The sequence below is a fragment of the Imperialibacter sp. genome, assembly GCF_048007035.1.
GTDB lineage: Bacteria > Bacteroidota > Bacteroidia > Cytophagales > Cyclobacteriaceae > Imperialibacter.
In genome coordinates this window covers 3,941,545-3,999,215 of record NZ_CP180355.1, presented here as the reverse complement: position 1 = coordinate 3,999,215, position 57,671 = coordinate 3,941,545, and the positions used below count along the sequence as shown (strand labels likewise).

The window sequence follows — 57,671 nt, the reverse complement described above, 5'->3', positions numbered from 1 at the left end:
TTGATGCGCCTCGAATTGACCTCCTTTCGGTACATTCTGCTATCTTGCTTACTATTAAACAACTTTGCCCTTAGTACAAACCCACCTAATCTGCTTCATGAAACTTCTGACATTTCCGGCCCTTCTTTGTTTTGTCATCTTTTACTCCTGTTCCACCCCAACCCAGGTAGGCGATGGAGACGCCGCCCAGGTCATCGAAAATAGCCTGGTGGCTGGCTTGCAAATAAAAGGTGAATCAAAGAAAACCTACACGCTTGCTGAGAGAATGGCCCACTATAACGTGCCTGGCTTAAGCATTGCCGTAGTAAAAGACGGAAAGATTAGCTGGGCCAAAGGCTATGGAACCGCCAACTCACAAACAGGCAGTCTGGTTGATGTGAATACGCTCTTTCAGGCAGGATCCATCAGCAAGCCTATTGCCGCACTGGCTGCGTTAAAGCTTGCCAAGGAGGGGAAAGTTGAGCTGGATGCCGATGTAAATACGTATCTCACAAGCTGGAAAGTCCCTGATAGCGAATTTACTCAAACTGAAAAAGTAACACTTCGTCGGCTGTTAACTCACACAGCCGGCACCACTGTTCACGGTTTCCCGGGTTATCACCCCAGCATGATATTCCCCGGCATCGAAACGGTATTGAATGGCAGGGGTAACACACCCGCCATTTATGTAGACACAACTCCCGGCACCCTGTGGAGGTACTCAGGCGGAGGCTATACTATTATGGAAAAAGTAGTTGAAGATGTGACCGACTTGCCCCTCGACATTTACCTGAAGCAAAGTGTTTTGGAACCTCTGGGTATGGAGCACAGCACTTATGCGCAGCCACTGCCTGCTGATCGTGCTGCTGAAGCCAGTGCCGCCTACGACAGCAATGGCACCCTCATTGACGGGCTTTGGCACAACTACCCTGAACAGGCAGCTGCCGGCCTCTGGACCACCCCATCCGACCTGGCCAAATATTGCATCGAAATTCAATCCATTGTGGCTGGCAAAAAGGATGGCATCTTATCACAGGAAATGGTGACCCGCATGCTCACCAAAGACAAAAATGACTGGGGACTGGGGCCATCACTGAAAAACGAGGGCAATGACCTGATTTTTCAGCATGGTGGAAAAAATGCAGGCTTTACAAACAATATGGTAGCCTTTGTCCATAAGGGAGAAGCCATTATCATAATGACGAATGCCGACAACGGAGGCCGTCTGATTGGCGAAATCATGAATGCCGCCTCTGACTATTACGACTGGGGACTTTCGAACGTAAGAACCATAGAAACCATCAAACTTTCTTCGGAAAAACTACAGGAATTTGTCGGAAAGTATCAGTATTCAGAGCAGGTGCCGGGATCCGGCAGCTATTATATTGAAGTAAGGCTGACGAATGGTCAACTGACTGTGATTGACCCCGACCAAAACACGTCATTCAGTCTGACGCCGACGGAGGCTATGAAATTCATCGACCTGGAAAAAGGAGACCAGATTGTCTTTTCAGCCACTGAGAATGGCCCGGTGGTGTTGCTTTGGAACAACAACTACAGGTTTTATAAAGTAGAGTGATGATGTCAAAGTATAACAACCAGACAATGAAAGCACTGTTCACCATTTTGATCACAGGCTGGATGATTCCGTCTCTTGCCCATGCCCAGCAGGCGCAACAACCCAATGTCATCATCATCCTGACCGATGATCAGGGCTACGGCGATTTGGGAATTACAGGCAACCCACATGTCAAAACCCCTTTCCTCGATGCTTTCGCCAGGGAAAGCGCCCGACTCAATAATTTCTACGTATCTCCTGTGTGCGCTCCCACCCGCTCCAGCCTGCTGACAGGCCGCTATTCACTGCGTACCGGCATCAGAGACACTTACAATGGTGGAGCTACTATGGCAACCAGCGAGGTGACCATTGCCGAAATGCTCAAACAAGCCAACTACACCACCGGCATCTTTGGGAAATGGCACCTGGGCGACAATTACCCCAGCAGACCCAACGATCAGGGATTTGATGAATCTGTCATTCACCTCTCGGGAGGGATGGGCCAGGTTGGTGATGTTACCACCTGGTTCAAAGGCGACAGCAGCTATTTCAACCCAACACTTTGGCACAATGGGAAGCAGGAGGCATACAAAGGCTATTGCTCGGATGTTTTCGCTGAACAGGCCGTGAAGTTTATTGAAAACAATCGCCGGTCTCCATTTTTCTGCTACCTGGCCTTCAATGCACCGCACACCCCTTTGCAAGTGCCCGACAAATACTACCAGATGTACAAAGACATTGACCCGTCAACTGGTTTCAACGATGGCGGACCTTTTGTGCCTATGAGCGAAAAGGACAAGGAAGATGCCCGCAGGGTGTATGCCATGGTGACCAATATTGACGACAATGTAGGCAAGCTCCTCAAAAAGCTCGACGAACTGAAAATCGCCGACAATACCATCGTCATCTTTATGACCGACAACGGGCCTCAGCAGAACCGTTATGTAGCAGGCATGAGAGGGCGGAAAGGCGACGTTTACCGGGGAGGAGTCAGGGTGCCGTTGTATCTGCGCTATCCGGCCAAGCTGAAAAGCAACAAAGATGTCGCCACCACTGCTGCCCATATCGATATCCTGCCAACCATCGCAGAGGCTTGTGGCGTAGCCGCTCCAGCCGACCGCCAAATTGATGGCAGGAGCCTTTGGCCCTTGCTGAGGGGCGAAAAGATCGACTGGTCAGAGAGGACTCTGTTCTTTTACTGGACCCGGCGCTACCCCGAGCTATACAACAACATGGCGCTGCAAAAAGGGCCCTATAAGCTGGTCGGAAAAACCAACTACAATGCCCCGCTGGAAGCTTTTGAACTGTACAATATTGAAGCCGATCCATACGAGCAAAATAACATCATCGCAGATGGCAAGGCCATAGCGGCACCTTTAAAAACCGAGCTTGACCGCACCTACAGGGAGCTCATCACCTCCGAAAATCTGGTGAACCCACCCAGAATTGCTGTTGGCAGTGTAAAGGAAAACCCTGTGATCCTCAACCGAAACGACGCTGACGGGCAGCGTGGCATTTGGGCTCAGGAAGAAATTTATGGGCTTTGGAGGGTCGGCATTCGGGAAGGCCGATACAATATCCGTTTCAAATTCATTCAGACAGTGCCGGGTGGCGGCACCTTGTACCTCGAAACGGGGCCCATTATCCAGCAGATGGAGGTGGCCGGAAGCGCTACCGACATGATAGAAATGAAGAACGTCAGCCTGCCTCAGTTGGATTGCGACCTGACCTCGTTTTATGCAGTAAATGGCCGGAGCATCTTTCCTTTTTATGTGGAGCTGGAGAAGTTGGATTGAGTCGAGAATAGGCGCAGAGCCGTTAGCCCCTGTTTTGGGGTATCTGTACAAAATATTTTATCTTCATCATTGGGCCCGACCGAACATTTGCCTTTTATGGTTAACCCCATAGAACATTAAGTGTCAAATCTGACTCATGTAAACACCCATTGAAAAAAAGGAAACAACCAGGCATGTTGAGAAAGTATAGTTACCTGAGAAGCATCAAACGGCTGCTTCTACTTGCGCTACTGATAGCCCCGCTAACGCACGGCTTCTCGCAGGTGAGGCTGCCAAAAATCATTACAAATGGCATGGTTTTGCAGCGTGACGTAAAACTCAATATCTGGGGGTGGGCATCTCCGGGCGAAAAGGTCACCGTTGCATTCAACAACAAGCGATATAAGGCAACAACCTCCGCAGAGGGAAAATGGCAGGTAGAATTGCCTGCCATGAAGGCGGGCGGCCCGTATCGCATGACTATTTCTGGCAAGAACACCATTACCCTTGAAGATATCCTGCTTGGTGATGTTTGGTTTTGCTCGGGGCAATCGAACATGGTTCACCAGCTAAACATCCATGATGTGACTTATGCCGATGAAATTGCCAATGCCAACTACCCTGAAATACGGCAGTTTCTTATTCCAACCCGCAATAGCCTGGCAGGCCCAATGGAAGATTTGGATGACGGGTCATGGAGCCAGGCCGTGTCAGAAGAGGTGAGACCTTTTTCGGCGGTGGCCTACTTTTTTGCGAAAAAGATCTATGAGAAATACCATGTACCCATCGGCTTGATCAACGCCAGCGTGGGCGGCACCCCTATTGAGGCGTGGACAAGTGAGGAAGGCTTCAAAGAATTCCCTTCCATCCTGCAAACCATCGAAAACAACAAGGACACGGCCTATGTCAACGCAATCAATAGAAAAGCAAGGCCAAGCCAGCCTCAGAAGCAGCCGGAAGACAAGGGACTAACCGGACCAAAACCATGGTATGAAGTTGATTTTGTTCCAAAAGATTGGCGTACCATCAACATCCCTGGCTACTGGGAAGACCAGGGTGCCAAAGACCTGAACGGCATTGTTTGGTACAGGAAAGAAATTAACGTGCCACCTTCAATGGCGGGCAAAGAGGCGAAGGTATTTCTTGGGCGGATAGTGGACGCAGATGTGCTCTACATCAACGGAAAAGAAGTCGGAAACAAAACGTATCAATACCCACAACGAATGTACCCGGTTCCCGCTGGCCTGCTAAAAGCAGGGAAGAATGTTTTTGTGGTCAAGGTCACTAACTACAGCGGCAAAGGTGGGTTCGTGCCCGACAAGCCTTATTGTGTGTTTGCCGACACCGACACTGTCGACCTGAAGGGCTACTGGCAATACAAAGTGGGTGCTGTGTTTGTACCCAGGCCACCGTCACCGCCAGGCATCAACGCACAAAGCCAGCCTACCGCACTTTTCAATGCGATGGTGGCCCCTATCACCAATTATCGGATAAAAGGAATATTGTGGTATCAGGGAGAAAGCAATGCAGGCCAGCCAGCCGAATACGCTGACCTCTTACCGGCACTGATCAAAGACTGGAGAAATCAATTCAGTTATCCCGATGCGCCATTTATTTATGCGCAGCTCCCCAACTTTATGGATGTGAGCTACCTGCCTTCCGAAAGCAACTGGGCGGTTTTGAGAGAATCGCAGCTAAAGGGCCTGGCAGTACCCAAAACAGCCATGACGGTAAATATTGATTTGGGAGAATGGAATGATATTCACCCTGACAATAAAAAGGATGTGGGAGAAAGAATGGCTCTTGCTGCTCTAAAAATAGCTTATGGGGAGGCCGTCGTTTATTCAGGTCCGTTGTACCAAAACAATTCTATCGAGGGTAACATAATAACCATTTCGTTTTCACACGTTGGTAGTGGCTTAATAACAGATGACGGTGAAGAATTGAGTGAATTCGCCATTGCCGGAGACGATAAAAATTTTGTTTGGGCACAGGCAAAGATTGAAGGTGATAAAGTGATTGTTTGGAGCGATGAAGTGACGGAACCAAAATATGTGCGATATGCCTGGGCCGACAACCCTGACAACCCAAACTTGTATAACCGGGAAGGCTTACCGGCCTCTCCGTTCAGAACCATAGCCGTCAACCTAAGCGAAAAAGGGCTAGGAAAAGAAACTGAACTCGATTTTGTGCCGAAAAATCAGGAATTTCTCAAAATACCTCTCAAAATTTGTTTCTGATGAGCGTATTGAGGCCATTGCAAAAGCATCGTCATTCAAAAAGCGTAAGTCGGTCATTTCGCCAAAGGCATTTCTGGACGTGGTTTTTTTTAGCAATAATGGCAAATGCCCTTCTCTATCTGAATACAGTATAGATCTTGCACATCATCATGGCGTGAGTGTTTCTAAACAAGCTCTTGATAAGCGTTTCAATAAAAACACAAAACAGATGCTTGCAGGACTTCTCCAAGAGGTATTGACACAGCAAATGGCCCATAATTCAGAAGAAAGCATTCCCTCCAGTTGGTTTACTGATATCCGTATCATGGATAGTTCAGAATTTAAAGTATCCAAAAAGGTAGCAGATACTTTTCCTGGGTATGGAGGAGAGGGAAGGGAAGCCAGTGTTCAAATCCAATTTGAGTATCAGTTGCTAGGCTCTAAGGTAACCGAGATTTCCATTGGCTCATCACGAGATTCTGATAGCATTGAGGGGATGAAGAATATTGAGAAGGTACCTCCCAAAACATTATTGCTAAGAGATTTAGGGTATTTTTCTCCTAAGGCATTTAAAGAGCTAAGCAGCAAAGACATCTACTTTATCAGCAGGGCAAAGTCACAATGGAATTTCTATATCCTCAAGGAGGGAGAATACTCATTACTTCCAACAGCCTCTATTATCAGCTTATTAAAGGAAAAGAAAGAAAGGTATCTGGACATGGATGTATATGTTGGCGAAAAAACTCGTACTAAGGTACGGCTTGTGGCTAATTTGCTCACAAAAGAACAAAAGCAGAAACGCTTAAGGAAGAAATCAGCGAATAGAAAATTAGGGACTGACGTGTTAGAGGCCATTGGCTTGAATCTATTTGTAACCAACGTGGAAAGGGAAAAATGTACCGCCTCTCAGATTTATGATCTCTACACATTGAGATGGCAGGTAGAACTTGTCTTTAAAACCTGGAAAAGTGTGATGAGATTACATAAAATACACCCAGTGAATGCGACCCGTTTAGAATGCATCATTCTCATCAAGCTGCTGTGGGTAATGTTAAACTGGACTTTTCTTAATCACTTAAAGAATTTAACCCAAAAGGATTTGAGCTTTCATAAGCTAGTCAGTACGCTACAAGGGCGATCTAAAGTGTTAACATTACCTGTGCTGCAAAACAGTCACCGACTCATCGAATGGCTGACGGATTTGTATCGAATCAGCAACGCATTTCATGAAAAAGAGTATAAAAAAGGGCAAAAAAAAGTATCAGATATTCTTACCAAAACATACTTAAATGTAGTCTTAAACCAGTAAATTAGATCAACAAAAACGGTCGGCCATTCCGATAAATGGCTTTCAAAAAACATGGAAAATAAAACTCGGCCATGCGGAATGGCCTTGCCATATCCACCAATTATTTCTTAGGTTGACGGCTATGGTTCAGAACAGACCAATGATGCTTTGTACGCAAATATTCCGACCAGATTATTAACAACACGAGCAAATGAAAAACCTACTTATCCTATTATTTGCTGCTTCGCTTAGCCACATGGCCGTTGGCCAGGGGGCGAAAATTGACAGCAGCAAATACCCGCCTCTGGTCACTTTTACAGCCCAGGAAGACCACGCCAACATGATGCAGCAGTTGGGCATTCAACAGCTAAGACCAGGCCCTAGTGGCAATGAGTCGGCACCCAACCATGCCAACTACGACGAATCCATTGCGAACCCCTGCCCTCAGTTGCCAGAGCTGCTCGTCACCAACAGTGGCAAAAAGGTCACCTCGGCCGACATGTGGTGGAAGCAGCGCCGACCTGAAATTGTAGAAGATATTGAACGAGAAATGTACGGCCGCCTGCCGAAAAACATCCCGACGGTGACCTGGGAGGTAAAAATCACCGACAGAGAATTTGTGGGGCGCATACCGGTTATTGCCAGGCAACTAGTGGGGCATGTCGATAACAGCGCCTATCCCCTGATCAACGTCGACATCAATATGATGCTGGTGGTGCCTACCAATGTAAAAGGCCCCGTACCCGTGTTAATGATGTTCGGCCGTCCTTCATTCCCTTCGCCTGCGCAGCCATCAAATCCTGATATGGAAACCCTGAATGCTGCTTTCAAAGAAATGATGATCAAAAGCAATCCTGAGGTAAAGGAAATTTTTGATCGCTATCCAGCCTACACACCCATCACAAAATTGCCTGGCCCGAGCTTTTTTGCACCAGCTCCCACGGGCGATTCGCCTCCAACTGAACAACTGCTGGCAGCTGGCTGGGGCTATGCCACCATCGAACCTGCCAGCATCCAGGCTGACAATGGCGCCGGACTCACCCGGGGAATCATTGGCCTGGTAAACAAAGGCCAGCCACGCAAGCCTGAAGATTGGGGCTCGCTTCGTGCCTGGGCATGGGGCGCTGCCAGAGGCCTCGATTACCTGGAAACAGACACCCTGGTAGATGCAAAGAATGTGGGTATCGAAGGCGTATCACGGTACGGAAAAGCTGCCCTGGTAACGCTTGCTTTGGAGCAAAGATTTGCCGTGGGGCTCATAGGATCGTCGGGGAAGGGCGGTGCCGTGCTTCACCGGCGTGTTTTTGGTGAAGCCGTAGAAAACCTCACCGGCTCAGGAGAATACCACTGGATGGCCGGTAACTACCTGAAGTACGGCGCCTCCAAAGCCAAATTCGGAAGTAAGACAGGCTGCGACCTGCCCGTTGATTCTCACCAATTAATTGCACTGTGCGCCCCCCGATTAACATTCATCAGCTACGGAATACCAGAAAAAGGCGATGCTAAATGGCTCGATCAGCACGGAAGCTACATGGCTACAGTGGCCGCTGGCCCGGCTTTCAAGCTTTTAGGAGTCAAAGACATTGGAGTCTCCAATAACTATCAGAGCGAGCAAATGCCTCCCGTCCTTACAGGTCTGCTCGACGGCGAACTGGCATGGCGGCAGCACGATGGTGGGCACACCGATGCGCCCAACTTCCAATACTTCATTCCATGGGCAAGTAACCTTCTAAAGTACGAGAAAACACAATAACTCAGGCTGCAACCTAAGAGTAGGCCTGATTTGATATGGCATGTAACCAAAGAGCCAGCTTCAGCAACTGGCCCTTTGGTTTACCAGCCCGTCGCTTACCAATTCCTGCCACTCACCACAGTTTTGCAACAAATTCTAATAACCAAAGTATACTCATTCCATACGGTCACAAGAGCATCAGTATGATTTATGAATACCAGGAGTTCAAGCTGAACAGTGTGCTTAGTCGGTATATCGACTGTGTGTGGACAGAAAGCTATACACAGCGGCCTGAAAACAAGGGGCGAACCTACCTGGTGGTGCCTGACAATACAGTGGAGCTGATCTTTACCTCCGGTACGCTGGAAAGAAAAATAAAAGACGGCTCAGGTAAAGTAGAGGTTTTGGGTAGTCACCTCTCCGGGCTCAAAACTATTGCTCAGGATGTGAAGGTAGATGGAGCAATGGGTATATCTGTTCGCTTCAAGCCTTATGGGCTCTATCCATTTATCAAGCCTGGCCTTCAGGAAACCGTCAATCAGTCAATTCCCGTTGAAGACCTTTTTGGAAAAGACATACTGGAATTGGAGAGCAAGCTCTTTGAAACCCACTGCCTGTTGGATAGGGTCAGGCATATTGAAGCCTACTTTATGAAAAGACTGCTGACGCTCAATCGGCAGGCTGATACCACCTTCGACTACCTGATTAACCGCATTGTGGACGGCAGGGGCGCTCACCGCATACTCGACCTGGCTGAAGAAACCGGCGTTACCATAAAAACATTTGAGAGAAAATTCCTGCAAAACCTGGGTGTGTCACCCAAGCAGTGTGGGCAGCTGATTCGGTTGTTTCATACACTGAAAGCCACTAACAAAGCCAGCCAGGTCAACCTCACCACCATTGCTCACGACAATGGTTTTTATGACCAGATGCACTTTATCAAAGAAATGAAGAAGTTCACACGCCTGACACCGGGAGAGTACCTAAAAGCTCCAAGGGAATTGCAGATGCCCATTTTCACAAGAAACTGAAGCTAAACATCTTTTGTCCAGTTTTTACTATCCTGCTGTGCAGTAACCTCGCAATTTTGGCAATTAAAATCATAGCTGGCTTCCTCTATTTCACCAGGGTATACTCAAGGATATTTAAGTAGATACAACACTGACTGATGAAAAAATTTGCATCTATTCTTCTTGCAATATTCCTCGGCTTTATCGCTGGAAGGCTCGCTGCCAGCAACCGCCAGGGTGAGGTACTCCATACGCTCTTGTTTCGAGTTATTTCACCCGATGGCTCGGTTGAATCCTACCTCTTCGGTACCCACCATGCCTTTAGCAGGTCTTTCTTTGATACACTGAAAAATGCGAACGACAAACTCATGGCAGCGGATATCGTGATTACAGAATCAGACCCCGCACCCGGGCACACAGCCAACGATATTGTGAACGCCCGTACGGCTGACACTCAATGGTCAAAATACCTGACAAAAGCTGACCTGGCCTATTTACGAGAGCACCTGCAAAACAGTCCCGCCAACTTTGAAAAGTTGCGACCTGAGGAACTGCACGCAGCTCTCAACAGGGAATACACCGTTAACACCTGCAACACAAGATCCGCCGCCGATCCCAATCTCTCAATCGACGAATATATCGGCTTTCTTGCCAAGCAGTCAGGCAAGCGGGTGATCGGCCTGGAAACGGCCGAAGAGCAACTGGAATTGATCAGGAAAGACATTGAAGGCATGCCACCAAAAGTGCATAAAAAACGCCTGTCCCGGCTTATCCAATTAATAAAGAGCGGAGGTGATACCCAAAGCTGCGAAGCCACCAGCATGTACCGGGAAATGGCCTTTGACTACCGGCTAACGGAGCCCTGCCGCAACAGCCTCATGCTGACCGACCGCAACGCCCGTTGGCTGGAAAAAATCGTTGGTGATCTCCAGTCCTCAAGCTGCTTTGTCGCTGTAGGCTTGAGTCATCTACAGTTTGAATGCGGGTTGATCAGCCAGCTGAGGGAAAGAGGGTTTGTGGTGACGCCCGTGTCTACAATAGAATGACCTTGAAGACACTTTTGGGAAGGAACTCTATCAATCTGCCTTCCAGTAGCTACAACCCTCAATTGACAAAGCAACTAGTCCTTCCACTTTTTATCAGCCAAACAATTAAAAGACTTGGTAGTTGTCGCAAAGACGGGCTATATTAAAGCACTTATGTCCAAAATCTTTTTCCTAAGCGGATACAAAAATAAGTTGTCGTTTGATGTCAAAGTTCAGAATCAGTGGACTTTTGCACATTCCTTAAGCATACCCCTAAGCGCAAACATTTAACCACTCGAACTACCTTTCACTGGAATGAAAGTCAAACTACTAATTACTCTTCTTTCAATTCTTATATGCCAAAAACTTACCGCACAGGTCTACCTCGAAAAACAGACCAGGCACCGGTTTGCTCAGATGAATCTGGGGCTTGACTACCAAACCAACTTCGGCGGAAAGACTGAATACATTGATGCGAACGGCAATAGGAAATCTCTGGCTCTGGGGCAACTGCACAAACCTCGCTTTCTCATAGGAGGTACCCATTTTTGGGGGCACGCCGACTTCTACATCGCTATTCCCTTGTACAGTCCCACTTTTAAAAAAGAGAATCAAACCATCAACTATTTGAGCGGTGTAGAAACTGTATTCAAATACTATCCTCTGAAGATCGAAAGTCAGAAAATCCGACCCTTCATCGGAACTTCGGTGGCCGCATTTTACTTTGAGCAAAACAACCTTAACCTTGAATTTGGCAATGGGCCGGAGCTAAACCACACCTCGCTACCCCTATTGGCGGGATTGACTTTTAACCATAAAAGCCACCTCTTTGAGGCAGGTGTACTCTGGAACTACGCCAACAAACAAGACTATTACATCTCAAGAACTGACATAACGAATGTAAAAACACCCCCTTTGTATCTGACGCTATCTTACAGACTGATGTTCGACACCACAATCAGCGCTGAAAAGAGCTGGGAGTCAGGAAGAACCGAAGAAGTAACCCAGCTGCTGGCTGATAAAAAAAGACTGAATAGCTTCTACTTTGGAGCGGGGCTTTCGTCAGCCTTTTGGATGAGCAAAAGCAGCTACAACGCTGTCAACAGGTCCTACCTTCCAAAATACAATACGTCAATAATGCCCGACTTTAGCCTTGGGTACTATTTGCACCAGCCAGATATGAATATCGCACTGACGTACCGGGGCTATGGCACTTCAACAAACACTTACGGCACCATACAAGTCCTCAACAGGAAGTCAGCCGGACTCGAAGCCACCAAGTTCCTCTTCGATTACCATGGCTTTGTTCCGTTTGTTGGCCCCGTGCTCACCTACGAACAGCTATCATTTGATGAATCTTTCGAAAACAAGCAGACAGCCGGGGTATCAGAAAACAAACTGGGATATGGCATCACATTCGGGTGGGATATCCGGCCAAACCGAATACAAACATGGCTGCTGAGAACCAACCTGAGATGGTTCCCCAAACTAGATTTGCCAATTGATAATGGACAATCTATCTCATTCAACGGCATCGAATTCAACTTCATCCAACTGGTTGTTTACCCTGGGAGGATGAGGAAGAGGTAGGTTTAGTAAGAATTTATTCGTGTCAACTGACTTATAATCAGCAACCAAAACACCTAAACTGGTTAGTTTTAAGTATCTTAAACTTTCAAGCTTACTCATGAAACAAACCCAGCTTTATCCTTTTCTTCTCGTTATCCCTTTCGTACTTGCAGCGTGCAAAAGTGATAACGGAGAACCTCCTGTAAGCAAAAATGAAGTTTCCGGCACGGTGAAAGATGAAGATGGTCATCCCTACCCTGCCGCAAAGGTTCAACTCATTGGCACAGTGGAAACAGCAACAATGCTGACCGGCAGCGATGGCGGCTTCGGGTTTGATGTCAGCGTGGACGGTGCCTATCGGTTAACAGTGACACCTCCATTGTCGACAAAACTTATTTCTAAAGACACCCTCGCCCTCGATCTTGAAGCAGGTAGTGAGCAAACAGTAGCGTTTATAATTCAGCCTCAAACATTGAATGGGTTACTGGTACTCAACAGCATTGACGTTTTTGGCGAAATAAGAAATGAGGCAGGCGGCCTGCCCGAAAAAGATGAAGAGCCTCTTTATGCTAGAAATGTGTTTGACGCACCTATCGGAAAGCTTACGCCCATCACTGCACCCGACAACCACCAGTTAACACTGCTGGAATGGCGCAAAGCGCAGGGCACTGCCAAAGCTACCTGCGACGGAAATTCCGCATCTGTTGCCATTACCCTTACCGGAATGATTCCCAACGGAACCTACACCTTTTGGCTGGACTTTCTCACCAGCAAGAAAACAGCGGGGCAACCGATCAACCTCGGAAGCGACATTGCCGGCATTGAGCCATTAGGATCGGGCACACTTAACGTTGCCAAAGCCGATGCCAACGGAAACATCACCGCCTCCATTAAACACCCCTCGTGTGTGGTCACCAAAGAAGCCGGACTGGTGCTGCTGGTAGATTACCACATCAATGGCAACACTTACGGCAGCGCCCATATTCCGGATGAAGAGGACGTAAGCCATATGCTGTTCTATTTTCAGTAGCTACCAGAGCCCATTGCCCTCAAAACACCCCACTATTTCTCCGCTGACATCAAAATAAGGGCAGGGTACCTAACACGGAAGAATGGGCAGGTTTTCCAACAAAATCTGTTAGATTGAGGCTCAATTTTGGCTCTTGTTGTGAGTCAATCAGATTATTCAAAGTGTCATGAAAATTAAACACCTACTTTCTCTCCCTCTTGTATTATTAAGCTTCTATGCCGCTTCCCAAAACACCACGGCGCTCAAATGGTGGAATCCAGCCGAGCATGCATTTCCCGTTATAGAAGGGCAAGCCTGGGCAAGCGAAACCAAAGCTCCTTACGACAGACTACCAGCAAGGGCAGAGGGCAAAGTCCCACCAGCAGTTTGGAACCTTTCTCAGCATTCGGCTGGCCTGATGGTGCGGTTTCGTTCCAATTCGACGCAAATCGTTGTTCGATATATCTCCAGGCCAAAAGGAGAAGGCAATAATTATGGCATGGATCACATGCCCGCCACAGGCGTAAGTGGCGTCGACCTCTACGCTATTACCAATGAAGGACAGGAAGTCTGGTGCACTGCCAAACGAAGCTTTGGCGATACCATTGTCTACCGCTATGAGGGACTCCGACCCAACGATCAGTTCCATGAGCTGGGAAGAGAATATCGCCTCTATTTGCCACTCTACAATTCTGTTTCCTGGCTGGAAGTAGGCGTGGAAACCGGTGCTCATTTCAAACCATTGCCTGTGCGAAAAGAAAAGCCGATCGTCGTGTACGGCACATCGATCGCTCATGGCGCCTGTGCTTCCCGGCCCGGCATGGCATGGACCTCCATACTTGGGCGAAAAATGGATCGGCCGCTGATCAACCTGGCCTTTAGCGGCAATGGCCGCCTCGACAGCTCCGTTGTAGATTTTGTCAATGAGATCGATGCTAAAGTGTTTGTGCTCGACTGCTTACCCAACCTGATCCCGGGCACCTGGGAAAGGCTCGGCATCAACGGAGAACAGGGGCTAAAGGATCGGGTGCTGGCGTCCGTTCGTAGCCTGAGAGCGAAACATCCCTCTACCCCCATCCTGCTGGTGGATCATGCCGGCTACACCGAAGACCTCGTCAACGATGACCGAAAATGGCAATACACCACCGCCAATAGGGTACAGCAGGAAGCTTTTTATCAACTGAAAAAAGAAGGGGTGACTGGCCTCTTCTATCTCACCAAAGAAGAGATCGGTCTTGGGCTCGATGACATGGTGGATGGCACCCACCCCACCGATCTGGGCATGCTCCACTATGCGCAGGGCTACGAAAAAAGCCTGAGGGCTATTTTGAATGAACCGGTCGGCATTGCCTCCACCACTCAACCAGTCACGCAATACCGTGAGCCCAACAACTACGACTGGGAAGAGCGCCACAACGAAATTTTGCAGTTGAACGCCAGCGAACCTCCCAAGATGGTTTTCCTGGCCAACTCCATCATCCACTTTTGGGGTGGCCTACCCCGCACGAAACGAGTGGTGGAAGAGGAGTCATGGAAAATGTTGTTCACACCAGCAGGCATGCGCAACCAAGCCTATGGGTGGGACAGAGTGGAGAACGTGCTTTGGCGGGTTTATCATGGCGAACTGGATGGCTTCGAAGCCAATAAGATCTTCATCATGATCGGCACGAACAACCTGCACCTGAATACAGATGACGAAATTCTGGAAGGGCTGAGCCTGTTGCTCGACGCCATTAAAATCCGCCAGCCGAAAGCGGAAGTTACACTGATGGGACTTTTACCGAGAAGAAATAACGAGCAGCGGGTGGCGAGCCTAAACCAGGAAATGGCCAGGCTTTCAAGTACTCAACAGGTGAAATACGCTGACCTGGGTGCCATCTTCTTGAACAAAGACAACAAGATTGACGAGAGTCTTTTTTCAGACGGCCTCCACCCCAATGCCGCTGGGTATGTGAAGATGAGAGACGCTTTGAAGCCGTTGATCGAAATACCAAAGGAGATAAAGGTCAAAAAAAAATCCTGAACCACCACGTTCCCATGCTGACACCATTTGCCTCCATGCTCCAACTGCAACGAACCACTTCTGAAAATCCATCCTTCGTAGAGTTGGTTAAGCAACTGGATGTGTACGTGACAGCCATGGACGGTGAAGACCATGCCTTTTATGCCCAATACAATCACATCGACAAGATCAGGCACGTAGTGGTGGCTTACGATGGAGAAACAGCTCTCGGCTGTGGCGCCATCAAAAAGTTCGACGCTATCACTATGGAAGTCAAAAGGATGTACACTTCTCCTGAAGGCAGAGGGCGGGGAATTGCCTCCAAAATTCTTCGAGAATTAGAGCGATGGGCTGCAGAGCTTTCCTGCGAATATTGTATTTTAGAAACCGGCAGGCAGTATGAAAATGCCATCCGGTTATACAAAAAAGCTAGCTACACAGTGATCGAAAACTATGGACAATACGCCAATATGGCCAGCAGCATCTGCTTTGCGAAGCAGCTACATAAGCAACCGACAACCTGACTTTACGCTAAAAACGATCCTCCCATGACGTCAAAAAACCTCCTAACCCTCCTGTTGATTTGTTTATCGGGCTATGTGTATGCACAAAAGTCCAGGCCCAATATCGTCTTCATCCTCACCGACGACCAACGCTGGGATGCCCTCGGCTATGCCGGCAACGACATCATTCAAACACCGGAAATGGACAAGCTGGCCCGGGAGGGTGTCTACTTCAAAAACGCCTTCGTCACCACCCCCATTTGCGCCGCCAGCCGGGCCACCATCATTACAGGGCTTTATGAAAGAAAACACAATTACACCTTTCAACAGCCTCCGGTCAAAAACGAATTCACTGAAAACAGTTATCCATCCGTACTAAAAAGTGAGGGCTACTACAGCGGATTTTTGGGAAAAATGGGTGTCAATTTTGAAAACAAAAGAGACACGAGCCTCTTCGATGTATACAAGCCTGAGCCCGTTGGGGCCTACTTCAGGCTGGTAGAAGAAGGCACCAGGCACAAACACACCACCGACGTGATCAGGGACAACGCCATCGATTTTATCGAAAATGCCCCGAATGACAAGCCGTTCTGCCTTTCCATTAGCTTCCATGCGCCTCATGCCGACGATAGCTCGCCGCAGCAGTATTTCTGGCCCCAGGAGGTAGACAGCCTGTACAAAAATGTGACTATCCCAGGCCCGGCCATGGCCGACGACAACTACTTCATGAAGCTACCGTTGCCTGTGCGAGAAGGCTTCAACCGAGCCCGCTGGAACTGGCGGTTTGATAGCCCGGAAAAATACCAGCAAATGGTAAAGGGATACTACCGGATGATCACAGGAATAGACAGGGCCATTGCAAAAATACGGGAGACGCTTGAGGCCGAAGGAGTGGCCGACAATACGATCATTATCGTGATGGGCGACAACGGCTACTTTCTCGGAGAACGTCAGCTCGCTGGCAAATGGCTGATGTACGAACCGTCGCTGCGTGTGCCGCTGATTATCTATGATCCGTCAGGCGTTGGTGCAAAAACCGTGGAAGACATGGCACTGAACGTAGACATTGCTCCCACTATCCTTGACTTTGCCCAGGCCAGAATTCCAGCATCTTATCAGGGCATGAGCTTGACCGGCCACACCAAAAAAACGAAAATGGCCGTACCACGACGGGACGTCTTCCTTTGCGAACACCTCTGGAACTTCAAGCCTATCGCTGCCAGCGAGGGCATACGAACCGAGAAATACAAGTACTTCAGGTACAGGGATATTCCAGATTCTGAAGAACTTTACGACCTTGTCAACGATCCATGGGAAACAAAAAACCTGGTACAAGACAAGGCATCGCAGAAGATACTGGCATCGCTTCGTAAGCAGTGCAATGAGGAAATTGAAAGTCTGTCCAAATGATGGGGCGCCAAAAGACTACAAAAGTTTCGCTGGTTTAGCTGAGGAACATTGCGGCATGAGCCGGGCTGGCTGTCCAGCCTAAAGTCGACAATCCAAACTTTTGTAGTCTCTTGCAAACGGGAGCCGAACTCCTCTGAGATGGTGCCACCAGCTATCGCTGTGGGCACCACTGCCGCATGTCGTGCACACAACGAAGGCTCTTGCCGAGTTGGTGGCACGACCAGCTGAAGAACGATCCCGCAGCCAGATAGTACCTGCCGCAAACCACCCCTCCAATTGCCGCTTCTGCACCGGAGGAATTTATGAGGATAAAGGTATTTTTGTTACGTCGGACACTACAAAAACATTAGGTAATGGGAGCAAAATTCAAATCAGTCGATGAGTATATCGGCACGTTTCCTGAAGAAGTGCAGTCGATTTTAACGACGCTGAGGCAAACAATTAAGCAAGCGGCACCCCAGGCAGAAGAGCTGATCAGTTACAACATGCCTGCTTTCAAACAAAATGGCTTTCTAGTGTCGTACGCCGCCTGGAAAAAGCACATCGGCATGTATCCGGTGCCTGCTGGCGACCAGGCTTTCCAAAAAGCCATAGCTCCCTTTACTACCGAAAAGTCGACGGCGCAATTTCCGCTAAACCAACCCATGCCACTGAAACTGATTGCGCAGCTGGTTGCATTCAGGCTAAAGGAGAACAACAAAAGAGTCCAGTCTACCTCAAAAAAGTAAAACACCATGGAAGCAGCACCTTCTCACAAATTCAAAACAGTTGAAGAATACTTCACCGCATTTCCCGAAAAAACACAGCAACTGATGGAAGGCCTGAGGGCAACAATCAAAAAAGCAGCCCCCCAGGCAATAGAGAAGATCAGCTATAACATGCCAGCCTTTATGCTTGAGGGCATGCTGGTATATTACGCCGCCTACGATAAACACATCGGCTTTTACCCCACCCCTTCCGGCATTGAGGCTTTCAAAAAAGAGCTGGCAGGCTACAAAGGCGCTAAAGGCTCGGTTCAGTTTCCCATCGATAAGCCCTTGCCATTGGAACTCATTGCCCAAATCGTAAAATTCAGGGTAGAGGAAAACCTTGATAAGGCCAGAGAGAAAAAGAAGAAATAACACTTCACAACTTATTTCACGTCGATCTTTTGGGGAGATGAGTAGTCCCGCAAGTCGTGCCCACAACGATGGCCCCTGCCGGGTTGGTGGCACGACTGGCTAGTGACCAGGCAGCGAGAGATTGCAAAAGTTTCGGCTGTTTTACTGAAAAGAAAAGTCGCATTAGCCAGGCTGGTCATACAGCCTCCGTCGGTCGATCCAAACTTTTGTGTCTCATGCTACGGGTGGCTGAATCTCTTAGCTGGTGCCACCAGCTATCGCTGTGGGCACCAGTGCGGCGATTAGCTCTTCCATTCACCGCATATTTTGCGGATATTATTTCTGAGTGCGGGGAATAACGATTATATTTACCGCATATTATGCGGAGATTACTACCATACATCTATCAGAAAACCAGCTGGCCAGCCTTTGAATGGAGGCAGGAGCAGCTCACACCGCTATTAGGCAGGGTGCGCCACTTGCAAGGGAAGCTGGTAGGCAAAATGGAATCGTTGGGGTTTGTGCTACAAAACGAAGCTGTGCTGGAAACACTCACCCTCGACGTGCTGAAATCAACTGAAATAGAAGGCCAGATCCTGAATCCGCAGCAGGTGCGTTCTTCGGTGGCTCGTCGCTTAGGCATGGACCTATCCGGACTCGTCCCCTCCGACAGGGACGTAGACGGTGTAGTCGACATGATGCTGGACGCCACCCAGCAATACAACGCCCCCTTGACAAAAGACAGACTATTCGCCTGGCACAGCTCCCTGTTCCCAACCGGCAGAAGCGGCATGTACAAAGTGCTCGTGGGCACCTGGCGAGATGATTCCACCGGCCCGATGCAGGTGGTGTCAGGCGCATTGGGCAAGGAAAAAGTACACTTTGAAGCGCCACCGGCCAGGCACGTCGATGAGGAAATGGACAGGTTCCTGCTCTGGCTCAACGAAAACGACAGCAATGACCTGGTTGTGAAAGCCGCCATAGCCCACTTATGGTTCGTTACCATACACCCTTTTGAGGACGGCAACGGCAGAATAGCCAGGGCCATCGCCGATATGCTGCTGGCCAGAGCCGATGGGATGCCGCAAAGGTTTTACAGCATGTCGGCGCAGATAAGGAAGGAGCGAAAAGCTTATTACGACATACTGGTAAAAACCCAGCAGGGGGATGTGGACATCACCAGCTGGCTCGACTGGTTTTTAAACTGCCTGCTCAACTCGCTCAATGCATCGTACGATGTGTTGGATGCGGTTATATTCAAGCATACCTTCTGGAGCAAGCATGCGCTCCTGATAGACAACGAACGCCAGAAGCTCATGCTCGAAAAACTGATGGACGGCTTCGAAGGCAACCTCACCACCTCCAAGTGGGCGAAGATAACCGGGTGTTCCCCCGACACCGCCCTGCGTGACATACAGGATTTGGTAGCAAAACAGATACTACAGAAAGCAGAAGGTGGTGGGAGAAGTACCAATTATCTGCTGGCTTCAAATTAAGACATCGACAGAAGTGTGCAACACACCTCTGCCAGCCATCCCGTTGTATGATGGTATCCAAAACCACCTTCCTACAGAAAAATATACGCCGAAAGTCCAATAAAAGCTTGATTCAGGTTATTTTGCTCTCGAAAGCTTATTAGAACCACCGTTTTGTACTAAATTATATCCGCAACACCACTTTTTCGTAATCAAACGTTAAAGACTCAATACTACTTTTTAACTAATCTATGTTCGAATGAAAAAACTGCTACTCATCTGTCTCGCCATTTCGATGGCATTGACCTCTCAATCACAAACCAAGCTCATCGAAAAGGTGACAAAAACCGGTGATGAGCTGGTCATTCCCTATGAAAAATACGAACTGGCCAACGGCTTGACGCTGATCATTCACGAAGATCATTCCGATCCGCTGGCGCATGTCGACGTTACCTACCACGTGGGCTCTGCCCGGGAGGAGCTCAACAAATCTGGCTTTGCTCACTTTTTCGAACACATGATGTTCCAGGGATCGGATCATGTGGCCGATGAAGAACATTTCAAGATTGTTACAGAATCGGGCGGTACGCTAAATGGCACCACCAACCGTGACCGTACTAACTATTTCGAAACAGTGCCCAGCAACCAGCTGGAAACAATGCTGTGGCTGGAAGCCGACAGGATGGGCTTCTTCCTCGACGCTGTAACAACGAAAAAATTCGAAGTGCAGCGGGCGACTGTGAAGAACGAAAAAGGCCAGGGTGTGCTCAATGCGCCCTACGGTATGTGGAACGAAAAAACTATTGCCGCAGTGTATCCTTATGGCCACCCCTACTCGTGGTCGACTATCGGACTATTGGAGGATCTCGACAGGGCTAACCTGGAAGACCTGAAGAACTTCTTCCTGCGCTGGTATGGCCCTAACAACGCCTCCCTCACTGTGGGTGGCGATGTTGACCCGAAAAAGGTTATCACCCTTGTTGAAAAGTATTTTGGAAGTATTCCGAGAGGGCCGGAGGTAGCAAAAATGAAGCTGGACGCCCCGGTGATTCCCGCCGACCGCTACATCTCGCATATCGACAATAACATCCGCTTCCCGGCGCTGATGTTCACCTACCCTACCGTGCCCAATATGCACCCCGATGAAGCAGCGCTTGATTGCCTCTCCGAAATTTTAGGAACAGGCCAAAGCTCTTACTTCTTCAAAAAATTTGTATTGACCCAGAAAGCCATTCAGGCCTCAGTATTCCACCCGGCGGCAGAGCTTTCAGGCGAGTTCACCATGTTTGTGCTGCCCTACCCTGGGCAAACCCTGGCTGACTTCGAAACAGCAATGCGCCAGATTCTGGACGAATTCGCCAAAAATGGTGTGAGCGAAGATGACCTGAAGAAATTTAAAGCCAACCAGGAATCGAATACGATCAACGGGCTGGCCAGTGTGAGCGGAAAGGTATCACAGCTGTCGAGGTACCAGTACGCTTTCGGCAACCCTAACCTGATCAAAAAAGACCTGCAGCGCTACCTCGACATTACGGCCGACGACGTGATGCGGGTGTTCAACAAGTATATCTACAACAAGCCTGGCGTTATCCTCAGCTACCTGCCCAATGCAGAAACGGCCCCCGCCAAGCCTGATAACTTTGAGAAGCCAACAAGTGGTGTCAGCGCATTTCCAAAAACGGATTATACAGGTCTTACTTACAAAAAACCCACCAACGAGCCTTTCGACAGAAGCAAAAGACCCGTTTCCGGCCCGAGCCCGCTCGTAAAAGTGCCTGAGTTTTGGGAGACCAAATTCGACAATGGCATTAAGGTGATTGGCACAAAAAGCAATGAAATACCGACCGTGGCCATACAGCTGACACTGGTAGGCGGCCACAAGTTCGATGCAGCCGACCCAAAGAAAAGCGGGCTTGCACAAATCACAGCTTCCATGATGGATGAGTCAACCCAAAACTACTCGGCCGAAGCCATGCAGGAAGAGCTGCGGAAGATAGGCAGCAGCATCAATATCTACGCCAACAGAACTTCCACGGTAGTGAGCATTAATACACTGAAAAAGAACCTCGATAAAACGCTTCAGCTAGCAGAAGAAAAACTTTTGAGGCCCGGGTTCCAGCAAATCGACTTTGACAGGGTGATCAAGCAACAAATGGAAGGCATAAAGGCCAGCCAGCAGGATCCATCGGCTATAGCAGGGCAGGTATTTGACAGGCTGCTGTATGGCGACGAGCATATTTATTCCGTGCCAACTTCTGGCATAGAAGAAACGGTGGCCAATATCACCCTCGACGACGTAAAAGCGTTCTACAACAAGTACTATTCACCCAACCTGGGCGAGCTGGTAATTGTGGGGGATGTTGATCAGAAAGAGATCTTGCCAAAACTGGGCTTCCTGAAAAGCTGGCCCAACAAAAAAGTGGCACTGCCCACACTGCCACCCGCCAGGCCTGGTGACAAAACCAAGATTTATCTGGTCGACAAGCCCAACGCACCCCAGTCACAAATCCGTGTGGGTTACATGACCGACCTGAAATACGATGCGACGGGTGATTATTTCAAGTCCTACCTGATGAACTACCCACTTGGAGGCGCTTTCAACAGCCGCATCAACCTCAACCTGAGAGAAGACAAAGGCTGGACGTATGGTGCCGGCGCCTATTTCAGCTCTACCGAAGACCCGGGGCCCTATCAGGCCTATGCAGGGGTTTTGGCAACGGCTACCGATAGCGCAGTGGTGGAATTTATGAAAGAGATCACAGACTACCGGGAAAAAGGCATTACCGACGATGAACTTGCCTTTATGAGAAATTCAGTTGGTCAGCGGGATGCAAGAAGCTATGAAACGCCTGGGCAGAAAGCAGGTTTCCTGCGGACGATCGCTCATTACAACCTCGACAAAAGCTATGTGGATCAACAAACCAAGATCATTAATACCATCTCGAAAGATGAGATCAATAAGCTGGCGAAGAAATACCTCGACGACGATAGCATTTACATCCTCGTTGTTGGTGACGGCGCCACCAACAGGGAAAAGCTGGAGCAGCTTGGCTATGAAGTGGTGGAGCTTGATGCTAAGGGGGATGTTATTGACAAAAACTCCATTAAAGTAGATAAATAGCAGACATCAAAAATACCTCAAAAGAAAGGCCATCTGACGATGGCCTTTCTTTTTCCTTTGAACCCAACCATTTGCAAATCCCCCATTTTTTTACAGTCGTGTGTTGGCTACAGCCGAATCTTTTCCCGCTTTTTCGATTTCTTCTTTTTGTTCAACCACACCATAAACCCGGTGACTGGCAAGCTCGCACAAATCAAACCGACAAAGAATGCCAGTATTTTCCCGGGCAAACCCAATGCCACCCCCACGTGCATATCGTAGTTCAGCATAGCCAGCTGATCGGCAAAGCCTGCCTCCACAAACCTGTCGCCCCGGGTGCGGTAAGGCTCCAGTGTGTATCGATCATAAAAATAGGTATTGTGGTTATAGAAGGACCCATCATCCTGATAAGCAATTAGCTCAATCGCATCGTCTTCATCGCTGAGGATTGGTGTCATATACCACCCCTGTGCATCGGGCTCCAGCGCCACGGCTTTGTACCAGGCTCGGTCTAATGGTGAAATGCTATCACTATGTTGTACGAGGCCAGCCTTCGATACATCAGAATGAGGGTGACTGTGCTCAGGTCGGCTCTCTCCTCCCGATGTGGCATAATAGAGTCCATCGGCAAACCACTCAAAGCTGTATACCAGACCAGTGATGCCCAATACCAGGGCCAAAATCAGGCTATAGAAACCCATGACATTGTGCAGGTCGTAGTTAACCCGCTTAAAACTGGCGTTCCATCTTATCATGAGCCCCTTTTTCATTTCTGCCTTCTTTCTGTTTTTGGGCCACCACATCACCAACCCTGTTACAAGCAAAACCAGAAAGATCAAAGTGGCAACGCCAACAATCGGTCGGCCAATCTCATAGGGCAGCCAAAGTGCCCGGTGCCCATCGATAATGAAACGGAAAAAATCAAACTGCCCACTACCAATGGTCTGCTGCTTCCTGAGAAACCCAGCAGTATAAGGATTCATAAAAACGACCGTAAAGCTGCGTTTCCCTTCTTCAAAAGAGGAAAAACCAACTGCCGCAGCGCCCTTCCGGGTAGCATAGGTCAAGCCCGTAGCCTTCGCACCTGGCATATAAGCCTGAGCTGTGTCGAGCAGCTGACTGGGAGGAGCATAAGGTCGATCTTGCGCCTCTACGAAACGCCATGGTTCCAGTGCATCTTTTATGTCTTGCTGAAAAACATAAATACAGCCGGTAAGGCTCACGACCAAAACAATGACCCCGGAAATCAGCCCCAGCCAAAGGTGAAGCCAATCGTTAAGCCGCCTGATGGCACTTTTGCTTTTAGCCTTCCTTTTTTTGTTTTTCATTGACAGTCAAGATCAGCAACAATCTCCGGCCCGCCCACCAGGCCGGAGGTTGGCAATTCAAATATTATAGTTTGAAGAATCCAGCAACGAAGTTTGCCTCTACTTCTGCGCCTTTTGTTGCGGTGAAGTTTTTCACATCCATTTTGTAGACGAAAATGCCCGCTGCCTCAGGCACACACATATAAACGAAGTCGCCGTCGTGTACTGCTGCCAATCGGCGACCTTGCCCTGCATGCTCAGGCACTCCGCTGATGTAGGTGACGGTTTTGGCGTAAAGGTCGATCACCGCCGACTGCAACGGGCCATCCGACCATCTTGCCTGGTCAGCACGGTCTGTCATATTGATTTCGGCAAAAGCCTTGCCATCGCCAAGGTACATGAGGTGGGCAGTGGTTTTGCCGTCAGTCAACTCCTCAATGTCAAGAAAATACCCCTCGTCGAAGGCTGTCGATCCCTTCTCGATTTTAAGGATACCTGCGCTCTTCGTTGTTTGGCTATAGCCATTGGCAGGATTAGAATGCGACAAAGGGTACACATCTCCTTTTTCATCTTTGATGAGGCCTGCCTTTACGTTGAAACCGCCAATAGGCCCAACCCTTGAGTCGGTCATTATTTTCTGAAACTCGAACCCAGGGTAAGAATACACAGCTACTTCAGCCTGATCGGTAGAAGGTGTATTGTAGGTGGTGGGGTCGCTCACATAGTAGGCCAGGTACAGATAGTCACCGCTGATCCTCATGCCCGCATAGGAAGCGGAATACTCTGAGACCAGATCAGACACCGGGCGTGACACGGTTGATTTGACAGCTACCGAATTGATGTCAATGGTATGGAATTTTACCTGATCAGAAGTTGACGAAAGCTCCAGGGCCACCAGCGTATTGTCGTCCGCTTTGATAATGTCCGACAGACTGTTGTCAAATGAAATATCGCCAACCTGCTCCAAAGAGCCATCTTCATTTTTCGAGATGCCCACCACATTCACATCGTCGAGGCCACCAATGCTATAGATGGTGCTGCCGATTTGAGTAAAGTCGTAGTAGCCCGGCTGCTCAATGCCCTGGCCGACGGCTGAAAGTGAGCCTGTCATCACATCACTGAAAGGCACCGAATAGTAAGTGAATCCGTTATCGCTACCCTGAATCGCCAGCGATACCACAAACGGACTCTCTGTTTCTTCCGGTTCAGGATCATCCGACCCACCGCATCCTGTGAAGAAAATGGCCGCACTTAAGATCAGTGTCGGCATAGCCCATGGCTTGAATTGATTTTTAGAAAACATATCCTTTTGTTTTGATTATTTGTGTTTGTTGAAAATGATTAAAGTGTATACCTGAGTTTCAGGTAGAATGCCCGTCCGGGTTTCTGCAAATAGTATTTGTCGTACAGCCTGGCGTTGGCCAGGTTCCTGCATTCCAGCGAAATATTGTATTTGCTCTCTCTGAGGCTTAGAGACAGTTCCACGTCGTGGGAAGCCTGCTGCGGAATGATTTTCTTTGTGTCCATGGAGCCCAGCTCAGCCCAGCTCAGGAAATACTTCTGAACGAAATTGAAATAGTAATTCGCATTCAACGAAGACCCCTTGCCTGCCACGTTTTGAAATGTTAAACCTGCAAAGGCATGTCCGAAAAAATAAGGGGTGTTGGGCAGCCGGTAGCCCTTTTGGAAATTCCTTTGGTAGCCAGTGTTGGTGTAAGACTCATTGTACACCGAGTCAGCCTGGTCGGTGATGTCCTGAAAAGTGATATTACCTCCTACTCTCAACAACTTTTTCCACTGGTAGCTCACACTGCCTTCCATACCCAGCACCCTCGTTTGGGCCAGGTTGTCGTAATACGTTTCCGGGCTGGCCACTCTCACCACCTGGTAGATCAGGTCCTTCGACTCCCGATAAACGAAACTGCTCTCAAGGGTGAGTTGGCTGTGGCGCTTGAGTGTGAACTGGTAGGCCGCTCCCAGGTTCAGGTTGTCGCTCTGCTCTGGCCCCAGGTCGGGATTGGGCTGCACAAACAAGCCATCTCCAAAAATCTCTGTTGCCCAGGGCATGCGGTAGGTGTGCTCGTAGGAAGCTTTCAGTTGGAGCCTGGGCAGCAAGAAATAAGTGCTGGCCAGTCCATAACCCAGGTTTTGCTTTTTGCTCTCGATGGGCTCAGTACGCTGGGTAGACAGCCCAAAGTCGAACTGCTTACTCGTCACCGCTTTCAGCAGGTAAAACTTACCAAACACGGTGGTGCTCCACTTTTCGCTGGCGTCGAATTTGTAAGCCAGTCCCATCACCTGCTTGTTGATGGCCTTTGGAAACTGATTTTCGATTCTGTCAGGGTTTTCTCTGTCAAACACCTCTCTTTCGAAGTGAGAAAAAGAATGGTTGAATGCCAGTGAATGTTGGGTATTGATGATATAACCGGCGTTGACCTGGCTATTGAACTCACCGTCGGTCAGCGTGGTAAAAGTCCGTGACAACTCGCCATCGTTGGAATTGGGAGTATAGGTGGTGTCGCCCAGCCAGTTGTAAGTTACTCCTCTCAACGTGTCAATCACCTGGCTTTTTGTAGCATTAAAAGCACTATTCAAGCTTAGGTTAAATCCTTTTATCAGCAGGTTTTCCTTGCTGTATTTCAGCGAGGGAATAACCGATTGGCTGTTTCTTACGATACCTCCATACACGCTGTTCATCGTGGCTCCCGTCTGCACTTCCTTGTCGTTGCCCGATACCATCATTCCCAGCAGCAGGTTGTCGGCATAGGGCTTATTGACGACCCCAGCTTCCAGCTTCACCACACCCGAGCGGTACTGGTCGTGGAACCTTCTCACATTAGCCGAATCCACAATGTTGTTCCCCTCCTTTACCGGCACCCACACCCGGTAGCTGTTGTCGGAGTAGTTGACATTGGCATTTGCCCTTACGGTAAATCCATTTTGTGGATGCGTATAAGCGCCATTCAGCGACACCAAATGCGTATTGAACGACCCCAGAGAATAGGAAGCATCAATAAAGTTGTGGCGCTTGTTCGATACAATGTTCACTGCACCACCCAGGGCATCGGTACCCAGCCACACCGGCACCACACCTTTGTAAACCTCTATGCGTTCTATGGTATTGACGGGGATGTTATTCAGGCTGAGTGAGGAGCCATAGTTGTCCATAGGGATGCCGTCCAGGAAGAACTTTACCTGATCGCCGGAAAAGCCGTTGAGTGTAAAGCTCAGGTTGGAGCCAACGCCGCCGTCTTCCCTGGCCCTCACTCCAGGCACACGGTTGAGCACCTCTTTGGCATTGGAAGTGCTGTTGTATAAATTCTTCGTACTTATTACAGACACCGCATAGGGCAGCTCACGAACCTCGGTGCTTTCCGATTTCCCCATTATCTCCAAATTGTCAAGCTCATAGCTGGCCTCCTCAAGCGTGATATCAATCCTCAAACGTTGACCAGCCGCCAATCTCACCTCTTTCTCAAATCCCTCAAACCCCAACATATGAGCCTGAAGCACATAAGACCCGGCAGCAATATGGGCGATTTCGAAACTGCCATCCACACTTGTTACAGTCCCCGTGGTGGTACCTTTCAATAACACATTGGCTCCTGCCAGCTCTTCACCGGACGCAGAGATGACCTTCCCTGCAATGGTGGCATGACCTTCGGAAGCCTGGCCCCACGCTGCCTGTGTGCAACAAGCTAACATCCATACAAGTACCAGCCTCGTCATCCTTGTTTTGTCTTATTGTTATTTAGACTTATTACAAATAATGGCAAATGTAGGAGACAAACCCGAAACACGAAAATGATAGGAACTAATTGTGGGAATTATTTTCCCGGTTCATGATTTGCGGAAAATGAGATGTTTCAATGGTCTTTGGCTGGCGAAAAGGGAAATGCGGTGATCAGCGCAAGTTAGACCACATCTTGAAAAACATCCCAACGACGGCATTGGTGTTCTTTTACATGTACTTGTGTGCATCTCCGCACATTAACTTATCTGCATTTCTATTTCTTCCTGACAGCGTCGGTGTCTTCACCAGTCACAGCCCTGGACAGATTTTGCCAGAAAAATGAAACCCGAGCGCAAAGAATGTTTATTTTAGTTACATGAAAGCCACCTGTCGGATGAACCGCTAGCATTGGCATTCTTGCAACTTACCCGCTATGTCATGAAAGCTGTAAAGTATTTTTTCTCTGCCGTCTGTTATCTTTTATTGACTTCCGCTATTGCGCAGCCTAAGAGCTTTGAACTCAGTAACCCTGACGCCATCATGCTCAACGATCAGGCTTTAGCTACTTTGACCGGTGGCTACTGGAGGGTATTTGAAGATGCCACCGAGAACAAAGGCCACACACTTCCCTCGCCAATGAATGTTTCGCTGAGCTATTATCCCAACGGAAAGTTTTTCTACAATGGATTCTTCGGTAGCTGGAAAGTGATCGACGACAAGTATATCGAGCATACGTTTGACGACAAGGGCGATCAGGACAAGCTTAACTTTGGGGGAATCTTTTCGCTGACTGAACTGAGCAGCACCTCACTCACGCTCACCAAGCTCCTCACAACCACGCATGACATGAAGCGGACGTTGCAAGCGAAGTCCTCCACAGTTTTGACTAAGTCACGCCAGCTGAGCAATGGCCTTCCCTATATGTACGAGGGCAAACTTGACCAGGAAACCGTCGACTCGCTCAGCATGATGAGTGCTGAAGAGCTTTTTAATGCTGGCTTTACCCTTAGCAGCAACAGTATTCATATTTTCTCCACAGACTCCATTTATGTGATACGGCTAAAGGCCAAATAGAAAGCAATGACCACCACCCCGTCCAAAGTCACCCTACACATGGTTTCCAGCCTCGATGGGTTTATTGCCAGAAAGGACAATGACGTTTCGTGGATTGAAACACCTGATAATTACGAAAAGGGCGTTACCCTTACCGACGAGCAGATCACATCCTTTCTTGCAGGCATCGACTGCTATGTAATGGGTGCCAAAACCTATGAACACGCCCTGGCACTGGGCTGGCCCTACGGCGATAAACCGGTAGTTGTGCTCACCAGACGACCACTGAAGTCCGCAAGGGTGAATGTCACCTTTTATGCAGGCGACCTTGAAAAGTTGGTCACTGAGCGGCTGAAGCCCGCCTACAAAAACATCTGGGTAGTAGGTGGCGCTGCCATAGCCAAAGACTTCCTACGGGCCAGGCTGGTTGACGAAATTATAGTGACCGTGAAATCTATACTATTAGGGGAAGGACTCCTGTTTTTTGATTCCATAGGCGTGGAGCAGCCCCTGCACCTCAAGGACGTCACTGCTTATGAGAATGGCATGGTGGAGCTTTGGTATGAGGTGAGGAAGTAACCTGGTAACCAAAGCTGGCTCGGTAGCGTCAGACGGAGAGTGACCATCATCCTGTATCGAATGGAAAAAAAGGAAATTATCATCTTCTCTACTGCTACCATTGTCCTCAGCTCGCTTGTATGCCTTATTGCCCATCAATTGAGTAATCCTGGCCTCTCTATACTATCTATTTTCACACCCTCAATCGTAGCGCTAACCATGACCGCCGCAGCAACGGGTAAAAAAGGATTAATGGAATTGTTTGTCAAACAAACCGTGAAGAAAATGGCCACCAAATGGCTTCTCCTTTCATTGTTCGGAATTCCGGCCGTGGCCTCGCTAGCCATCCTCACCTCCCTGAACTTCGACCTCTCCGGGTTTCATTTGCGAACGACTCAGCTGCTGCCGCAGGTCGTCGTGATCATATTGATTGCCATCGGAGAGGAATATGGCTGGAGGGGATATTTGCTCCCCAGGTTGATGAAAAAAACGAACGTGCTGTACGCAAGCATCGTCCTCGGCTTGATCTGGGGACTTTGGCATTTTCCAGCCTATCTCATCGGCGCAGGTGTACCCCAGCAGATGAATTTCTCTGTGTTTCTATTATGGGTTGTTTTGGGAACGCTCTTTATGGGCTGGCTCTACTACTACACCAAAAGTGTGCTCACGTCCATACTTACTCACATTAGTGCCAATGCGGCTTTCAATTACCTGTTAATTCTGCCTGAGTTTACCGGGAGCACCAACACTTTCTGGTTACTGATCGGCTATATGTCGGTGTTGATGGCGGTCGTTTACGCCGTTGGGAGAAAAGACTTGATAAAAAACTAGCTGCCTTGCCCCCGCTCTTCGGAATTTGCAATTCCGAAGCTCAATCATATGGTGTGTGAGCCGACCAAAACACTCCAACCAGTTTGGAATCCCCTCGTGGCACTTCAAATCCATGAGCGCCAGGTTTTACCCACCCTTCATTTTCAAAGTATTCTTACCTACAGTATAAGCATAAGTGGCTGCAGGAAAATAGTGCAGATTAACTCCCTCAAGCTCTTTGCTCCCTTCCTTATCGATGGTGGTCACCAGCACATGCTTCAGGCCGTTTTCGGCACTGAACTTCAGCAGACTTTTCAAGGCTCTGGGCTTTTCGAAGTACCTGTTCGACCACTTCACCTCCAGCGCCCACTGCGGCTCAAACTTAGCCTCCGACAGAGCAACCAAATCCACTTCTCCATTTTGCCACCTGGCATACCACGGAGTGAACCAATCACGGTGCATCCATTGGGCATAAATCGCCGTTTCTACCATGTTGCCGATCAAATCGTCGGTGGCGGACATAGGCGAGAACAAAGCCGCCCGAAGGGACGGGTTGGTCAGATACATTTTAAAAAAGTTATCCCGTTGAAACCGTTTGGCGTCCTGCCCTACTCTTTTGACCGTCTTGATCAAAAACGCAGACTCCAAATACTCGACATAGGCCTTGATCGTCTGCTTCTTGACACCTCCCGATTCTTTACTCAGCGTCTCCAGCGAAAACTCGTTGCCAGTATTGTATGCAATGGTGGTAAACAGTGAATTCAACTCCTGCACATCCCGAATACCATACAAACTTGGTAAATCCCTCAGCAGCACCTTGTCGATCACATCCTGCCTGATAAACCGCCCCGGGTTGGCCTGAATCTTCTCCGAAAAAATGACTTCCGGGTAGCCTCCAAAATTCATGTAGTCAATAAAATGTTTATTGAGCTCCTCAATATGGGTGGTAGAATAGAAGTCAATATCAGCCCCCCGCCAGGCTACCTTTGAAGGCCTGATTAAATTTTCCAGCCCTTTCAAATGGATGTACTCGTTGAAGGTGAGCGGTGGAAGCAGAAAATCGGTAAACCGGCCCGCCCCACTTTCCAAACTCTTGTACTTTAAGGCCGCAGCCGCTGAGCCCGATGCTATGAATTTGCATGTCCGGTAGCTATCAACCAGCGACTTGAGGTGACCCTCCCAGTTTTTCAGGTATTGAACCTCGTCGAAGAACACATAAAGACCAGACAGTTCTTCCTGGCCAGCTGCCGTCATGGCGTAATGCAGCATTTGCTCCAGCCCTACATTCAGATAAACAGGGCTTTCCACTGTAATAAAGATGATCTTGTTGGCGGGAACACCTGAAGCAATCAAATCTTGCACGGTATGATACAGCATGACTGTTTTTCCCACCCGCCTTGGCCCCATCAATATCAGGGCCCTGCGCACCTCCGTTTCGTAGGCCAGCGTTTTGAACAGGCCGAAATACAGCCTCCTGGGCATCTCGTTATAGAAATCCTCGATCGCCCCGGTGACCCACCACGGGTTCTCAAACTTAAGGCGTTCTACGATTTGCTTCTCCGATACAGACTGTAAAGTCATACTATTCTCTTTATTTTAACCAAATAAGAATGTTATAATCATCTTATTTACAATAATAATCATAAATAAGGTGATTTTCGAATATTTCAATACTTAAAAATATAAAATGGCAGGCAAGCCAATTGGCGGAACCGAAGACCTATGGTAGGGTCTGTGAACCGGATAAAAAACACTTTCTTTTTATTGAAGGTCCAATGGAGATCAAAAAGTACTACTCATTTAAATTTTTTACTTACCTTTAACGTTAGTAACGTAATGCATTAGTATGATACTAAGCTTTGGCTCCAAAGAAACCGAGAAAGTTTGGTTCGGGGAACGAGTCAAAAAATGGCCGCTTGACATTCAAACAAGCGGAAGAAGAAAGCTAAGGATGCTCAACAACTCACAGAACCTTGCAGACCTTCGGATACCTCCTTCCAATCGGCTGGAGAAACTTAGCGGCAATTTAAAAGACTACTACAGTATCAGGATAAACGACCAATGGCGGATCATTTTCAATTGGGCAGATGGAAACGCCACACAGGTTGAAATTATAGACTATCACTAATGATGAATACAACAGAAAAACTACCCAATATTCACCCCGGAGAGGTGCTGGCAGAAGAGTTTCTGTCGCCTTTGGGCATTAGTGCCTATAAACTCTCCAAAGACATTCAGGTTCCTCAAACCCGGATCAGTGAGATCCTGAAAGGAAACCGCCGAATTACCGCAGACACAGCCTTGCGACTGAGCAGATACTTTGGCACCACCGCCAAGTTTTGGCTCGGACTGCAGGACGACTATGACCTGGAGGAAGAAACGGCTAACATTTCAGGTGAATTGCTATCTATCAAACGGGCTGTAGCAACTACAGACTCTTTATGATGCATTTCCCTCGGGCGAGTATCCGCTTTTGTTAATACTGAAAAGTCAAACAGCGCTTGAACCATTGGTGAAATCCGACCGGAGAGGCGAAGCCCTAACTTATAGCCCAAGAACAACACTCCCTCCCCCATTTTTTTACCTCGCCAATACTCCCGACTTTTGCAGTTCGTTTGATAAGTCGCACAACCCATGAATTCCTTCAGAGAACTCAACCTGTCCAATCCGCTCCTCAACGCCCTCGATGACCTGGGCTTTACCCAGCCTACCCCCATTCAGGAGAAGGCGTTTCCTGTCGTCCTCTCGGGCAAAAATGTAGTAGGCATCGCACAAACCGGTACGGGCAAAACCCTGGCCTACATGCTACCCCTGCTGCGGGAGCTGAAGTTTTCGAAGCAGGTGCATCCCCGTATCTTAATCCTCGTGCCCACCAGAGAGCTGGTGCTGCAGGTGGTGGAGCAGATAAACACCTACGCCAAATACATGAACGTGCGGGTGATGGGCGTATACGGCGGCACCAATATCAAAACACAGGCGCTGGCTGTAGCCCAGGGCATGGACATCCTGGTGGCCACCCCCGGCCGCATCTACGACCTGGCCATCAGCAAGGCCGTGCAGCTCAAAGAAATCAAAAAGCTGGTGATCGACGAAGTGGACGTGATGCTCGACCTGGGCTTCCGCTTTCAGCTTACCAACCTGTTTGAGCTCATCCCCGAACGGCGCCAAAACATAATGTTTTCCGCCACTATGACTGAAGACGTAGAAGAGCTCATCAACGACAGCTTCATTGCACCGGTCAAAATATCTATTGCCATCAGCGGTGCCCGCCTCGAAACCATCGAGCAAACAGCCTACCGGGTACCCAACTTCCACACCAAGGCCAACCTGCTAAGTCACCTGCTGCGGGACAAAGATACCTTTCAGAAGGTGCTGGTGTTCGTTACCGGCAAAAAGAACGCAGACCTCCTCTACGACCTGCTAGAAGACCCCTACGCACCGGAAATGGGCATCATCCACACCGATAAGTCGCAGAACAACCGGGTCAAGGCCATTGAGGACTTCGACAGCGGTAAAAACCGCATCCTTATTGCTACTGATGTGATGGCACGTGGGTTGGACCTGGCCACCGTGAGCCATGTGGTGAGCTTCGACACGCCCAACTTCCCGGAAAACTATATCCACCGCATTGGCCGTACCGGCCGGATGGAAGAAAAAGGCAACGCCATCCTTTTCTTCACCGACAGAGAAGAAGAACATAAGCTGGCTATTGAGGTGCTGATGCTGCATGAGATACCGCTACTGAAAATGCCGGAAGGTATTGAAATTTCGCACCAGCTGTTGCCCGAAGAAAGGGCCAAAAGCGGCGACAACAAGAACCCACACCGGAATGCCAAGAAAGACCTGGCCGGGCCGAGCTTCCATGAAAAAATAGCGAAGAACAAAAAGGTGAACCTGGGCGGTTCCTACAAAAGGGAGATTGTGCTGAAATACACAAAGCCCAAGACCCGGGGAGATAAGTTTAAGAATAATAAGAGGAAGTAGTCAGCAACGGTTGTTTACTCACAACCCTCCAAGGGTTTGTCTTGTGAGCGAAATAGAAAGTCATATCTGGTGCGACTATATGAAAGTGAACCCTTGGAGGGTTTAACGTGGGAGGCTCCTACAAACTACGGTTAGTCTTCTTTAGTCGGGCGCCAGGCGAAAGTGAACCCTCGGAGGGTTTCAACAGAGTCTCCTGAATGCATTTGCTCCAAAAGAAGGATGCCGCAGGGTAGCAACTAGAGGGATTTTTCATAACTTAATCGCTGTAGTTGAACCTCTAATCTACTTACCCTGTGAAACAAGTCTTCTCTTCATTCAAGATCCTGGTTATCCTCCTCATTATCGGCTGCACGCCAGAATCGCAGCCAGCCAAAGAGGTGCCTGTGGTTAAGCAACCCAATGTCCTCTTCCTGATTGCCGACGACTGGTCGTACCCACACGCTGGTATTTACGGCGACCCGGTGGTGCGCACCCCTACCTTCGACCGGATAGCCACGGAAGGTGCCTTGTTTCAAAATGCTTATACGGCAGCGCCCAGCTGCTCGCCATCGAGGGCAGCGATATTAACTGGTCGCTTTCCGCACCAGCTGGAGTCGGCAGGTAACCTGTGGTCGGTGTTTCCGAAAAAATTTGCTAACTGGGTCATCATTCTTGGGGAAAATGGGTACTTCACAGGCAAAATCAGAAAAGGCTGGGGGCCCGGTGATTTCAAAGCAGGCGGCTATACCGACAACCCAGCCGGAAAAGACTTTGCCTCCTTTGAGGAATTTTTTGCGCAGAAGCCTGCTGGCGCCCCGTTCTCCTTTTGGTTTGGCAGTACCGACCCACATCGGGACTACGTGCCTAACACGGGTATTCAAACAGGCATGTCGCTGGACGACGTCATTGTGCCAGCATTTCTGCCCGACCTGCCCTGCGTGAGAAACGACATCCTCGATTACTATTTCGAGGTGGAGCGGTTCGACAGGGAAAGTGGCCGCATCCTGAAAATGCTGGAAGAAGCTGGCGAGCTCGACAATACCATTGTGGTGATGACGAGCGACAACGGCATGCCGTTTCCGAGAGCCAAAGCAAATTTGTATGAATATGGGGCCCATATGCCCTTAGCGATGCGCTTTCCCTCCAAAATAGCTGAGGGAACGGTGGTAACGGAGTTCACGAACGCTGTGGATTTTGCCCCCACCTTCGTGGAAGCTGCTGGATTAGACGCCAGCATGTTCACAACAGGGAGTAGCTTGTGGCCACTGTTGGCTGGTACTGACAGCAAGGACAGAAGCCGGGGATTTTCGGAAAGGGAGCGCCATGCCAACGTGCGGGCTGGCGACCTCAGCTACCCCAGCCGCAGCGTGAGAACGGAGCAATACCTTTACATCAAAAACTTCATGCCAGACAGGTGGCCTGCGGGTGATCCAACTACTCATCAATCGGTCGGGCAATATGGCGACGTAGACAATTCCATCACCAAATACCTGATCATGGCTATGGAGGGCAAGGCGGCGGAAGCCAACCCAGACTACTTCAGCCTGACCTTTGCGAAGCGGCAGCCGGAAGAGCTCTACGACATCAAAAAAGATCCATTCCAACTGCACAATCTGGCCCTTGACCCGGAGTACCGATCGACCATCAGCAGCCTGCAGGCTGACCTTCAGCAGTGGATGGAGTCCACCGGCGACTTGAGAGCCACAGATCCGCAGACAATCTACTGGGATACCGTCCTTTACACGCCCAATTACCAGTTCCATGATTTTGACCTGGCTGAAGGCATCGACGGCTACGCCATAGCGCCTCCGTTTACTAAAGAGGAGATACCCTGCCTGGACGAATGATAATAGAAGACAAAAAATGAACTATATGATTGTTGAAAGGTTCCGGCCTGGGAAGGTGAAGGAACTCTACAAAAGGTTTGACGAAAAAGGCAGGCTGATGCCTGAAGGTGTCACTTACATCAATAGCTGGATTGACGAAAAAGTAGAGGTATGCTTCCAACTGATGGAAGCTGAATCGATGGAAAAACTACAGGCATGGATGGACGCATGGAGCGACCTTTGCGAGTTTGAGGTCTTCCCCGTTATATCATCCCCTGACGCCAAGCAAAAGGCCCTTTCAAGCTAACAGCTTTTACACTGGCTTAACGTGTCAGCCATCATCAGAGTATATAAGGCTGTGCAAATGGCAATCGTTGCGTCGCTGCGTTCCTTTTTCCTTGGGAGTGTGGTGAAAATGGAAGCTGGCGGAAAGCACTAAAAAAATAAATCCTACATTTCGTCCATTCGCCAGGCGTTGTGTTGTCTACACTTCAAAACCTTTAATGAAACAAGCAATGAAAGCAATTATCACTTCGGTTATCTGCCTTTTCTTTCTCACGCCTTACGTTTCCGCAGGCAATGAACCGGCACCTTTCGACATCAACGACTATGCCTGGCTTGCCGGCCGATGGACGGGCGATGGTTTTGGCGGTACCTCGGAAGAAATATGGTCGCCACCCTCTGCTGACGGCACTATGATGGGCGTGTACCGGCACCACAATGCGGACGGAAGCCTCAACTTCTACGAGTTTATGGTGCTGGACAAAACGGGGCTCCGCCTCAAGCACTTTACGCCTCAGTTGGTTGGTTGGGAAACAAAAGAAAACTACGTCACTTTTGAAATGGTCGGGTTTAGCAAAAACAAAATTGAGCTGAAAGGCCTTTCGTTTGAGCGGAAATCAACCAATGAAATGGAGATACGGCTGAGATTAAGAAATGGAGACAAGGTGGAAACGGAAACTTTTCAAATGAAAAGGGCAGACTAATCCTAACGTGAGTTCGATATAAAAATGTAACAAAACATCACCGAGGGGCGTCATTGCGGAAATTTTCTTCAGATATTTTTCTCATCTGAAGAAAATTATCCGCAATCTCCGCCACAAGACATTTGAGATTCCGGATAAATAATGGCCCATTTGAATTTTAGGCCAATATTTTCCGGAATGACGGCATTTTTATATCGAACTCACGTTAATCCTACACTTTCTCGTACTTCAACTGCGTGTACTGATCAAAGAATTTCTTCAGTATAATATTGGAGCCCAAAACTATCAGGTAGTCATCTTCACCTATAAAAGTGTCGGCGGAGGGGCCTGGGATAAGCCCTTTGACATTATCCTTTACGCCCACAACAATGACACCCGTGGCTGCAGAAATATTTAGTTCCCGGAGCGTTTTGTCCTTGAACTCCGGCTTCAGGTCGTCGTAGCCAACTTCCTCCAGGTGATAGCTCATGCCCGACACGCCATTGAGCAGATTTAGAAACTCAATAACGATAGGTTTAGTCACCAGCTGCGCCATGAACATGCCACCGAGCAAATCGGGCAAAATGACATTATTAGCCCCAGCCCGGTAAAGTTTATTCTCCGTTTCTATATTGGAAGCTCTCGTAATGATCCTGATTTTTTCATTCATCGCCCTGGCTGTCAGAGTAATGAACACATTGGATGCGTCGTCGGGCGTGGTAATGATAATGGCCCTGGCCCTGTCTATGCCCACCGTGGTGAGGTTATCATCTTCGGTGGCATCGCCAATGAACAATTTCATCGCATCAGGAATAATGTTGACCATGTTGGGATCTTTTTCGATCACAACAAATTGCTCCCCGCTCTTTTGAAGTTCTTCACACGACCGGGCTCCATTTCTGCCATAGCCACAGACAATTACGTGGTTCTTTAATTTGTTTATTTCCATACCCGAGCGATAGCTTTTAACAATTGATTTCAATTTCCCTTCAAATATGTAGCTGGATATAACAGAAACCACATAGGCAAAAATACCCAGATTCAATAAAATATAGATAGAGGTGAACACCCTGCCTGCTGCACTCAACTCCTTTACCTCCGTGAAGCCAACGGTGCCCACCGTGATGATGGTCATATAGAGGGCATTCACAAAATCTAGTTCTTCGATCACCGTGAAACCGACTAAACCCACACCCAAACTGAAAAGGAAAAGGAAGAACGAAATGATGAGATTCCTAAGCTGCTTGTTTACATGATTGATGGTCTTCAGTTCTGACATCTGTGATTGAGCCTCCAAATAGTTCTCGGAAATTAGAGAAATTTGTGGAAGGAATAAAGCTGACGAGATTTTGGCAGAGAATACTTTTTGCTAGCCAATCAATATTGACCGTGGAGCATGGCTTTAGTCAATTGTTCTGTAAATTGACTCTCAAACGAAACCAGGCAATTCATGGGCATTTCAAATCGGGCAACATCACCAATGAAGACATTTGCACGCCACCTGCTGCTGGCAGCGACTTTAAGTGTTGCACTTTTCGCCTGCAAGGAACCTGAGCCAACAAGTTCGGTGAAACCTGTAAACTGGAAAGAAAGGTTCATCGAACTGAATGAGTCCGACTCCCTGGTTACAGGATCAACCTACCTGTCGGTTTACTCACAAATCTACAGCCGGTCGGAAAGCCGAACCCACGATCTGACGTCCACCATCAGTATGCGGAATACCAGTCTGACCGATTCCATCTACATGCTGAAGGCCGACTATTACAACACGCACGGCGAGCTACTAAGAACATACTTCAAAAATCCGATATTCATCAGCCCGATGGAAACGATAGAAATAGTGATTGATGAAGTAGACAATGAGGGAGGCACTGGCGCCAACTTCATCTTCGAGTGGGCAGTAAGAGATGAAACTCACAAGCCACTGTTCGAAGCGGTGATGATATCAACCTCTGGCCAGCAAGGCATCTCTTTTACTACGCAAGGGGTAAGCATTGAGTAACAAAAGCAAGGGCAATTTGCAGGTGTTCGCCAGTATCTTCCGAAAACTTTTTACCAGACATATTCCTACAAACACCTGCCTGTCAGTTATGTGGCGAAAAAAAAATTTGCTCCTGGCCCTCCTGCCAGATACAAGTGATGCTGTAATCATCTAAATTACATTCATCAAACCTAACTTTTTCATTTATGAAGTTTCCCATAGTTTTCAGGATCTATGCGGTTCTTAACCTGCTGATTTTTTTCGGGTTGGCTTTGCAATCAGTTTTGGTCTTCCTGCAACCAGGCTTCGCCACTTTCTGGTGGGCATTGGCCAGCTGCTTCACATGCGTTTGGTTTTTGATTTCCAGCCTTATGTGGATGACCGGCTCACGAAAGTCGTATGCAGTGCTCTACCTGACCGCCCTTGCTGGATTGCTGACCTCTGCATCTATTCTTTACCAGGGTCTGGCCGTTTTTGAGTACGTTGGCAAGAGTGATTTCCTTGTTATGTTTGCTTATGCCCTCTTATTTTTCGTTTACTCGTTGCTTTTGTTTGCCACAACCTTTTTCAAATCAGTGAAGGCTTGGGCTGGCGAACTCAATTCCCCAAAACCGGCATTTGAGGGTGTTACTACCGGGATGTTTGCGGGCGTTGCCATAGTAATTTCCCTGGGATACATCTACGTAGATAAGACATACCTGAGAGACACTTATGTCGATAATTCAAATAATTACTACGGACCGGTTGGAGGCTGCACCACCGTCCACCTCAATGCGCTTACGGAGTTTGACCATATTAAAATAAGCGCTGAATACAATACACCGGGCAGGGTGATTGTGTCCTTCGCCGATAGGTATGACGCAGTTGACCTTAGTGAATACTTTCGGTCTGACACCATTATGCTGGAGGAAAAAGATGGTTACCTCTACGCTTCCTTTCCCGCTGTGTGGGCCAGGAAAATGGTGTTTTGTCAAGACCAGGTCTATCTCACCACGGCAGATATTGAACTCCGCCATAGTATTGCTTTTTTTGATATCGACCGGAGTTCAGAAAGATTCTTTTTACGAGATGGCCTCCCCGTCCCCCAATTAACCGGGGCGGAAGAAGAAGAATATTATGAGGAAGAGTACTACGACGGCGACGATATGGCAGAGGCTCCTGCTATAGAGTTTTACGAAGAGACCGGGCCGAAAACACTTGATGAAGCACACCGGACTCGGTTCCTGACTTCGATGCTTGACTGGTTTGTTGCTGTTATTTTGCCTGGTGAAGAGTCTTTTTATTTTAACACCTCATCAGAAGAACTAACCATCAACGGAACCAATATGGGCGTTTACGCTCATTTCGCCACGCTTTTTCGCTCAAGCCTTCCCGATGGTATTCGCCAATATCTCAAAGCGGAAGATGGCAATGCTGACTCCTACTCGCTGCAAAGGGCCGTGTCCGAAGCATCGGGGTTCAACCTTTACCAGACGACTGGAGACATGAACGACCTGCCCTTCAGCAGGCTTAATCCTAACTTCGTGAGCTGGATGGGCAACAACCTCGTCCCAGAACCAAACCAACAGTTTTTTGGAGAGGAAGCCGGAAAAATTTACAGGGTATCCTTCAGGCGAATGGTTTGGATGCTGGCTACCAGCTACGAGTATCTGTCCGATGGCAATAAATGGGAGAGCGAGGCTTTGGCTTACAAAAATGCCATGCAATCCGAGGGCTTCTACGGTCCTGGCTACCTCTACGACCGCTACGCCACTCAGGACTTGAAAAATAGTGTTTTTTCTAAGTACTATGAGGAATTTTCCACGAACGACAATGACTACTATTACTTCACAGAGGAGATAGCCATCGGCTTTTGGCTGCGTCGCAGGTTGGACGGCACTGACGATGAGATGTCGCAATTTTTGACCAAACTACTGGAGAAACTCGACAGCTATACCTGGGGCTAAATCAAATCCCCGGGAAGCCTGGCATTATCGGAGTTCCATTTAGGACGAAGTCGCTTCTAACAACCGTGCAAAATGCAACTGTTGGTGGTCAGATTTGATAGCCAAAGCAGCCTCTCCAATCAAACATCTTTGAAACCACAGCCTTTTTTCCGAACTAGTAAGAATGGAAAAACGCCTGTATCTCCTTTTGCTATTTGGTCTGCTTTCATTCTCTCCTCTATTGGCGCAAAGGCCATGGGTGTTGGACCAAATCGACATCCCCCACCCTTACTATTACCGGGAAATGTATGTGCCGCAGCTCACCACAGGCCCCTCTTCTGCCACCTGGTCGCCCGATGGCACCAGCCTGATCTACTCCATGGCTGGCAGCTTGTGGCGGCAAAAAATAAATGAAACCACTGCCACACAAATCACAGACGGGCCTGGCTACGACTACCAGCCCGACTGGTCGCCCGATGGAAATAGTGTCGTGTTTGTGCGGTACGATAACGGTGCCATGGAGCTCCACCTGCTGGATTTGTCAACCGGCAAAACCACCCAACTGACGGAGGGCGGCGCAGTCAATATCGACCCTCGCTTTTCACCCGACGGCAACAGCATTGCTTTTGTTTCCACAAAGGATACTGGCAACTTCCGCATTTGGATTGGTAGCTTGAACAACAATACACTGGCAGCCAAACCGCTTTCACCGGAGCGCACCACCGCCATTCCCCGCTACTACTACGGCCAGCCCGATCATCAGCTAAGCCCCTCCTGGTCGCCCGATGGCAAATCGCTGGTGTTCGTCACCAACCCCGATGTGCTGCATGGCTCTGGCAATATTTACCGCACCCAGGTGGATAACTACAACCCCGTTTTGCTAAGGGAGGAAGAAACGAACTGGCGTGCCAGCCCCGACTGGTCGCCTGACGGCAAGCGCATTATTTACTCGTCTTACCTCGGCCAGCAGTGGCACCAGCTCTGGATGACTCCGGCCGATGAAAAAGGCTACCCCATTGCCATGGGATACGGCGATTTCGACGCCACTCATGCCCGATGGTCACCCGACGGAAGCAAGATCGCCTACATAAGCAACGAACACGGCAACACGGAGTTCTACCTGATGGATTGGCTTACCAGCAAAAAGTGGCCATTGCAAATAAGTGAAAAGAAATACATCCACCCAACAGCAACTATCATCATCAGAACGTACGACGATAGTAAGCAGCCGACACCTGCCCGCCTGACGGTAAGGGTTGGTGACAAAAGCTATGCACCAGATGATGCATGGATGCATGGCAACGAGGTTTTTAACCGGGAGGCGCAAAAATTCGAGACCTACTATTTCCATTCTCCAGGAGAAGTGAAAGTGACGATACCAGTTGGTGAGGTAAAAATTACCGCATGGAAAGGCTTCCGAAAAGCAAATGATACGAGCGTTGTGGCAAAGGCAGGCGAGGAAAAAGAGGTTGCTTTTTCATGGGCTCCCTCCACCATTCCGTCGTACCACGGCACCTGGAAGTCAGCCGACGTGCATGTGCATATGAACTACGGTGGGCATTACCGCAATACGCCAGCACACCTGGCCTTGCAGGCTAAAGCGGAAGACCTGGATATTGTGTACAACCTTGTGGTGAACAAAGAACAGCGCATTCCGGATATTGAGTATTTTTCTGTGGATCCTGACAATGCTTCAGACGAACAGACCCTCATCATGCATGGCCAGGAGTACCACACCAGCTTTTGGGGGCATACGGGCTTGCTGGGCATGACGTCCAATTATCTTCTTCCAGGCTATGTTGGTTACACACACACCGGCGCCGAAAGTCCTTATCCTTCCAACACTGTAGTAGCCGACATCACACATGACCAAAACGGCATTGTAGGCTATGTCCATCCTTTCGAAACGGAGCCTGATCTCTCCCAACCCACGAGCTTTTCCTTGCCTGTAGATGTGGCCTTGGGCAAAGTGGACTACTATGAGGCGGTAGGGTATAGCGATCATCATATCTCAGCCGGGGTATGGTACAAGCTGATGAACTGTGGCTTTCGACTGGCTCCTGTTGGCGGCACCGACGCCATGGCCAACTACGCATCGTTACGAGGGCCTGTTGGACTGACAAGAGCGTTTGTGAAAATGGAAGAGGGTGATGAACGGCCACTGCACGAGAAATTCATTGAAGGCGTAAAAAAAGGGAAAACTTTTGCCAGCAATGGGCCCCTCCTTGGGTTTATTCTTGATAACCAGGGCCCTGGCGGAGACATAGCGCTTGCAAAAAAAGGCAAGCTCAGCTACAAAGGCTTTGTTCGCTCCTCGGTGCCTATCGACAAGCTGGAGATCATTCAGAATGGGAAGGTGGTCAAAACTATTGCGCTCAGCGGCGACCGTACCACTGCTGATTTCACAGGAACCCTGAATATTACTACTAGTTCGTGGGTGCTTCTCCGAGCTCATAGCGCACCCAATCCTGAAGTCCTCGATATTTATCCGTATGCCACTACCAATGCGGTGTTTGTAAACGTAGGTGGGCAACCCATACATTCGGCTGAAGACGCTGATTACTTTCTCACCTGGATTGATCGGATTGAAGAAGCAGCGGCGGCCGTCACTACGTGGAATACGGAAGTTGAAAAAACCAGGGTAGTGATCGATATCAAAGAGGCTAGAAAGATATTTGAAGGGCGTAAGTGACATAAGGAAAGCTTTAAAATCTTCCTCACTACCCTGACCCTAAAGGGAATCAGAAGATTTTTAAGCTAATTTTAGATGACGATTCTTAAAACCAGCCACGACGTCGACTTTCTACAGAATCAATTGCTGCAAAGTGCACAACATACAACCCAACCTGAACAAGACGTACCTCAAGGCAACGAGTGCCAAAGGCGTCTACATTTACGATGAAAACGGCAAGGCCTACCTCGATGGGTCTTCCGGAGCGGTGACTTGCTCACTGGGCCATTCCCACGAAAAGCTCCTGCCCTTTATCAAAAAGCAATTAGACAAACTCCAGTTTGTGTATCGGTCGCAGTTCGCCTCGGAAGAAGCGGAGCAACTGGCCACAAGGCTTTACGAGCTATCGCCTGACAGGTCTCTGACGCACAGCTTTTTTGTCAACAGTGGTACCGAAGCTATTGAAACAGCTATGAAAATCGCCATTCAGTACTGGCAGGAAAAAGGTAAGCCTGAAAAGACACACTTTATCACCCGGAAGAAAAGCTACCACGGCATCACCATGGGGGCACTTTCCTTATCGGGCCATGCCCTGAGAAGGCAGCGGTTTGAAGGCATGCTGGAGAAATACCCTGCTTTGTCGGCTGACCTGGAAAACGACTCACTGGAGGATCAGGTAGCCGAATTTGAAAAAGCAATCGACATGATCGGCGCTTCAAAGATTGCTGCCTTTGTGGCCGAGCCTATGGTGGGAGCGGCCGGCACTGCCCTGGCACCGGTAAACGAATACTATGCCTGCTTCAAAGCAGTCTGCGACAAACATGAGATTTTGTTCATCGCCGATGAGGTAATGACAGGCCTGGGAAGAACCGGAACTTGGTTTGGCATGGAGCACTGGGGCACTCAGGCCGACATCGTTGCCGTTGGAAAAAGCCTGGGAGCCGGCTATGCACCCATAGCTGCCACTTTGATGACCGACAAGGTTCTTGCGCCGATAAAAAAAGGAAGCGGGCTCATCATGAGTGGCCACACCTACAGCGGGCATCCGCTTTCCTGTGCCACTGCCCTCAAAGTGCTGGATATCGTAGAAGAAGACGACCTGCTGGACAATGTAAATAAGAAAGGTGCTTACATTAAATCCGCCCTTTACGACCTGCAAAAGAAGTATCCTGTCATACAAATTGTGCGGGGCAAAGGGTTGATGATGGGGCTTGAACTGGATTCAACGATAAAAGGATTGCAAGCAAAACTGGTTGAGCGCTGCTACCAAAACGGCCTGCTGATTTACCCGGCTGTGGGAGGAAAAGAAGGAACGGATGAGAACGGCGTGTTGATTTCACCACCGTTCATCATCAACAAAAGCGAAGCCGATGAACTCCTCGGCAAGCTGGAGCAATCACTAAAAGAATGTAGCTAACCTATGCACCTATTCGATAAAGTTACAGACTATGCCACCGCCAAATCAGCTTTTTTTGACGGGATGACCCTGCTCTTTGGTGGGTTTGGTGGTGTAGGCACGCCGCCCGGCCTGATCGACAGCCTCATAGACTCAGGAGTGAAAGACGTGAAGCTCATCGGCAACGATGCAGGCTTCCCCTGGATCGGCATTGGCAAGTTCGTTTGCCTGGAGCGAGCCACTCACCTGCTGGCCTCACATATTGGCTCCAACCCCACAGCGGGCGACTTGATGAACCAAGGCAAATTAAAGGTAGAGTTTTCGCCACAAGGCATTTTGGTGGAGCGGATACGATCAGGTGGTGTGGGACTAAATGGCTTTTTAACAGAACTCAGCAAAGGAACTCAGCTGGAATACGACAAACCAAAAGTGAACATTGGTGACAAAGAATACATTTACGAGGCGCCTATTACAGCTGATGTTGGGATTGTTTACGCTAAGAAAGCTGACACATTTGGGAATTTGATCTTTGATAAAACAGCCCGAAACACAAACCCCTATGTGGCCATGGCCAGCAAGGTGACTATTGTGGAAGCAGACGAAATTGTGCCCATGGGAGAGCTTGATCCGGAGGAGATTGTGGTGCCGGGAATTTATGTAAAATACATCGTGCAATCGAAAGGCTATAACTGGAAATGGGTATGGGAGACGCAAGACAAATAATAGCCAAAAGAGCAGCCCTGGAAGTCAAGGATGGCATGATCGTGAACCTTGGCATTGGCATTCCCTCCATGGTGCCCAACTATCTTGGCAAAGACATGAGGGTCTTTTTTCAGGCGGAAAATGGGATTCTGGGCATGGGGCCAACCCCCAAAGAAAATGCTGATGGCAACCTGAGCAATGCCGCCGGGCTGCCGGTGACTATCCTACCCGGTGCCAGCTACTTCGACAGCGCCATTGCCTTTGGCATGATCCGCAGAGGCTGCATTGACCTGTCCATTCTTGGAGCGCTACAGGTAAACGCCAAAGGCGACCTGGCCAACTGGATCGTGCCTGGCAAAAGAGTGCCCGGCGTTGGTGGTGCCATGGAGTTGGCTTATGGAGCAAAAAACCTCATCGCAGTGATGAACCACTGCGCCAAAGACGGAAAACCAAAAATTGTCAATGAGTGCTCCCTTCCGGTAACGACCTACCACTGCGTAAAGAAAATCATCACCGAGATGGCTGTGTTTTCCATCGTCGATCAGCAGCTGTACCTCGATGAGCTGATGCCAGGCTGCACATTAGCCGACGTGAAAAACAATACCGAAGCCGACTTTTCCTTCTCCACCAACTTCAAAGCCCATGACTGACCTTCAAAAGACGTTGGAAGCCTACATCGATGAACACGCCGATGAAGCTATCTCCTACCTACAGCAATTGATTCAGCAGCCCAGCGTGCAAACCAACGAGCGGGGCGTGCAGGAAATAGTGATCGAAAAACTAAACAGACTGGGCCTTGAAGTAGACATTTGGGACCCTGTTTATGAGGAGCTTGCCAAAAGTCCCTACTTCGTGGCTTCCCGTGACACTTATGTGGGCAGTCCCAATGTGGTGGGCGTGCTGAAAGGACAGGGGGGTGGAAAATCAATCATCTACAACGGTCACATTGACGTGGTGCCGGAAGGGGACCGAAGTAAATGGACGGACGATCCATTTTCAGGTAAGATCGAAAATGGCAAAATGTATGGCCGTGGCACCACCGACATGAAGGGCGGAAACGTGGCGCTGCTACTGGCCATTGAAGCTGTGATCAAAAGCGGCACCAGACTAAAGGGCGATGTGATCTTTCATTCAGTCATCGAAGAAGAATCAGGGGGAGTGGGCACGCTGGCAGCAGTGCTTCGTGGTTATACTGCCGATGCCGCCATTATTCCTGAGCCCACCAACATGAAGCTCTTTATCAAGCAGCAGGGCTCCATGTGGTTTCGGGTTACGGTAGAAGGGCGTTCTGCCCACGGCGGCACACGCTACGAGGGCGTGTCGGCCATTGAGCAGGCCATCAAAGTCCACCAGAGCATTTTGGCACTGGAGAAAAAACGCAATGCCTCCATTGACGATCCGTTATACAGCCACATTCCTATCCCGCTCCCCATCAATGTGGGGTCGATCAAAGGCGGCTCCTGGCCATCTTCCGTACCCGACCTGGTAACAATGGAAGGCCGCATGGGTGTGGGGCCGCACGAAAATATGCAGGAGGTAAAAAAAGAACTGATTGACCACTTAGCCAACCTTTGTGCTGCTGACGACTGGCTGAAGGACCATCCAGTGAAGGTAGAATTCTTTGGAGCGCAATGGGTGCCCAATGCGGTGGAAACTGATCACCCATTCGCAGAACTAATGAAAGAGAACTTTGAGGCGATCTATGAGCGTAAACTAAAAATAGAAGCCTCACCCTGGGGCACGGATGCCGGGCTGCTGGGAAAGGTTGGGAACATACCTTCGCTAGTGATCGGGCCGGGCGAAACAAAAATGGCTCATTACCCCAACGAGTTTATAGAAATAAAAGAAGTGATACAGGCGGCAAAGCTTTTCGCACTTACCCTTACATCGTGGTGTGGGGTGGCATCAACTGACTAAAAAAGTGATCACGGAAATAAAGAATGACATATCTGCCATCAGCCTCTACTCTGATGCTTTCAATAAAAGAATCAGGATCGACGACTATTCCGGCGATGCTCATGGGGTATTGGCACTGATAACTGAGTCGACACCAGCATGGGCTGAGAAAATTATCGTCAAATCCCGGAAACGGGAAGTTGCAATTTTTCTATCCGGTGGTTTTATCAGGGAGGCTGAAGTTGCAGGGTATTTCAAAGGGGCAGACATGTTTTTTCTGGTGAAGTATCCAAAGCCAGAAAGAGGGAGCAACCCAGGGCAGCCCGAGGAACGACGCATTGTCGAAAGTATACTGAGCCAGCCAAACACAGCATCTGAAGCAAACACACAAATAGTTTTGCCGGCTACGCCGGAAGACGCAAATGAGCTGGCTGAGCTTTATGCAGAAGTCTTTCAGGTGTATCCAACTGCCCTCAACGACCCAGCCTATGTGAGAAAAACCATGAAGGAGGGCACAAAGTATGTGCTCATCAGGGAACAAAACAGAATTGTAAGCGCCGCATCAGCTGAAATCAACAGACAATACGCCAATGCTGAGCTGACCGACTGCGCCACGCTTCCTGAAGCCCAGGGAAAAGGCCATATTAAGAAGCTGCTTTTAAAACTTGAGAAGCTATTGAAGGCTGAGAATATCCATTGCCTCTATACCATCGCCCGTGCAGAATCCTACGGCATGAACAAAGCTTTCTATCAATTGGGATATACCTACGGAGGCACGCTGATCAACAACTGTGTTATTTACTCAGGCCTGGAGGATATGAATGTTTGGTATAAGGTGGCAGAAAAACCAAAGACATAAAGGCTAGTCACACGCCATCCAGTCGGCATCGCCCCCGTTGTTTGACTACTTAGAATTGTTAGGGCTTTAAAAGTGTTCCCTTTGTAAATCGCATGATGCTTAAATCCACCACATGAATCACTTACAAGAGAACAAACAAAACGCTATCGCTTACTACAAGATGGCCTACGAGGGCAACCCCAGGAAAGCCACGGAGTTATTTGTCGGCTCCCATTACATTCAGCATAATCCTGCCGTGGCAAATGGGCTTAACGGGTTCATTGAGTGCTTTGAGCGAATGCGAGAGCTATATCCGCAAAAGTCGATCGAATTTGTTCGGGCTGTGGCGGAAGGCGACCTGGTAGCGCTCCATACACATCAAATCTGGCCTGGCAACGATCAGTATGTTACAATGGATTTTTTCCGGTTCGATGACAATGGGAAAATTGTTGAGCACTGGGATTCCGTTCAGCAAATTCCGGAAAAGTCGGCCAACCCAAATACCATGTATTGACACAAGCTTCCAGCGCTTGTATTAGCTGATGGCATGAGGTCGAAATGCTTTGTTTAGCTATCTTTAACCTCATTTCCAATATTTAGCCAATGCATAAAATCACCATATCGCTGGTTGCCACTCTTTTCTTCGGCATCTCTTTGAGACTTTCCGCTCAGCCCGCCAACCACCTCTTTAAAATCAGAACCATCACTGCGGGTATTACGGTAAACGACCTTTCCGATACCACCTCGGTGGTCAAAGCGGTTGAATTTCTGAAACAAGCCAGAACCGACTACACAAAAGCAGGCTACGACGTACAAACCATCCGAATTTCCACGCAAAACTTATACGAATACCTGGGAGGCAAAACGCTGGACGAGGCTCTGCCCTTCCTGAAGAAATTTGATGAAATCGCTCAAAGAGATGATGTTTCCTTTGCTATCGGAGCTGTGCTACCACCTAATGAATATAATGCAGCAGTTGCGAGTTGGGCCGCCAAACTCATTGGCCAAACAGAACTCATCAATTTCAGCCTGCCCGTTTCTTCCACAGCCCTGGGCATCCACCGCAACGCTATCAAAGCCGCAGCAGAAATAGTCGTGGCTGTTGCCAAAGTGGGCAAAGGTGGTGAGGGCAATTTTCGGTTCACGGCGTCTGCCAATTGTCCGGCTGGGATTCCGTTCTTTCCGGCAGCGTTCCATTCGGGAGTGAATAGTTTTGCCGTGGGGCTTGAGTACCCGAACCTTTTGACGGATGTGTTCTCGAAATCGACCATGGTCAACGCCAGGCAAAACTTAAAAGCCGAACTGGAAAAGCAGTTCCTTCCAGTGCAGGCACTCGCTACAAGAATATCCTCTACCTACAGCTGGCAATACGACGGCATCGACACCTCTCCAGCCCCAGGGCTTGACGCCAGCATCGGCACCGCCATCGAAACCCTGACCAAGCAGCCTTTCGGCGGACCATCCACGCTGAGTGCCTGCTCCCTGATTACAGATGTAATCAAGAACCTCGACCTGAAAACCTGCGGCTACTCCGGGCTCATGCTGCCAGTGATTGAAGACAAAGTGTTGGCGCAACGAGCCAATGAAGGCAGGTACACCGTGCAGGAGCTTTTGTTATTCTCCTCGGTCTCAGGCACAGGGCTAGACGTAATCCCACTAGCAGGTGCCACTTCACAGGCTACTGTTGAGCGCATCTTTACTGACGTGGCTTCTCTTTCCCTCAAATACACCAACAAAGCCCTGTCAGCCAGGCTGTTCCTTATCCCCGGCAAAAAAGTCGGCGATAAAGTGACCTTCGATAATCCGTATCTGACACCGGCGAAGGTGATGAGGGTGGAGTATTAAGGTTAGATTCGAGTTAGCCCAATTGTTTAAACATCTAGTCCCATGTATCGAAAAGTCTTTGAAATGGCAGAAGTTTGTCAGAAATTGATGCAGACCAAGTAGAGTAATAATTGTAAATTTGAAGCTTATAAACATAAAATGAGCAGCGTAAAGGTTGAGAACTTCGGCCCCATCAAAAAGGGCTATCAAGAGAATGGCGGCTGGCTTGACGTGAAGAAAGTTACTGTGTTTATTGGTAATCAAGGGAGTGGCAAAAGTACAATTGCAAAAGTAATATCAACACTTACATGGTTAGAGAAAGCATTACATCGTGGAGACGTTGACGGGGATCATCTGTCTCACAACAAGTTTTATGAGCTATTTAGGTATCAGAGGATACAAAACTATTTCAGAGACGACACGATAATTGAGTATAGAGGAGAAGCCGTTGACATTTATTACTCAGCAGCCAATGATTGGCCAATAATCGAATATAAGGAAACACAACACTTCAGCGTCCCGAAAATCATGTACATTCCTGCCGAAAGGAATTTTCTCAGCGTTGTTAAAAATGCTTACGGTGTAAAAAATCTACCTGACACATTATACACATTTGCCGAAGAGCTCAAGAAAGGGCAGCAGTCGCTGAATAGGGAGTTGCTTCCACTTCCTATAGGGAATATTAAGTTCAAATATGAAAATGAGACCGATGCTTCCTATCTCGTAGGAGAAGGATTCAACCTTAATCTGCTGGAATCGTCCAGTGGTTATCAGTCATTAGTGCCACTATACTTGGTCACCAAGTTTCTTTCAGACGAACTAAATATTACAGAGGACAGAGCAAGAGAACGGCTAACTGTCGAGCAAAGTATTCGAAGAAATGAAGAGATGGCTGAAGTTATGCAAAATAAGGCTTTGTCAGCTTCTGAAAAAACGAAAAAGGTAGACGAAATATTAGCCAAATACATCAATACTTGCTTGATAAATATCGTTGAAGAACCTGAGCAAAACCTTTTTCCTTCGTCGCAGCATCAAGTATTAAACTCCTTACTCGATTTTAATAATACTAAACCAGGTAACAGACTTATTATTACTACTCACAGCCCGTACCTAATCAACTATTTAACTCTTGCGGTGAAGGCCGGTCTTTTGGATGAACGAGTTCAGAACAACCTTGATAAGGATAAGATATATGACATAGTCCCAAAAAAATCTACCATCAGAGACCCGAATGACCTGGCAATTTACGAGTTAGATGAGCATACCGGTACAATAAAAAAATTGGAGTCATTCAATGGCCTTCCATCCGATGAAAACGAATTAAACGATAGACTTGGGGAGGCTAATGATCTTTTTGCAAAGTTATTAGAGATTCAACAGAGCATATGAGTGACCAGTTCTTTGTAGCCACATGCCAGACACAATCTAGCGAGAAACTATTCGGACTATGTGATGATCCTTCACCATCTCAAAACCCTGCATACATTGACGAAAAGGATGGTTCAAAATGGATTGCGGTCGTAGAGAATGAAAGTAGAAATAATGTAGCTTTTACGGCTATCGATAATTGTGTTGAGATAAGAAGGCCAGATGGAACAATGGAAAAACGCTGTGACGGCGCTCTGACCTATAATAAAAATATAATTTTTGTAGAGTTAAAAGAAAGAAGTGCGACGGGCAATAATTGGGTGATCGATGCAGAAAGGCAGCTAAAAGCCACCATTGGTGGCTTCGAGAATACGGAGAAAGCCCAAGGCTTCGAAAAGAAAAAAGCCTATATAGCCAACAGCCTCCATCCCAAATTTAAAGAAAGTCAGTCCATGCGAATGGAGCGATTTCTATCGGATACCGGTTATGTGCTAAGAATAGTAAATAGAATTTCGATTGACTAGCCACTGTTCTTTTATTGAGGCAGTTTATAGTCCACCCGTAAGACAACTGCATCTATTAGCTTTGAGCTAGTACACTTAGTTGTCACAGCTAGTGGATAAAAATTGAGTTAAGAAACATGAAGACTTCTATCTTTCTAAATATAATAGGGCTATCGATCGACATCATTGGGGTGTTTTTACTATTAATAATTGACCCACCGGCATCTAAAAGTGTCATTCCTTCCATACACTACAAAGGTGAATCCGACGATTTAAGTGTATTTGAAAAAGTCAAAAAAATGGCCACCACTATCCCTTTTATTCTAATTGTCTATGGATTTTTTCTGCAAATTATTTCAAACCTCATTCAACTAACTCAGTTTTAGCAACTTTGCAGCAGCCTTTCAAGAAAGTATGGCCTCTCCCAATGGCTTAGTTTTTTCTTCAACGCAAGACATAAACGGTTCCAGAACCTCGCTAAAATGAAAAAGCTACAGTATCTTCCGGTCATATCATTCATTGCACTCGCATTTCTGTCATTAAAGAGTGCAGACAAGGTAAACATCTGGCTGATAGGCGACTCTACCATGGCACCAAAGTCTGCGAAAGCATATCCTGAGCTTGGCTGGGGAGAAGGGCTGGCTGACTATGTCACTAACAAAGCCGAAGTCCACAACCACGCCGTCAACGGCCGAAGCAGCCTAAGCTTTATCAATGAGGGCCGCTGGCAGGCAGTGTACAACAGCCTCCAAAAAGGAGATTACGTCATTATCCAATTTGGGCACAACGATGAGAAAACCGATTCAACCCGACACACCGAGCCGTTTGGCAGCTTCAAGCAGAACATCCAGAAATTCATTGATGAGGCAAGGAAGAAAGGGGCCACTCCCATCGTTTGCTCGTCTATTGTCAGGCGCCATTTCGATGCAGAGGGCAACCTCAAAGACACGCACGGTGACTATATCACAGGAGCATCTCAAATCGCCAGGGAAACCAACACAGCTTACGTGAATATGGAAGCGTTGACACGCAAGCTGGTGTCAGGCATGGGGCCAGAAAAATCGAAAGACATCTTTCTCTTCACCGACAGCAAGCAGGACTCTACTCATCTGAATGTGGCGGGAGCCGGTATCGTAGCAGGGCTGTTTGTGGAAGAAGCCAAAGCGCAGAGGTTACCGATTGCAACTGTGTTTAAGTAGCCGACACACAGCATCCAATGCTAAGCTGCAAATCAAATTGCCTCCGAAAATTGTGACATTAAAATAGTTAGAGGTTGCAGCTTCGGTTTGCCAGAAGCATAACCCTTGCAGCATGTGCCTACGTATAGCTAAAGGAACCTATCCTGTTTACGTGATGCCAAAAGTTCTGACCCTCCTCTTCCTTTCTTTCAGCCTCTTTAATTTAAATGGCCAACCTGCAACAGATATTGTCATTGGGAGAGCTTACTCAATTGATTCGAAGGTGCTCGGTGAAACCAGACAGTATATGGTCAGCCTGCCTGCGTCCTACCAGGGCGACGACTTTTACATAGATAAAAGCTACCCGGTCATGATTGTGTTGGATGGAGAGCGGCTGTTTCAATTAACTGCCAGTATCGTACAAACCATGAGTTCGGGCGGTACAGAGCAAATTCCAGAGATGATTGTGATCGGCATTCCAAACACCGACCGAAGTAGGGATATGCTACCCAATTACGCAAACGAGGCAGTCGCATCTGGCGCAGTCGAATTCCGACGATTCATCGAAGAAGAATTCCTGCCTGCGGCTGACATCGCCTACCGGACAACCAACTGCCGGATACTTGTCGGACATTCGTATTCGGGCCTGTTTGCTGTGGATACTTTCCTTGAGACCGATTCATTTAAAGGGTTTGTCGCAATTGACCCAAGCCTGTGGTGGGACAATCAGGTGTTGATAAAAAGGGTTAAAGAGCTTTTAGCCAGGAAAGAAACCTTTACCTCTTCCATCTACTTTGGCCAGGCCAATAATCCCTTCAACGAGGGCATCGAAGCTGGAAGGCTGGGAAGAGCAGTGCAGGCTTTTACCAGAACACTGGACACTTTACATGTAGCCGGCCTTAGGTACCAAACCCACTTCTACGAGAATGAAGACCACTATTCCATTCCACTGATTACTTTGTACGATGGACTGCAGTATCTCTTTGAAGGCTACAAATTTCCTCTCAATCAAATAAAACACTCAACCGCCGAGTCGATCAGGCAACACTACAACGCCCTGTCGGAGAGAATGGGTGGTCAGCTTCCTCCCCCAGGCAAATTATTGAATCAGGTCGGGCTGTATTTATTGGAAGATGAAGAAAGAATAGCTGATGCCATAAAAATACTGGAACTGAGCGCAGGGAGTTATCCCAATTCACATATCCCTTATTTAAGCCTGGCTGAAGGATACCGGCAGGCTGGTGACACAGAAAAGGCAATTACGCAATACAAAAGAGCACTTGAGTTGAGCCCATCCAATGAAGAAGTAAAATCGAGATTAGCGGAGTTAAAGAACTAAGCCGCCTGATCGCTGCATACCGTTGAGAAGGCTCACAAATAACTTACACCTCGATCTTCCTATCTCTGGCTATCACCTTCCATTCGCCAGTCACTCTCCCTTTTTGTACTGTATTAACTCTTTCATAAAGCGCTACGGTAGGGCAGATGTGAAATGGCAGCCCGTACAATATATCCCCCACCTTGTAACCATGTCCTTCCCCCGCTTCCAGCACAAGATGCTCCTCACTTTGACCAACAGGCTTCAGCTCAGGCGCATTGAGAAAGTGAACCCGGTTAGTGAGAACGTTCTCTGAGGCAATGGATTTGTGCCCAAGGTCTGTACATATCCTGGTTTTTGTGGGTAAGGAAATCACCCGGGAAACGACCAACGCAGCAGGCAAAAACGGCTGCTCTGCACAAATATCGCTGTAACCCTTGTCCCAATAAACAAAAGTACCGGGGCAGCATATTACATCCTTCCGCTGCGCATGAACAGGAAATGTTGGTGATCCACCTGCCAGGATGACGGGCTCAGGAAAACCTAGCTGCTGAATATCAATCTTAAGTTTCTCCACCGCCTCAAAAGCTGCGTTGCAAGCTTTGGTTCTTTCCGCAATATCAACCTGCCGATGCTGACCGTCATACACATGCAAGCCCACCGGAACGATGCCCTTCATTGTAGCTACCTTCTCGTAAAGGGCAACGGCTTCCGGGCCTGGTATAATACCCGATCTGTCGTTGCCATTGTTTACGTCCATATAGGCGTTGATGCGAAGGCCCTGATCGGCAAAGGCAATAGATATGTCTTGAGCGGACTGGGCGTTATCGTAGAGACATGAGTAGGTAGTCGTCGGGTATTTTCGAATCAATTGCAGGAACCGTGTCAGCTTAGGTCCTGTGGGCTGATAAGCCAGCAACACATCCTGAGCCCTGATCATCCCGAGCATTTCTGCCTCGGCTATGGTGGCGCATTTGAACTTCTTGATGCCTTCATCCATGAGCATTTTGCACACCTCCTTCGCCTTATTGGTCTTTACATGAGGTCGCAGCCTGTCTACATCGTCGATTATGCTCTTCACCCCTTTGATGTTCTCACGCACCCGTTCAGGGTACACCACCATGGCTGGCGAATCAAGCTCATCTATATTATCAATTGCATACCATTCACTGCTCATTGCTCTCTCAGTTATTTTAATTCAAAAAGTGCCTCAATTTCCACGGGGATGTTCTCGGGCAGCATGCCCATCCCCACTGCGCTCCTCACGCCAATACCATTTTCCTCCCCCCACACCTTTGCAAACAGTTCACTGCAACCATTGATTACATAAGGGTGGCGATCAAAAGCAGGCACACCATTCACCATGCCCAGCACTTTAATCACCCGTTTTACTTTATCAAGACTTCCAAGGTTGGTCTTGATGGTCGAAAGTATCGTCAAGCCTACCTGCTGAGCGGCCAGCTTACCCTGCTCGATATCCAGCTCGCCTCCCACCTTGCCGAAAATCAGTGTACCATCTGTTTTTACCGGCCCGTGACCAGACACATACAAGTGTCGGCCATCAATAAGGAAGGGCTTGTACACCCCTTTGGGGGCCGGAGGCGGAGGCAATTCAAGGCCCAGCTGGGCAAATCTTTCGTCAGCAGTCATTCGATATCCAATTTTCAATTGTTAGTTTCAAAATCCTCAGATCTACGCTGAATGGGAATCATATAAACAAGTCAATCAGCAACACCACAGCCATACCCACCACAGAAACAACAGTTTCCATCAGCGACCATGAAAGAATGGTGTCTTTAATGCTCACATTGAAGTATTCTTTGTACATCCAGAAGCCCGAGTCGTTGACGTGCGAAAACATCAGGCTACCAGCGCCGACAGCCAGCACCATGAGGTTAGGATCCACGCCAAGCTGCGGCATAATTGGAGCCAGAATACCGGCGGAGGTTAATCCAGCCACTGTAGCCGACCCAATACAAACCCTTATAAAAGCGGCTATCATCCAGCCCAGGATCAGGGGATGAATGTCCATGTTTTGCAGTAAAGCCCCTATCTCAACACTCACTCCGCTGTCGCTAAATACTTGTTTCAAAGCACCGGCTCCTCCAACAATCAACAGAATGGGAGCAACGTCTTTAATGGCCTCTGTGTAGTAGCCCATCACCTCGCTCATCTTCTTTTTGTAAGCAAGTCCAATGGAATAGGTAGCAACCGCAAGCGAAATAATCATGACAATGGTGGCGTCAGAAAAGAAAGAAACCACCTTAGCTGTTCCTCCAGAAAAGTCGCCAAATCTATTCAGCAGTGCCGCACTTGCCAGCAAAACTACCGGCAGCAGTGCTGAGAAAAAGCTGGTGAACCCACTTGGAAGCTGATCATCAGGCAATGGCTTAGCCTGAAAAGTCGCCAGCGGCTTGGAGTCAATTCCCTTCAGTGTACGGGCAAATATTGGCCCGGCGACAATGATGGTTGGCACTGCCACAATGAACCCATACAAAAGTGTCAGCCCCATGTCGGCATTCAGCTGACCAACCAGCGCAGCGGGTGACGGGTGGGGTGGCAAAAACCCATGAGTCACAGACAACGCTGCAAGCATCGGAATTCCGATATAAACGGCAGGCAGCTTGTACTGGTAAGTCACCGAAAAAATAAGCGGCACCAGCAGCACAAAGCCTACATTATAAAACAGTGGAATACCCACCACAAAGCCGGTAGCCATCAAGGCCCACTGTATATTTTTCTCTCCAAAGGAGTTCATCAGCACCTGACTGATTTTTTGGGCAGCACCGCTTTCTGCCACCAGTTTACCCAACATGGCACCGAGGCCAATTACGATGACAAGGTCGCCCAGGAGGCCACCGATACCCTTTTGCACAGAACCCGCCACATTTTCAAGGGGGATGCCCAGCGCCAAGCCGGTGCCAATGGAAACTACAAGAAAGGCAAGAAATGGATTGACCTTGCCCCAGGTGATCAGAAGAACCAGCACGAGGATGCAAAGCAGGATGATGAATATCGACATGGTTAAAAGTAGGTGAGTTATAATTGAAATTGGAAGATAGCAGAATTACTCAGCGGTGACAACAAAAATTTTCCAACGAA

The 57,671-nt window shown here is 48.5% G+C and carries 47 protein-coding genes; 39 read left to right on the top strand and 8 right to left on the bottom strand.

Annotated elements, in window-relative coordinates; translation table 11 throughout:
- Positions 1 to 97 precede the first annotated feature (97 nt).
- The 16 genes from ACMVP2_RS17230 to ACMVP2_RS17155 all read left to right on the top strand — a co-directional run bounded on the left by ACMVP2_RS17230 (position 98) and on the right by ACMVP2_RS17155 (position 22,775).
- Positions 98 to 1,558: a serine hydrolase domain-containing protein gene (locus ACMVP2_RS17230; protein ID WP_416864366.1), complete on the top strand. Its 1,461-nt coding sequence runs from the start codon at positions 98 to 100 to the stop codon at positions 1,556 to 1,558.
- A gap of 26 nt (positions 1,559 to 1,584) precedes the next feature.
- Entirely contained in the window at positions 1,585 to 3,333 is a 1,749-nt protein-coding gene (locus ACMVP2_RS17225) for an arylsulfatase (RefSeq protein ID WP_416864365.1), read from the top strand.
- Positions 3,334 to 3,506: 173 nt separating this feature from the next.
- Positions 3,507 to 5,552, top strand: a complete 2,046-nt coding sequence (locus tag ACMVP2_RS17220) for a sialate O-acetylesterase (protein WP_416864364.1) — start codon at positions 3,507 to 3,509, stop codon at positions 5,550 to 5,552.
- Positions 5,500 to 6,840, top strand: a complete 1,341-nt coding sequence (locus ACMVP2_RS17215; protein ID WP_416864363.1) for an IS4 family transposase — start codon at positions 5,500 to 5,502, stop codon at positions 6,838 to 6,840. Before ACMVP2_RS17220 ends, ACMVP2_RS17215 begins: the two co-directional genes overlap by 53 nt.
- 190 nt (positions 6,841 to 7,030) lie before the next feature.
- Positions 7,031 to 8,572 carry an acetylxylan esterase gene (locus ACMVP2_RS17210; RefSeq protein ID WP_416864362.1) on the top strand — a complete coding sequence of 514 codons (1,542 nt, stop codon included), beginning with the start codon at positions 7,031 to 7,033 and terminating at the stop codon, positions 8,570 to 8,572.
- A 182-nt stretch (positions 8,573 to 8,754) separates the two neighbouring features.
- Positions 8,755 to 9,582 (top strand): helix-turn-helix domain-containing protein, encoded by an 828-nt coding sequence (locus tag ACMVP2_RS17205; RefSeq protein ID WP_339793208.1) that lies wholly within the window; start codon positions 8,755 to 8,757, stop codon positions 9,580 to 9,582.
- 137 nt (positions 9,583 to 9,719) lie between these two features.
- Entirely contained in the window at positions 9,720 to 10,607 is an 888-nt protein-coding gene (locus ACMVP2_RS17200; RefSeq protein ID WP_416864361.1) for a TraB/GumN family protein, read from the top strand.
- A 294-nt stretch (positions 10,608 to 10,901) separates the two neighbouring features.
- The gene (locus tag ACMVP2_RS17195; protein ID WP_416864360.1) at positions 10,902 to 12,176 is read left to right on the top strand and encodes a hypothetical protein; all 1,275 of its coding nucleotides are present in this window, start codon (positions 10,902 to 10,904) and stop codon (positions 12,174 to 12,176) included.
- Positions 12,177 to 12,273: 97 nt separating this feature from the next.
- Positions 12,274 to 13,185 carry a carboxypeptidase-like regulatory domain-containing protein gene (locus ACMVP2_RS17190; RefSeq protein ID WP_416864359.1) on the top strand — a complete coding sequence of 304 codons (912 nt, stop codon included), beginning with the start codon at positions 12,274 to 12,276 and terminating at the stop codon, positions 13,183 to 13,185.
- 166 nt (positions 13,186 to 13,351) lie between these two features.
- Positions 13,352 to 15,187 carry an SGNH/GDSL hydrolase family protein gene (locus tag ACMVP2_RS17185; RefSeq protein ID WP_416864358.1) on the top strand — a complete coding sequence of 612 codons (1,836 nt, stop codon included), beginning with the start codon at positions 13,352 to 13,354 and terminating at the stop codon, positions 15,185 to 15,187.
- A 14-nt stretch (positions 15,188 to 15,201) separates the two neighbouring features.
- Positions 15,202 to 15,690 carry a GNAT family N-acetyltransferase gene (locus ACMVP2_RS17180; RefSeq protein WP_416864357.1) on the top strand — a complete coding sequence of 163 codons (489 nt, stop codon included), beginning with the start codon at positions 15,202 to 15,204 and terminating at the stop codon, positions 15,688 to 15,690.
- Positions 15,691 to 15,714: 24 nt separating this feature from the next.
- Positions 15,715 to 17,079, top strand: coding sequence for a sulfatase (locus tag ACMVP2_RS17175; RefSeq protein ID WP_416864356.1), 1,365 nt, complete (start codon positions 15,715 to 15,717; stop codon positions 17,077 to 17,079).
- 353 nt (positions 17,080 to 17,432) lie between these two features.
- The gene (locus tag ACMVP2_RS17170; protein WP_416864355.1) at positions 17,433 to 17,807 is read left to right on the top strand and encodes an iron chaperone; all 375 of its coding nucleotides are present in this window, start codon (positions 17,433 to 17,435) and stop codon (positions 17,805 to 17,807) included.
- Between the two features lie 6 nt (positions 17,808 to 17,813).
- On the top strand, positions 17,814 to 18,200 hold the full coding sequence (locus ACMVP2_RS17165) for an iron chaperone (RefSeq protein WP_339793201.1): 387 nt from the start codon (positions 17,814 to 17,816) through the stop codon (positions 18,198 to 18,200).
- 359 nt (positions 18,201 to 18,559) lie between these two features.
- Positions 18,560 to 19,675 (top strand): Fic family protein, encoded by a 1,116-nt coding sequence (locus ACMVP2_RS17160; RefSeq protein ID WP_416864354.1) that lies wholly within the window; start codon positions 18,560 to 18,562, stop codon positions 19,673 to 19,675.
- Between the two features lie 238 nt (positions 19,676 to 19,913).
- Positions 19,914 to 22,775, top strand: a complete 2,862-nt coding sequence (locus ACMVP2_RS17155; RefSeq protein ID WP_416864353.1) for a M16 family metallopeptidase — start codon at positions 19,914 to 19,916, stop codon at positions 22,773 to 22,775.
- Positions 22,776 to 22,882: 107 nt separating this feature from the next.
- On the opposite strand, the gene ACMVP2_RS17150 is transcribed toward ACMVP2_RS17155, so the two are convergent.
- From ACMVP2_RS17150 to ACMVP2_RS17140, 3 genes are all read right to left on the bottom strand, one after another.
- A complete protein-coding gene (locus ACMVP2_RS17150; RefSeq protein WP_416864352.1) occupies positions 22,883 to 24,082 on the bottom strand; it encodes a PepSY-associated TM helix domain-containing protein in 1,200 nt (399 codons plus the stop codon).
- 64 nt (positions 24,083 to 24,146) lie between these two features.
- Complete coding sequence (locus ACMVP2_RS17145) at positions 24,147 to 25,364, bottom strand: DUF4374 domain-containing protein (RefSeq protein ID WP_416864351.1); 1,218 nt, start codon at positions 25,362 to 25,364, stop codon at positions 24,147 to 24,149.
- A gap of 38 nt (positions 25,365 to 25,402) precedes the next feature.
- Complete coding sequence (locus tag ACMVP2_RS17140) at positions 25,403 to 27,790, bottom strand: TonB-dependent receptor (protein ID WP_416864350.1); 2,388 nt, start codon at positions 27,788 to 27,790, stop codon at positions 25,403 to 25,405.
- A 442-nt stretch (positions 27,791 to 28,232) separates the two neighbouring features.
- On the opposite strand from ACMVP2_RS17140, the gene ACMVP2_RS17135 reads away from it, so the two are divergent.
- From ACMVP2_RS17135 to ACMVP2_RS17125, 3 genes are read left to right on the top strand one after another with little or no spacing between them, the layout of a single operon-like run.
- Complete coding sequence (locus ACMVP2_RS17135; protein ID WP_416864349.1) at positions 28,233 to 28,868, top strand: hypothetical protein; 636 nt, start codon at positions 28,233 to 28,235, stop codon at positions 28,866 to 28,868.
- A 6-nt stretch (positions 28,869 to 28,874) separates the two neighbouring features.
- Complete coding sequence (locus ACMVP2_RS17130; protein ID WP_416864348.1) at positions 28,875 to 29,426, top strand: dihydrofolate reductase family protein; 552 nt, start codon at positions 28,875 to 28,877, stop codon at positions 29,424 to 29,426.
- Positions 29,427 to 29,486: 60 nt separating this feature from the next.
- On the top strand, positions 29,487 to 30,236 hold the full coding sequence (locus ACMVP2_RS17125; protein ID WP_416864347.1) for a CPBP family intramembrane glutamic endopeptidase: 750 nt from the start codon (positions 29,487 to 29,489) through the stop codon (positions 30,234 to 30,236).
- Positions 30,237 to 30,362: 126 nt separating this feature from the next.
- Here ACMVP2_RS17125 and ACMVP2_RS17120 read toward each other — a convergent pair whose 3' ends face one another.
- Positions 30,363 to 31,796 carry an ATP-binding protein gene (locus ACMVP2_RS17120; protein WP_339787277.1) on the bottom strand — a complete coding sequence of 478 codons (1,434 nt, stop codon included), beginning with the start codon at positions 31,794 to 31,796 and terminating at the stop codon, positions 30,363 to 30,365.
- A 265-nt stretch (positions 31,797 to 32,061) separates the two neighbouring features.
- Between ACMVP2_RS17120 and ACMVP2_RS17115 the strand changes: the two genes are divergently transcribed.
- From ACMVP2_RS17115 to ACMVP2_RS17090, 6 genes are all read left to right on the top strand, one after another.
- Positions 32,062 to 32,343, top strand: a complete 282-nt coding sequence (locus ACMVP2_RS17115) for a type II toxin-antitoxin system RelE/ParE family toxin (protein WP_339787280.1) — start codon at positions 32,062 to 32,064, stop codon at positions 32,341 to 32,343.
- Positions 32,343 to 32,660: a HigA family addiction module antitoxin gene (locus ACMVP2_RS17110; RefSeq protein WP_339787283.1), complete on the top strand. Its 318-nt coding sequence runs from the start codon at positions 32,343 to 32,345 to the stop codon at positions 32,658 to 32,660. The genes ACMVP2_RS17115 and ACMVP2_RS17110 overlap by 1 nt, the downstream gene beginning before the upstream one ends.
- 189 nt (positions 32,661 to 32,849) lie before the next feature.
- Complete coding sequence (locus tag ACMVP2_RS17105; protein ID WP_339787286.1) at positions 32,850 to 34,199, top strand: DEAD/DEAH box helicase; 1,350 nt, start codon at positions 32,850 to 32,852, stop codon at positions 34,197 to 34,199.
- Positions 34,200 to 34,492: 293 nt separating this feature from the next.
- Positions 34,493 to 36,025 carry a sulfatase gene (locus ACMVP2_RS17100; RefSeq protein WP_416864346.1) on the top strand — a complete coding sequence of 511 codons (1,533 nt, stop codon included), beginning with the start codon at positions 34,493 to 34,495 and terminating at the stop codon, positions 36,023 to 36,025.
- Positions 36,026 to 36,041: 16 nt separating this feature from the next.
- Positions 36,042 to 36,311, top strand: a complete 270-nt coding sequence (locus ACMVP2_RS17095; protein WP_339787292.1) for a DUF3303 domain-containing protein — start codon at positions 36,042 to 36,044, stop codon at positions 36,309 to 36,311.
- A gap of 208 nt (positions 36,312 to 36,519) precedes the next feature.
- Positions 36,520 to 36,990 carry a DUF6265 family protein gene (locus ACMVP2_RS17090; protein WP_339787295.1) on the top strand — a complete coding sequence of 157 codons (471 nt, stop codon included), beginning with the start codon at positions 36,520 to 36,522 and terminating at the stop codon, positions 36,988 to 36,990.
- Between the two features lie 211 nt (positions 36,991 to 37,201).
- Here ACMVP2_RS17090 and ACMVP2_RS17085 read toward each other — a convergent pair whose 3' ends face one another.
- Positions 37,202 to 38,248 carry a potassium channel protein gene (locus ACMVP2_RS17085; protein ID WP_339787298.1) on the bottom strand — a complete coding sequence of 349 codons (1,047 nt, stop codon included), beginning with the start codon at positions 38,246 to 38,248 and terminating at the stop codon, positions 37,202 to 37,204.
- 201 nt (positions 38,249 to 38,449) lie between these two features.
- On the opposite strand from ACMVP2_RS17085, the gene ACMVP2_RS17080 reads away from it, so the two are divergent.
- From ACMVP2_RS17080 to ACMVP2_RS17015, 14 genes are all read left to right on the top strand, one after another.
- Complete coding sequence (locus ACMVP2_RS17080) at positions 38,450 to 38,971, top strand: DUF3124 domain-containing protein (protein WP_416864345.1); 522 nt, start codon at positions 38,450 to 38,452, stop codon at positions 38,969 to 38,971.
- Positions 38,972 to 39,156: 185 nt separating this feature from the next.
- Positions 39,157 to 40,896: a hypothetical protein gene (locus tag ACMVP2_RS17075; RefSeq protein ID WP_416864344.1), complete on the top strand. Its 1,740-nt coding sequence runs from the start codon at positions 39,157 to 39,159 to the stop codon at positions 40,894 to 40,896.
- A gap of 163 nt (positions 40,897 to 41,059) precedes the next feature.
- Positions 41,060 to 43,567: a CehA/McbA family metallohydrolase gene (locus tag ACMVP2_RS17070; protein ID WP_416864343.1), complete on the top strand. Its 2,508-nt coding sequence runs from the start codon at positions 41,060 to 41,062 to the stop codon at positions 43,565 to 43,567.
- Positions 43,568 to 43,700: 133 nt separating this feature from the next.
- A complete protein-coding gene (locus tag ACMVP2_RS17065) occupies positions 43,701 to 44,963 on the top strand; it encodes an aspartate aminotransferase family protein (protein ID WP_416864342.1) in 1,263 nt (420 codons plus the stop codon).
- Between the two features lie 3 nt (positions 44,964 to 44,966).
- Positions 44,967 to 45,665 carry a CoA transferase subunit A gene (locus tag ACMVP2_RS17060; RefSeq protein ID WP_416864341.1) on the top strand — a complete coding sequence of 233 codons (699 nt, stop codon included), beginning with the start codon at positions 44,967 to 44,969 and terminating at the stop codon, positions 45,663 to 45,665.
- Positions 45,644 to 46,294: a 3-oxoacid CoA-transferase subunit B gene (locus ACMVP2_RS17055; protein WP_416864340.1), complete on the top strand. Its 651-nt coding sequence runs from the start codon at positions 45,644 to 45,646 to the stop codon at positions 46,292 to 46,294. Before ACMVP2_RS17060 ends, ACMVP2_RS17055 begins: the two co-directional genes overlap by 22 nt.
- Positions 46,287 to 47,561, top strand: coding sequence for a peptidase (locus ACMVP2_RS17050; protein ID WP_416864339.1), 1,275 nt, complete (start codon positions 46,287 to 46,289; stop codon positions 47,559 to 47,561). Before ACMVP2_RS17055 ends, ACMVP2_RS17050 begins: the two co-directional genes overlap by 8 nt.
- 4 nt (positions 47,562 to 47,565) lie before the next feature.
- Complete coding sequence (gene ablB / locus ACMVP2_RS17045; RefSeq protein WP_339787315.1) at positions 47,566 to 48,399, top strand: putative beta-lysine N-acetyltransferase; 834 nt, start codon at positions 47,566 to 47,568, stop codon at positions 48,397 to 48,399.
- A gap of 112 nt (positions 48,400 to 48,511) precedes the next feature.
- Positions 48,512 to 48,892, top strand: a complete 381-nt coding sequence (locus ACMVP2_RS17040) for an ester cyclase (protein WP_416864338.1) — start codon at positions 48,512 to 48,514, stop codon at positions 48,890 to 48,892.
- 89 nt (positions 48,893 to 48,981) lie between these two features.
- The gene (locus ACMVP2_RS17035; protein WP_416864337.1) at positions 48,982 to 50,223 is read left to right on the top strand and encodes a DUF711 family protein; all 1,242 of its coding nucleotides are present in this window, start codon (positions 48,982 to 48,984) and stop codon (positions 50,221 to 50,223) included.
- A 138-nt stretch (positions 50,224 to 50,361) separates the two neighbouring features.
- Positions 50,362 to 51,591 (top strand): AAA family ATPase, encoded by a 1,230-nt coding sequence (locus ACMVP2_RS17030; RefSeq protein WP_416864336.1) that lies wholly within the window; start codon positions 50,362 to 50,364, stop codon positions 51,589 to 51,591.
- On the top strand, positions 51,588 to 52,094 hold the full coding sequence (locus tag ACMVP2_RS17025) for a hypothetical protein (RefSeq protein WP_416864335.1): 507 nt from the start codon (positions 51,588 to 51,590) through the stop codon (positions 52,092 to 52,094). Before ACMVP2_RS17030 ends, ACMVP2_RS17025 begins: the two co-directional genes overlap by 4 nt.
- A 461-nt stretch (positions 52,095 to 52,555) precedes the next feature.
- A complete protein-coding gene (locus tag ACMVP2_RS17020) occupies positions 52,556 to 53,272 on the top strand; it encodes a rhamnogalacturonan acetylesterase (protein ID WP_416864334.1) in 717 nt (238 codons plus the stop codon).
- 112 nt (positions 53,273 to 53,384) lie between these two features.
- Entirely contained in the window at positions 53,385 to 54,590 is a 1,206-nt protein-coding gene (locus ACMVP2_RS17015; RefSeq protein ID WP_416864333.1) for an alpha/beta hydrolase-fold protein, read from the top strand.
- Positions 54,591 to 54,633: 43 nt separating this feature from the next.
- Here the strand turns inward: ACMVP2_RS17015 and ACMVP2_RS17010 are convergent, their stop codons facing one another.
- Genes ACMVP2_RS17010 through ACMVP2_RS17000 form a run of 3 tightly spaced genes read right to left on the bottom strand, consistent with a single transcriptional unit; the run spans position 54,634 to position 57,591 of the window.
- Complete coding sequence (locus ACMVP2_RS17010; protein ID WP_416864332.1) at positions 54,634 to 55,746, bottom strand: D-TA family PLP-dependent enzyme; 1,113 nt, start codon at positions 55,744 to 55,746, stop codon at positions 54,634 to 54,636.
- An 11-nt stretch (positions 55,747 to 55,757) separates the two neighbouring features.
- Positions 55,758 to 56,219, bottom strand: a complete 462-nt coding sequence (locus ACMVP2_RS17005; RefSeq protein WP_416864331.1) for a RidA family protein — start codon at positions 56,217 to 56,219, stop codon at positions 55,758 to 55,760.
- A gap of 58 nt (positions 56,220 to 56,277) precedes the next feature.
- A complete protein-coding gene (locus tag ACMVP2_RS17000; protein WP_416864330.1) occupies positions 56,278 to 57,591 on the bottom strand; it encodes a gluconate:H+ symporter in 1,314 nt (437 codons plus the stop codon).
- Positions 57,592 to 57,671 lie beyond the last annotated feature (80 nt).

What these genes read in the sequence shown, in the direction of transcription:
- ACMVP2_RS17005 (WP_416864331.1), bottom strand. Translation starts at nt 56,219, where the DNA reads ATGACTGCTGACGAAAGATTTGCCCAGCTGGGCCTTGAATTGCCTCCG.
- ACMVP2_RS17135 (WP_416864349.1), top strand. Translation starts at nt 28,233, where the DNA reads ATGAAAGCTGTAAAGTATTTTTTCTCTGCCGTCTGTTATCTTTTATTG.
- ACMVP2_RS17055 (WP_416864340.1), top strand. Translation starts at nt 45,644, where the DNA reads ATGGGAGACGCAAGACAAATAATAGCCAAAAGAGCAGCCCTGGAAGTC.
- ACMVP2_RS17025 (WP_416864335.1), top strand. Translation starts at nt 51,588, where the DNA reads ATGAGTGACCAGTTCTTTGTAGCCACATGCCAGACACAATCTAGCGAG.
- ACMVP2_RS17030 (WP_416864336.1), top strand. Translation starts at nt 50,362, where the DNA reads ATGAGCAGCGTAAAGGTTGAGAACTTCGGCCCCATCAAAAAGGGCTAT.
- ACMVP2_RS17165 (WP_339793201.1), top strand. Translation starts at nt 17,814, where the DNA reads ATGGAAGCAGCACCTTCTCACAAATTCAAAACAGTTGAAGAATACTTC.
- ACMVP2_RS17080 (WP_416864345.1), top strand. Translation starts at nt 38,450, where the DNA reads ATGAAGACATTTGCACGCCACCTGCTGCTGGCAGCGACTTTAAGTGTT.
- ACMVP2_RS17070 (WP_416864343.1), top strand. Translation starts at nt 41,060, where the DNA reads ATGGAAAAACGCCTGTATCTCCTTTTGCTATTTGGTCTGCTTTCATTC.
- ACMVP2_RS17150 (WP_416864352.1), bottom strand. Translation starts at nt 24,082, where the DNA reads ATGAAAAACAAAAAAAGGAAGGCTAAAAGCAAAAGTGCCATCAGGCGG.
- ACMVP2_RS17210 (WP_416864362.1), top strand. Translation starts at nt 7,031, where the DNA reads ATGAAAAACCTACTTATCCTATTATTTGCTGCTTCGCTTAGCCACATG.
- ACMVP2_RS17040 (WP_416864338.1), top strand. Translation starts at nt 48,512, where the DNA reads ATGAATCACTTACAAGAGAACAAACAAAACGCTATCGCTTACTACAAG.
- ACMVP2_RS17085 (WP_339787298.1), bottom strand. Translation starts at nt 38,248, where the DNA reads ATGTCAGAACTGAAGACCATCAATCATGTAAACAAGCAGCTTAGGAAT.
- ACMVP2_RS17160 (WP_416864354.1), top strand. Translation starts at nt 18,560, where the DNA reads ATGCGGAGATTACTACCATACATCTATCAGAAAACCAGCTGGCCAGCC.
- ACMVP2_RS17050 (WP_416864339.1), top strand. Translation starts at nt 46,287, where the DNA reads ATGACTGACCTTCAAAAGACGTTGGAAGCCTACATCGATGAACACGCC.
- ACMVP2_RS17180 (WP_416864357.1), top strand. Translation starts at nt 15,202, where the DNA reads ATGCTGACACCATTTGCCTCCATGCTCCAACTGCAACGAACCACTTCT.
- ACMVP2_RS17000 (WP_416864330.1), bottom strand. Translation starts at nt 57,591, where the DNA reads ATGTCGATATTCATCATCCTGCTTTGCATCCTCGTGCTGGTTCTTCTG.
- ACMVP2_RS17075 (WP_416864344.1), top strand. Translation starts at nt 39,157, where the DNA reads ATGAAGTTTCCCATAGTTTTCAGGATCTATGCGGTTCTTAACCTGCTG.
- ACMVP2_RS17060 (WP_416864341.1), top strand. Translation starts at nt 44,967, where the DNA reads ATGCACCTATTCGATAAAGTTACAGACTATGCCACCGCCAAATCAGCT.
- ACMVP2_RS17175 (WP_416864356.1), top strand. Translation starts at nt 15,715, where the DNA reads ATGACGTCAAAAAACCTCCTAACCCTCCTGTTGATTTGTTTATCGGGC.
- ACMVP2_RS17110 (WP_339787283.1), top strand. Translation starts at nt 32,343, where the DNA reads ATGATGAATACAACAGAAAAACTACCCAATATTCACCCCGGAGAGGTG.
- ACMVP2_RS17105 (WP_339787286.1), top strand. Translation starts at nt 32,850, where the DNA reads ATGAATTCCTTCAGAGAACTCAACCTGTCCAATCCGCTCCTCAACGCC.
- ACMVP2_RS17140 (WP_416864350.1), bottom strand. Translation starts at nt 27,790, where the DNA reads ATGACGAGGCTGGTACTTGTATGGATGTTAGCTTGTTGCACACAGGCA.
- ACMVP2_RS17225 (WP_416864365.1), top strand. Translation starts at nt 1,585, where the DNA reads ATGAAAGCACTGTTCACCATTTTGATCACAGGCTGGATGATTCCGTCT.
- ACMVP2_RS17125 (WP_416864347.1), top strand. Translation starts at nt 29,487, where the DNA reads ATGGAAAAAAAGGAAATTATCATCTTCTCTACTGCTACCATTGTCCTC.
- ACMVP2_RS17095 (WP_339787292.1), top strand. Translation starts at nt 36,042, where the DNA reads ATGAACTATATGATTGTTGAAAGGTTCCGGCCTGGGAAGGTGAAGGAA.
- ACMVP2_RS17010 (WP_416864332.1), bottom strand. Translation starts at nt 55,746, where the DNA reads ATGAGCAGTGAATGGTATGCAATTGATAATATAGATGAGCTTGATTCG.
- ACMVP2_RS17200 (WP_416864361.1), top strand. Translation starts at nt 9,720, where the DNA reads ATGAAAAAATTTGCATCTATTCTTCTTGCAATATTCCTCGGCTTTATC.
- ACMVP2_RS17120 (WP_339787277.1), bottom strand. Translation starts at nt 31,796, where the DNA reads ATGACTTTACAGTCTGTATCGGAGAAGCAAATCGTAGAACGCCTTAAG.
- ACMVP2_RS17035 (WP_416864337.1), top strand. Translation starts at nt 48,982, where the DNA reads ATGCATAAAATCACCATATCGCTGGTTGCCACTCTTTTCTTCGGCATC.
- ACMVP2_RS17170 (WP_416864355.1), top strand. Translation starts at nt 17,433, where the DNA reads ATGGGAGCAAAATTCAAATCAGTCGATGAGTATATCGGCACGTTTCCT.
- ACMVP2_RS17205 (WP_339793208.1), top strand. Translation starts at nt 8,755, where the DNA reads ATGATTTATGAATACCAGGAGTTCAAGCTGAACAGTGTGCTTAGTCGG.
- ACMVP2_RS17115 (WP_339787280.1), top strand. Translation starts at nt 32,062, where the DNA reads ATGATACTAAGCTTTGGCTCCAAAGAAACCGAGAAAGTTTGGTTCGGG.
- ACMVP2_RS17230 (WP_416864366.1), top strand. Translation starts at nt 98, where the DNA reads ATGAAACTTCTGACATTTCCGGCCCTTCTTTGTTTTGTCATCTTTTAC.
- ACMVP2_RS17090 (WP_339787295.1), top strand. Translation starts at nt 36,520, where the DNA reads ATGAAAGCAATTATCACTTCGGTTATCTGCCTTTTCTTTCTCACGCCT.
- ACMVP2_RS17015 (WP_416864333.1), top strand. Translation starts at nt 53,385, where the DNA reads ATGTGCCTACGTATAGCTAAAGGAACCTATCCTGTTTACGTGATGCCA.
- ACMVP2_RS17145 (WP_416864351.1), bottom strand. Translation starts at nt 25,364, where the DNA reads ATGTTTTCTAAAAATCAATTCAAGCCATGGGCTATGCCGACACTGATC.
- ACMVP2_RS17185 (WP_416864358.1), top strand. Translation starts at nt 13,352, where the DNA reads ATGAAAATTAAACACCTACTTTCTCTCCCTCTTGTATTATTAAGCTTC.
- ACMVP2_RS17155 (WP_416864353.1), top strand. Translation starts at nt 19,914, where the DNA reads ATGAAAAAACTGCTACTCATCTGTCTCGCCATTTCGATGGCATTGACC.
- ACMVP2_RS17190 (WP_416864359.1), top strand. Translation starts at nt 12,274, where the DNA reads ATGAAACAAACCCAGCTTTATCCTTTTCTTCTCGTTATCCCTTTCGTA.
- ACMVP2_RS17130 (WP_416864348.1), top strand. Translation starts at nt 28,875, where the DNA reads ATGACCACCACCCCGTCCAAAGTCACCCTACACATGGTTTCCAGCCTC.
- ACMVP2_RS17220 (WP_416864364.1), top strand. Translation starts at nt 3,507, where the DNA reads ATGTTGAGAAAGTATAGTTACCTGAGAAGCATCAAACGGCTGCTTCTA.
- ACMVP2_RS17195 (WP_416864360.1), top strand. Translation starts at nt 10,902, where the DNA reads ATGAAAGTCAAACTACTAATTACTCTTCTTTCAATTCTTATATGCCAA.
- ACMVP2_RS17020 (WP_416864334.1), top strand. Translation starts at nt 52,556, where the DNA reads ATGAAAAAGCTACAGTATCTTCCGGTCATATCATTCATTGCACTCGCA.